The organism is Morganella sp. Je.2.23 (assembly GCF_051129855.1).
GTDB classification, from domain to species: Bacteria; Pseudomonadota; Gammaproteobacteria; order Enterobacterales; family Enterobacteriaceae; genus Morganella; species Morganella sibonii.
Map to the genome: position 1 here is coordinate 57,672 of NZ_JBCPSQ010000004.1, position 57,356 is coordinate 115,027.

Consider the following 57,356-nt stretch of genomic DNA (forward strand, 5'->3'; position numbering starts at 1 on the left):
AATGGAAAAAGGGTTTTCCCGTTTTTATCAGTGGTATCTGCTTAAAGGACTGAAACGCAATGCCACCCGCAAGCTGGTACGCTACCCGAATTCGCTGCCGACAAATCTGCTGCATATCCGTGCAATTAAACGTATCCGGGAATTTGATGACATTATCACCTCGCGCATCCACGGATTCCGGGATGCCTCTGATTACTACCGCCGGTGCAGCGCCCTGCCGAAACTCCCGGCCGTACGTAAGCCGATGCTGATCATCCACGCCAAAGATGATCCCTTTATGGCTCAGGAAGTGGTGCCGGATCTGTCACAGCTGCCGCCATGTGTGGAATATCAGATGACCGAACACGGCGGTCATGTCGGCTTTGTGACCGGCAGCTGGCGCCGCCCGCGCTTATGGCTGGAAGAACGCATTCCTGAATGGCTGGCACCGCATCTGACCGCGAAGGAGACAGAATGATTATTCCCTGGCAGGATATCGCGCCGGAAACACTGGAAAGTATCCTGGAAAGTGTGGTGCTGCGCGAAGGCACCGATTACGGCGAACATGAAAAATCACTCAGTGATAAAGTGGCGGATCTTTACACGCAACTCAAAAACGGCGACATTGTGATCGTCTGGTCGGAATTACACGAAACACTCAACATCATGCCGTCGGCAGAATTCCGCGGCTGATTCAGCCGGAGGAAATGCCGCATGTCACGGACCCACCCGATTATCGCCGTTACCGGCTCCAGCGGAGCCGGTACCACTACCACCAGTCAGGCTTTCCGTAAGATTTTCCAGCAGCTGGATGCGGTTCCGGCCATTATTGAGGGTGACAGTTTCCACCGTTACACACGGCCGGAAATGGATGCCGCCATCCGTAAAGCCCGCGAACAGGGGCGTCATATCAGCTATTTCGGGCCGGAAGCCAATGACTTTGCCCTTCTCGAAAGTACATTCCGTCAGTACAGTGAAAACGGCAGCGGTGAGCGCCGTAAGTACCTGCATACTTATGATGAAGCAGTGCCCTATAACCAGCTGCCCGGCACCTTTACCCCCCGCGAGGCACTGCCTGCCGGTACAGACGTGCTTTTCTATGAGGGTCTTCACGGCGGCGTGGTCACACCGGAACATAATATTGCCGGACATGTGGATTTGCTGGTCGGCGTAGTGCCGATAGTCAACCTGGAGTGGATACAGAAGTTAGTCCGCGACACCAGCGATCGCGGGCATTCGCGGGAGGCGGTGATGGATTCTGTCGTGCGTTCGATGGATGATTACATCCGCTATATCACCCCGCAGTTTTCCCGCACCCACATTAACTTCCAGCGGGTGCCGACGGTGGATACCTCGAATCCGTTTTCGGCCAAATCCATTCCGTCACAGGACGAAAGCTTTACCGTGATCCGCTTCCGCGGCCTGAAAAAAATCGATTTTCCCTATTTGTTATCCATGCTTCAGGGGTCGTTTATTTCCGCCTCAAATACGATTGTTGTACCCGGCGGCAAATTAGGACTGGCAATGGAATTAATAATGGCGCCCCTGGCAGAGCAATTATTACAGGGAAAACAAATAAACAAGCGATAAAAAAACCGGGTAATAATGTATTACCCGGTTTATGTTCAAAAATAAAAATAATCTTTCAAAAAATTATTCAATATTTTTCACTTCAAAACTATGTGTAATGTTAACACTTTCACCTAACATTAATGAAACAGAACAATATTTTTCAGCGGATAATTGCACGGCACGTCCGACAACGTTTTCTGTCAGGTCACGGCCGGTTACAATAAAATGCAGATTGATGTGAGTGAATAAACGCGGCGCGGTTTCACGACGTTCAGCAGTAAGTTTTACATCACAATCAATGACTTGATTACGGCCTTTTTGCAAAATAGAGACGACATCAATGGCGCTGCAGCCGCCGGTTGCCATCAGTACCATCTCCATCGGGTTCGGGGCTTTTTCACCGGCATTACCGTCCATCGTAATCTGGTGTCCTGACGCGGATTCCCCTAAGAAAGTCATGTTCTCAACCCACTTTACACGCGCTTCCATTTTTATACCCTCATCATCAATATAATTCACGACAGACTACCCTTTCATTCACGGGCTGGCAATCTATCTCATAGTTTATTATGCTGAAGCGAGACAGTGGAAGACAGGACTGTTTTCCTGTGCTAAAAACACGGCAAGGATTTATCTATGGCTAAGATCAATATCTTTCCGTGTGGATTATTATACTATTTTAATAAACTAACTTGCCGGAAATTCAGCAAGTTAATATGATAAGCTAAGACTTTATATAATTGCAGAGCGTAAACAACGGTTTGCAATAACTAACAACAGAGGATAACGCGAATGGTTCTCGGCAAGCCACAAACAGACCCCACGCTTGAATGGTTTTTGTCTCACTGCCATATCCACAAATATCCATCCAAAAGCACGCTTATTCATCAGGGCGAAAAGGCAGAAACACTCTACTACATTGTAAAAGGTTCTGTTGCGGTACTGATCAAAGATGAAGAAGGCAAAGAGATGATTTTATCCTATCTCAATCAGGGTGATTTCATCGGTGAACTCGGATTATTTGAGGAAGGTCAGGAACGTACGGCGTGGGTACGGGCAAAAAGCGCCTGCGAAGTTGCAGAAATCTCGTACAAAAAGTTCCGCCAGCTTATCCAGGTTAACCCGGATATCCTTATGCGCCTTTCCGCGCAGATGGCAAGCCGCCTGCAAACCACATCAGAAAAGGTCGGAAACCTTGCATTCCTTGATGTGACAGGCCGCATCGCCCAGACATTACTGAACCTGGCAAAACAGCCGGATGCGATGACGCACCCGGACGGTATGCAAATCAAAATTACCCGTCAGGAAATCGGCCAGATTGTGGGATGTTCCCGCGAAACAGTCGGCCGTATTCTGAAGATGCTGGAAGATCAGAACCTGATCTCCGCACACGGTAAAACCATCGTGGTATACGGCACCCGTTAATCCGGACAGCCTTTATCACCAAAACAGGCGCAATTGCGCCTGTTTTTCTTTTCTTAATCATCGTGATTACTGAAGAATATCCGCCCTGCGGTATCGCAGCTTTCTTTCACGGCAGGCTTGATCAAAGGATGCTTTCAACTGACGCATTGCTGCTGTTTTACGCTCTGCAATGTTCATTTTTTTTATCTCAGAAATGTCGTGTTTTAAGTACATACCCTTTACCTCCTTCACCAAGACCAGCCTTTATTTCAGATAGTACGTTATCATGCCTGAGCTGTAAAATTCTATCATAGTAACGTTTTAGCTTATCATTCTCAGCAATCATGAAATACACCTTTGCAGAATATTGATAATAATGGCGTATCACAATATGTTGCAGGGCAACCGCTAAGTCCTGAACAAATCCATAACGCCGCGAGCCCATTCCTCTTTCAGGTACCTGATAGAACGTTGAATTCAAAAAGTTATCTTCACGATCAAATTTCAGGTCATAGCATCGTTCAGGAAGCCTGAAACCCGCCTCTGAACTTCTGAACGCCAAATATTCAGCATCAGTAATATCGATCGGGCTAAAAAGAACAACAAAATCAAACGAGTCAACAGAAAAACGATAAAGATGAACATAAAAGCTGCCATGAAGAAATTCTTCAAATTTGCCTGAAAGCCGGATTGTCATTATTTTACTGAGAGCAGATAAACATCCGGCAAACTTATCATGACAAAAACAATAATAAAATATACAAATCAGTTAGTTAAATACGTTAATGCGGTGAAATCACTGCATTTCCCGGAAGTCATTCAGGGTTTTTGCCAGTCGTTTCATCCCCTCATCCACATCGGCTTTTTCAATAATCAGCGACGGCGTAAAACGCAGAACATTGGTGCCGGCATTCAGCAGCATCAGGCCATTTTTGGCCGCGAGTCCCAGCAGTGTTTTTGACTGATCGCGGAAGATACCTGTCAGTTCGGCACCTATCAGCAACCCTTTACCGCGGATTTCCGCAAACGCGCCAAATGTGCTGTTCAGGGATTGCAGAGCATCAGCAAACCACCGGTGACGTTCATCCACTCCCGCCAGCAGCGCCGGGTCATTAATCAGATCAAAGGCGGCATTGCCGACAGCGCAGGCCAGCGGATTGCCGCCATAGGTGGTACCGTGGGTACCGGGCACCATGACCTGAGCTATCTCCTGTTTTGTCAGCATCGCACTGATCGGAAAACCACCGCCCAGCGCTTTCGCAGTGGTCAGAATATCCGGCTCAATGCCGTAATCCATATAGGCAAACAGTTTTCCGCTGCGCCCCATCCCGCTCTGCACTTCATCAAAGATCAGCAATGCCTGATGTTTATCACACAGATCACGCACTTCCTGCATAAAAGCAGGAGTGGCAGGCGTGATCCCCCCCTCACCCTGGATAGGTTCCAGAACCACGGCACAGGTGTGATCGTCCATCACCGCTTTGACAGCATCGGGATCGTTGAAAGGTACATGAATAATATCTGCCGGTTTCGGCCCGAAGCCATCGGCATATTTTGGCTGACCGCCGACAGAAACAGTGAAAAATGTCCGGCCGTGGAAGCCATGGTGAAAAGCAATAATCTTGGTTTTATAAGGATGATGACGGGTCAGTGCATAATGACGTGCCAGTTTGAATGCGGCTTCATTCGCCTCCGCGCCGGAGTTGGCAAAGAAAACCCGTTCCGCGAACGTGTGTTTTATCAGCTTTTGCGCCAGTGTCAGTGCCGGTTCATTGGTAAAAATATTGCTGACATGCCAGAGTGACTCACTCTGGGTTTTCAGCGCAGCGACCAGCGCCGGATGACAATGCCCCAGTGCCAGTACGGCAATACCACCGGCAAAATCGACATATTCGGTGCCGTTCTGATCCCATACACGGCTTCCCTGTCCTCTGACAGGAATAAAATCAGCCGGTGCATAAATTGGCAGCATTACTTCATCATAAGTGCCGCGCGTTACCGCATTCTGTTTTGTCATCGTTCCTTACCTGATCTACCCACAAGTGAAAATATAATCACCAAATATGAATAAAAAATCAAATTAAAACGAATGAAAAAACAGAACCGGGGATAAAATAATCGATAACTAATTAGTATTTCAGGAAATTATTCAGGAGTTCATGCCCCTGTTCACTGAGAATACTTTCCGGATGGAATTGTACACCTTCAATCGGCAGGGTTTTATGGCGGATACCCATGATTTCATCCACATTACCGTCGTGCAGGCTCCATGCCGTGACTTCAAAAGAGGCCGGCAGTGTTTCCGGGGCAATTACCAGTGAATGATAGCGGGTGACGGTCAGCGGACGGTTCAGCCCTTTGAACACCCCCTGCTGATTATGATGGATTGCGGTGGTTTTGCCGTGCATGACTTTACGTGCCTTCACCACCTGTGCGCCAAACGCCTGACCGATAGCCTGATGCCCGAGGCAAACCCCGAGGATCGGAATCTCACCGGCGAAATGACTGACGGCATCCAGTGAAATACCGGCTTCAGACGGCGTACAGGGACCCGGTGAGATCACCAGGTGAGACGGCGATAATTGCTCAATATCACTGAGGCTGACAGCATCATTTCGTTTAACCTGTACATCTGCACCTAACTCACAGAAGTATTGATACAGGTTATAAGTAAATGAGTCATAATTATCGATAATTAATAGCATGATTAATCTATATCCAACTGATATATTTATCTTTTTTATTTTCAAACTGCTGTGTCAGGCACACGTTGACAGCGCCCGGCAACCACAGGGGATTGCACAGTCAGCTTCATGAAGCGGGCTATAATACCACAGCCGGACAGAGAAAATAGCCCGAATGCGGCATGGTACCGCAGAGGCAGATATCGTCGGATTCAGACTATCAGGGAGTTTGACATGCTTACGGGGAATATCCGGAAATATTCCCCTTAGTCTGCACGAAAATACGGTTTATTTTACGATAGTTGCAGAAATAATTTTGACCGGTGTTGACGGCACATTCTGGTAAGGACCGATATTTTCAGTCTTCACTTTTGAGATTTTATCGACAACATCCATGCCGTTCACGACTTTACCAAACACGGCATAGCCGAAATCACGCTGGCCGTGGTCGAGGAATGCATTATCCGCCACGTTGATAAAGAACTGGCTGGTTGCGCTGTCTTTATCTGCGGTACGCGCCATCGCAATGGTTCCGCGCAGATTACGCAGGCCGTTATCCGCTTCGTTTTTGACAGGCGGACGGGTCTGTTTCTGATTCATATCCGCCGTAAAGCCGCCGCCCTGCACCATAAAGCCCGGGATGACGCGGTGGAATGTTGTATCGTCATAGAACTTATCTGAGACATACTGTTTAAAATTTTCCACAGTTTTCGGCGCTTTTTCATTATCCAGCGCAATTTCGAAATCACCTGCGGTGGTGGTAAATTTAACATGCGTCTGCTCCGCCGCGAACGCCAGCGAAGTTGCACTGAGGGTACAGGCTGCCACAAATGACACTAAAACTCGTTTTAACATTCCCAATTCCTTTCAACGAAATAAACTTACACTAATCTTAACGATTTTAATGGGCAATGGCGTGAAGTGCCACCGATTTACTTTAATTTACTTTCACGGCAGGGATGAAGAATTAATATAAGAATTTTTCACGTATTTGTACTGATGATATTTCGCTCACGGCCCGTAATTAAGCAAAATACGGCGAAATTTTTCATCCTGCTGATACATTTATTGCATTTAACGTGTAAATATAAATATCACACTGATCTTTATGGATAATTTTCATTTACTGATAAAAGACTCAACTTATGCCAAATAAAAAATAACATCCGATCTTATAACCAATAATAAACCGCCCTGATTTTTTATCTTTTTACGCGTAAATATCAGTGTCTTTTCTACCGGAAACACTTTGTTTTCTCCGGATTATATCTGCTGCCGCTCCCCATCCTATTATTGTTGTCACTTTTTTCATTTCTGAAAATAAACAGGCGCAGTAATCTGTCTGCCGCAGTTCTTAAACAACATGCATTAGGCTATAATCATCCCGGTTTCGACCTGAGGAGAACAGATTTTGACCATTAAAACGCACAACTACCAAGTGACCCATTTTGTCATCAGCGCACCGGATATCCGCCATTTACCGGAAGATACGGGGATCGAAGTGGCGTTTGCCGGTCGCTCCAATGCCGGAAAATCCAGTGCACTGAATGCACTGACACAGCAAAAAAGCCTGGCACGGACCAGTAAAACACCGGGACGTACCCAGCTTATCAACCTGTTTGAAGTCACTGACGGCTGCCGTGTGGTTGACCTGCCGGGCTATGGATACGCTGAAGTTCCGGAAGCGATGAAACGGAAATGGCAGGCCGCACTGGGCGAATATCTGCAAAAGCGCAACTGTCTGCGCGGTCTGGTGGTACTGATGGATATCCGTCATCCGCTTAAAGACCTGGATATGCAGATGATTGAGTGGGCAGTGGCAATGCAGGTGCCGGTACTGGCATTACTGACCAAAGCCGACAAACTGGCCAGCGGCGCACGCAAAAAGCAGCTGATGGCGGTTCGCGATGCTCTGGCAGAACTGAGTGACACCGGCGATATTCAGGTGGAATACTTCTCTGCCCTGAAAAAAATCGGCATTGATAAGTTACGTCTGAAACTGGACACCTGGTTCAGCGAAAGCGACGCAGAGTGATCCCCTCCCGAAACAGATGGTTATTACTGACCATCTGTTCTTTTCTGTAATCATCATCCCTTAGCCAAAAGACCGAAAAAAGCCGCTCTGCCGGCGATAATCTGTCCGGCCTCTCTCTTCCCTGCTATACACAATCTGATGATATGTTCACAAACATAAGGATGTGTTTTATGCGGGAAAAAACATTATATATTTTGGCCGACGATTTATACCGTATGGGCAACAGTAGTTCGTCCCGGCTGGCAAATGTCAGAAGGAGCGATATTAATACCAGAGAAATTGGTGAAACGGATTTCATTGTTGCTGATAATAACGGTGTGAGTGTATTTACCAAAGAAGGTCTGGATGAGTGTCCGCTGACCGGGTGGGTGTGGGAGTTAAAAGCAGGTACTATCCTGCCTGCCGGCCTGACTATTGTTAAACGGGGTTCAAAGGGCCATCATATGATTGTGCCGGCGGAAAATATGCCGCTGACAAAATATATCAGCCTGCTGGAAAGTGTGGCCATGTTCTGTGAAAAACAATATATGAAGAGAGCATAACAGATGCGGGTACTCGAACTCAAAATCGACAGAAGCACATTTAACTTACTGTGGAAATCACTCCATGCCAGGGAAGAAGCACTCCTTCGCAGAGTTGAGGAATACGGGGAAGATTCAGATGAAGGCGCTGATGCCCTGAATGATATCATGGCACTCCGCCTTTACCGGAACGAACTCCGGGAAGATGCCGAACCGGTTTTTGATGCGAATGCCTTTCTCACTGACGATTAACCTTTCCCCGCCTTTATTCAGGACAAAAAAATGCTCCGGTCAGAAGTTGTCTGACCGGAGCAGCTAATATTCAGCTAAATCCGATTACGTGAAGTAAAAGGTCTGAAAGATAGAACATCTTACCTCTGTACCCTACACAAATAACTTTACAGCAAATTTACGGACAAAAAAACCTTTTTTGTAATTTTTTTTCAGATTACGCACGATTCAGCTTGTCATAAAACCGTAAAATTCATCTCAAATGTTCTTTAATTACATATTTATGCGATCTGGATCTATAGGCAGTCCGGACCTGTCCGCACAAAATAGCAACAAAACAGCACAAATGATGCCGTTTTAATACCATACTGTTATGATAGTCTGAGCGCATCCGGGAGTACGCCTCCCCATTATTCCGAATTATATTAGTGAGTTAGCTATGGCATTACTGACATTACGGCATTTTCCTGATCCCTGCCTGCGGGAAACGGCCCAACCGGTCACGGTTTTTGATGACGACCTGAAAACATTTGTTACTGATATGACAGAAACCATGTATGCCGAACGGGGCATCGGCCTTGCCGCGCCACAGGTGGGTGTCTGTAAACGTGTGATTATCGTTGATGTCTCTGAAAACCGGGATCAGCCGATGGCGCTGATTAATCCTGAGTTTATTCAGTGTGACGGAGAAATGATGATGATGGACGGTTGCCTGTCCCTGCCGGAGAGTTATACGGAGACACAGCGCTATTCTTCAGTCACGGTCCGCTATCAGGATGTGAACGGTACAGAACACACTCTTGAGGCAGAGGGATTACAGGCAGGTTGCCTCCAGCATGAAATCGACCATCTCAACGGTAAGTTGTTTATCGACCATCTCTCGCCGCTGAAGCGCCAGCGCATTGAGAAAAAAGTGAAAAAAACCCTGAAAATGCGGGAAGAAAACGCATAACAGGCTCCCTGCAATATCTTTACGCTATAGATTTCGCTCTGTAGCAAGACGGCAAAGAAATATATTTACGCTATAGATTTCAGTCTGTGGCAAGGCGGCAAAGGAAGAAATCCGGGGAGCATACATCAGTATGTGACCCGGATTTCTGAGTGCGGCCAACGCAGCCACAGATTGAAAGATGACGCGTAAATTAGTGGGCTTCGTCCCAATTGGCGCCGACTCCCGCTTCCACTTTCAACGGCACATCCAGTTTCATCGCTGCTTCCATCAGCCCGCGGATCTTCTCTGCCATCTCTGCCTGTTGTTCTTTTCTGACTTCAAACACCAGTTCATCGTGCACCTGCATAATCATCAGTGCATCGATATTCTCTTTTTGCAGCCAGTCATCCACGGCGATCATCGCTTTTTTGATGATATCCGCTGCGGTACCCTGCATCGGCGCATTGATGGCCTCACGTTCGGCGGCTTTACGGCGCATACCGTTGCGGGAATTAATTTCCGGCAGCCAGAGACGGCGGCCTTCCAGCGTTTCCACGTATCCTTTTTCTGCCGCATGTTCACGGGTGCGGGCCATATACTCCAGCACGCCCGGATAGCGTTCAAAATAGAGATCCATATAACGCTGTGCTTCACCACGCGGGATGCCCAGCTGACGCGCAAGACCGAATGCGCTCATACCGTAAATCAGGCCGAAGTTAATCGCTTTCGCGCTGCGGCGCTGATCAGACGTCACTTCTTCCAGCGGCACACCAAACACTTCTGCGGCAGTTGCGCGGTGGATATCCTTGCCTTCGGCAAAGGCTTTCAGCAGCCCTTTATCCTGTGACAGATGCGCCATGATACGCAGCTCAATCTGCGAATAGTCCGCCGCCATAATGCAGTAGCCGTCACGGGCGATAAACGCCTGACGGATACGGCGTCCCTCATCCGTCCTGACAGGAATATTCTGCAGATTCGGGTCACGGGAAGACAGGCGGCCGGTTGCCGTCACTGCCTGGTGATAAGAGGTATGCACACGGCGGGTTTTCGGATCCACCATCAGCGGCAGTTTATCAGTATAAGTAGTTTTCAGTTTGGACAGACTGCGGTGCTCCAGGATCACACGCGGTAACTCGTGGTTATCCGCCAGCTCTTCCAGCACTTCCTCATTGGTTGACGGTGCGCCGCCCGGGGTTTTCTTCACCACCGGCAGATTCAGTTTTTCAAACAGAATGGCCTGTAACTGCTTCGGTGAAGAAAGATTGAATTCTTCACCGGCGATGGCAAATGCCTGTTTTTCCAGCTCATCCAGGCGGGCGGTCAGTTGTACTGACTGTGCCGCCAGCACATTGGCGTCGATCAGAACCCCTGTCCGTTCCATACGGGAAAGCACCGGCACCAGCGGCATTTCGATATCCTGATAGACATGCAGCAGGGATTTTTCCGCCTCCAGCTGCGGATAGAGCGCCTGATGCAGCAGCAACGTGATATCCGCATCTTCCGCCGCATAATTGGCGGCTTCTTCCAGCGGGATCTGATTAAACGTCAGCTGCTTTTTGCCTTTCCCGGCGATCTCTTCAAATGTCGTGGTTTTATAATTCAGATGGCGATCGGCCAGGCTGTCCATATCATGACGCCCGGCAACACTGTTGAGCACATAGGATTCCAGCATGGTGTCGAAAGCGATACCGCGCAGCTCCACATCGTAATTTTCCATAATCCCGCGATCAAACTTCAGGTTCTGACCGATTTTACGGATTTTTTCATCTTCCAGAATCGGTTTCATCACCCGCAGCACCTGCTCAGTCAGCAGCTGATCCGGCGCATCCAGGTAATCATGGCCGATCGGCACATAAGCGGCATGACCTGCTTTTGCAGCAAATGACATCCCGACCAGACGCGCAGAAAGGTTATCCAGACTGTCGGTTTCGGTATCAAAGGCAAATTCACCGGCTTCACGCAGGATATCCGCCCAGCGGTTCAGTGCCGCTTCATCGAGGATAGTTTCATAGTTTTCATTGCTGATTTCCGGCACAGCCACCGGTGCTGCCGGAGGTTGTGCTGCGGCGGCGGCACTCACCGCTGCTTTTGATGGCGCACTGCGGGTGCTTTTCTTCGCCAGCCAGCCTCCGTTTTCCAGATCACTTATCCAGCGTTTGAATTCATACTGCGTGAATAATGCATGCAGCTTATCCAAATCCGGTTCTGACAATACAAGAGTATCCCAGGTACGATCGAGCTCCACATCGGTTTTGATGGTCGCCAACGTGTAAGAGAGATACGCCATCTCTTTGTTGGTTTCCATCTTCGGCGCGAGGGTTTTGGCACCACGGAAGCTCAGCCCGGCAATTTTACTCAGATCTGTATAGATATCATCCAGACTGCCCAGCCCCTGTAACAATGCCTGCGCCGTTTTCTCACCGACGCCCGGCACGCCCGGGATGTTATCGGAGGAATCGCCCATCAGCGCCAGATAATCGATAATCAGTGACGGCGGAACACCATACTTGGTTTCCACTTCCTCCGGCCCGAGAATGGTGTTATTCATGGTATTGATCAGCGTGATATCCGGCGTCACCAGCTGTGCCATATCTTTATCACCGGTGCTGATCAGTACCGCACGGCCTTCGGCTGCCGCCTGTTTCGCCAGTGTCCCGATAACATCATCGGCTTCCACACCGGAGACAGATAACAGAGGCATGCCCATCGCGATAACCATGTCATGCAGCGGCGCTATCTGCTCACGCAGGTCATCCGGCATCGGCGGACGATGTGATTTATAGGCTTCGAACAGTTCATCGCGGAACGTTTTACCTTTGGCATCAAATACCACGGCAACATGGCTGGGTTCATACTGCATCACCAGGCTGCGCAGCATATTCAGCACGCCGTACATGGCACCGGTCGGTTGCCCGGCACTGTTGGTCAGCGGGGGGAATGCGTGGTAAGCACGATAGAGGTACGATGAACCATCGACTAAAATCAAGGGGTTGTCTGCAATCTGAGCCATAATTGCCTTCACAGTATTAAATGGAGTCTTGCGGGTAGCATGCCACAGACTGCGGCATCCGACGACTATTATCGGCCGCAGCCGTTAATCTTCCCGCACATCAGAACAGGACGGGTACGCCGGTAAAATAAAAAATAACAAACTGTGGATAACTTTGTGGGTAAATTTATGAACCCTATGTAAATCACTGTCTGCAGCGTGATATGCCTGAATCTCGTTCAAAAAAATCAATAGGTTATAAACGAATAGCGCAAGATAATCTGCCGCTGTAATCACTTGATTAATGTGGATAGTAAAAAAGCAATGGCGTTACCGCCATTGCTTCCGGGAGATACAGATTCTGAGATTAGTTCTGCTTCAGCAGATAATTGACCGTATCAGAGAACGCTTTACCGTATTCATTCACATCTTTGACTTCCAGACCGGCGTTGTTGATCTGGTATTTGCCTTTCACAAAGACGGCCGGAACACCGCGTAATTTGTAATCTGCCGCCGCTTTCTGCTGCTTGGCGATCAGCGATTTCACAAAAATGCTGTTAGCGGCGGAGTCATAATCCTCACCGGTCACACCCGCCTTGATAAAGGCTTCACGGACATCAGCAGGGGTTTTGATTGTGCCGGTTTTCTGAATGCCTTCAAACAGGATCGGCGTGACTTTATCCTCAACGCCCATCGCCATTGCCACAGCCCAGGCTTTGGTCATTTCAGGACCCATCGGGCCACCGAGGAAATCAACATGATAGCGCTCATGTTTCGCGCCTTCCGGCAGGTTTTTGCTGATGGATTCCGGCACTTTGAAGTTTTCTTCAAACTGGTAGCAGTGCGGGCAGTAGAAGGAGAAAAACTCCACCACATCCGGCTGATTTGTTACCGGTGTGCTCAGCTCGTTATACTGCTTTCCGGCCACCGGGTTTGCAAAGACACTGAATGACATCGCAAATCCGATCAGCGCTAACCAAAGTTTCTTCATCTTTATCTCTCCTGAAAATCAATAAGGCAGATAACGTGTCAGCGGAGGCTCCGCCAGCACAGCTATCTGTTCAGTCATCAGTGATTGCTGCTGTGACCAGAAATCACTTTCCGCCATCCATGGAAAAGCTTTAGGAAAAGCGGGATCCTGCCAGCGGCGTGCCACCCAGGATAAAAAATGAACCATGCGCATGGCGCGCAGCGGTTCAATCAGTGCCAGCTCGCGCGTATCAAAGTCACAAAACTCCTGATAGGCATCGAGCAGAATGTCCAGCTGATAACGGCGGGAGTCGGTATCCCCGCTGAGCAGCATCCACAGATCCTGCACTGCCGGGCCGTTGCGGGCGTCATCGAAATCCACCAGCCACGGCTCATCACGCCATAAAATATTACCGGGATGACAATCCCCGTGCAGACGGATGGAATGCCAGTCATCGTGCCAGCGGGCAGATGTCTCGCGGATCAGGGTATCCAGCGTCTGTATAAAATCGCTCCGCCGCGCCTGCGGGATCAGCGGACACTCCGCAAGAATCTCACGCGGTGTCAGCAGATATTCCTGCAATCCGATCGTCGGCCGGTGCTCAAAACAGCGTTCCCGGCTTATCTGGTGCAGCCGTCCGAGCAGACGTCCGGTGCTTTCCAGCTGATCAAGGTTATCCGTTTCATACGCGCGCCCGCCGACCGACGGGAACAGTGCAAACAGATAACCGTCCTGTGACAGCAGCGTATCACCGTCAAACGCCAGCGGAGCCGCAACCGGCAGTCCGGCCTGAGCCAGTGTCAGCGTCAGCTCGTGCTCCTCACGGATTTGAGCCTCATCCCAGCGCGCCGGACGATAAAATTTCACCACATAGCGGGTGCGGTTTTCATCGGTAAACTGATAGACACGGTTTTCATAGCTGTTCAGCTCGGTCAGACCGGAATCTAACCAGATACCGTAACGGCTCAGACTGTCGATCAGGCGATCAGGCCGGAAATCCTGAAAAGTGAAAACCGGCGGAGTCGTCGTCTGCATTACTCTTTGATGATGCCGCGGGCACGTAACAGCGCCGTTTTAAAATCGTCTTCGTAATCTTTTTTCAGACCCGGAATCGCGTCTGTTGCATCAGAGCCGCGCATTTTCAGGTGATAAATAAGAATATCATCGGTCAGATCTGACAGTTCGCCCTCAAACCCGGCTTCATCCGCCAGTTTCTGCAGCATCTGCATCAGGTTCAAATCAGAATGTTGCTGCCAGACCGGCTGCAGGAGTTCGATAACCTCATTAAGGCGATGACATTTCATAATAAATTCCTTATAAGCAAGATCGTAACACATTACCAATTATCCGCCGCTCCGGAAAGAACAGGACTGTCAGGATGCGTAAATATTGGCTGTCTGTAATAACTGCGGCATATTATCCGTGATTATCACAACCATTGCATTGTTATTTGCGGACACAGATATTTGCGGACATAGGTATTCGCGGACATAGATATTTGCGTACATCGATATTCGCGCTCACTATACCGGAATCCTTGTTAAGATAAGTTCAGAATATTTATCAGAGATTGTCAGAGAAACTGAAAATGATGATGCAACTCAGCGGCTGTATTCTTGCCGGCGGCCGGGCCACCCGGATGCAGGGGCAGGACAAAGGCTTGGTATTACTGGGCGGGCAGCCGCTTTATCAGCACAGTGCAAAACGGCTCGCTCCGCAGACAGATGACATTTTTATTAATGCCAACCGCAATGCACGGGATTATCACGCCACCGGCCTGCGGGTAGTGGCGGATACACTGCCGGACTTCCCCGGTCCGCTTGCCGGGATGCTGGCCGGGCTTGAAAATGCCCTGCACGACTGGGTGCTGTTTGTGCCCTGTGATGTGCCGCAGTTCCCGGCGGATCTGGCAGAAAAACTCTGGCAACAGAAAGGCGATGCCCTGTGTGCCTATGCCTGTGATCACCAGCGGGCGCATCCGGCCTTTGCGTTGTGTCACCGTTCGCTGATCACCCCGCTGAAAGAATACCTTACCGGCGGCGATCGCAAACTTCTCTTGTTTATGGATAACATCGGCGCAAAAGCCGTCACATTTGATGCAAATCCCGGCGATTTTATTAATCTCAATACCCTCGCGGAGTGCCGCGAATGGGAAAAACAGCACCGGCTGCCGCATCCGGTTCCGCTGCTGGCTGTCACCGCCTACAGCGGCACCGGTAAAACCACCCTGCTGAAAAAACTGATCCCTCAGCTGCGGGAAAGCGGACTGCGTATTGGCCTGGTTAAACACACTCATCACGATATGGATGTCGATACCCCGGGAAAAGACAGTTATGAGCTGCGAAAGGCGGGAGCTTACCAGACCCTGGTGGTCAGTCAGGAGCGGTTTGCGCTGATGACAGAAACGCCCGGCGGTGCGGAGCCTGACCTGATGCAACTGGCCGCCCGCTTTGATACGCGGGAGCTGGATCTTATCCTGGTGGAAGGGTTTAAAGGTGAATCCGTGCCGAAAATCGCCCTGTTCCGCGATGTGACTGACCGCCCGTATCAGACATTACTGGATGAGTTTGTCATTGCCTTTGCCTCTGATAAGCCACGGCAGGATGTCACGGTGCCGCAATTGGATATCAACAATGTCACTGCCATCCGCGACTTTATTGTCAGCTGGCTGGAAAACAATCCGTAACCGCCACTCATATCGGGACTGACATAAAATCGTGTTACCCGGCCCGATATGAGTTTCATCTGCATGCTCATACTTTTTATCCTGAAAAAACCATTTAATCTTATTATTTGCGTTTTAAAAACGGAGAAATATTGAATATGACGTTATTTGATCTATTCTGAAAACGTATTTGTTGTATTTCCCGAAACAAAAAAATGAGGTTTCTTTATCATGAAAAAGTATTTCGTCACCGCGTGTCTGGTTGCTGCAAGTGCATTTTCCTCAGTAGCTCTCGCTGAACCTGCTGATATTCAGGTTCCGGATAAAATGACCTGTAAAGAATTCGTGAATCTGAACCCGCAAAGCTGGGCGCCGGTTGCCCTGTGGGTGATCAGCAAAGATACACAATACCCGGGCGGTGACTTCGTGGCACTGTCAGAAAAAGGGATTGCGGAAGCACCAAAAATTGTTGAATTCTGTAAGAAATTCCCGGAAGGCACACTCCAGGATTACCTGGCTGCCCGCAATAAATAATCCCCCCGAATAAATAATGAAGCGCCGGAGATATATTCCGGCGTTTTTATGCCACTATTCCGGCAAACTTTCCGCTGCATATTTGCTACAGTATATCTTTCAGCCGCTTTACCGGATAAAAGATATAATGAGTGATGAACTGATTCTGGTCGATGAACATGATAATACCGTCGGGTACGACGAAAAACTCCGTGTTCATCAGCTCGGGTTACTGCACCGTGCATTTTCTGTATTTCTGTTTAACGATGCAGGTGAACTGCTGATCCAGCAGCGTGCGCTCAGCAAATACCATTCCGGCGGATTGTGGGCTAACAGCTGCTGCAGCCATCCCCGGCGCGGGGAATCGCTGGCGCAGGCCACACAGCGTCGTTTGCAGGAAGAGTTAGGTATCGCCTGTCCGTTACAGCCGGCCGGTCATATCATTTACCGCGCGGAAGTCCCGCCGTCACTTATTGAGCACGAGTATGATCACCTGTTCACCGGTCACTATAACGGAACATTTTCCCTGAATCCGCAGGAAGTGGCCGCCGTGCGCTGGATATCCCTCACCGAACTGAAAAAAGAGTTACAGAGCCATCCGCAGCAGTTTGCCGAATGGTTTAAAGTCATCGCCGGAAAATTTCCGCCATTACAGATAGCAATCTCATGACACTGATTACTGAAGAACGCGTACCTTCCGCACAGGAGTACTGTGCGCTGCGTATTAAAGCCGGATTATCGGCAAAATCACTGAAAGCCGCAGAGATCGGGCTGCCTAACAGTTTATATATGGTGACGATCCGTGATGCCGGAACGCTTATCGCCATGGGACGCGTAGCCGGTGACGGTGCCTGCAATTTTGAGGTTGTTGATGTTGCCGTTGACCCGGCGTATCAGGGAGCAGGACTCGGCCGTCAGATAATGGCATGTATCGACAGATACCTGGCATCTGCCACACTGGAAGGCTCCTATGTCTCGATGATCGCCGATAAACCCGGTTTCTATGAAAAACTCGGCTGGAAATCTGTCGGCCCGGCATCAGAGGGGATGTCGAAGAAGTTCAGGTGATATAGCCGGAGATCAAAATATCCGTTATTCTCAGGTGATTATCTCCGCTCTCAGGTGTTGTAATAACAAATAATAAAATTCCGGAATGCGAATAAACGTTTTACAGCACCTGAAATAGCAGCACGTTTCTGAATCTGTTAATCATAAATTGATGTGACTACCTGCGAAAAACATAACCTGATACGCATCATTACAGAAAAATTAATATATTAATTTAATGCCAATTACTTAACCGGTTGTTTTATATAAAGCGTTCTGTATACTACCGGCGGATGACAGAAGATGAAACATATCAGCTCCCGTTATCTTCTGAATATTTCCGCGGTGTTAACACACCATCAAAGATGTATAAACCTTTCATTTACACTCACATATATCAGTAATATCAAAAACCAAAACAATCATACCATGTTCATCTGACCGATACTTAATCGCGTATTCGCTATAGTGGTTTTATTTCTGTTTACTTATAATAAATATACGTAGATACTTTTAACTAGAATATATTCAGATGTTATTCCATCTGCGTCTGGTTATTTTTTAAAAATCATATTTTACAGGTTAATTAACCAAACCCATCTGAATCTATATCAGTACATTAGTCATTATTTGTTTTATATCCGTTAATAATGGCTAATCAGTTTTATACATTACTTTCGGAATATATTATGAAAAAGCATTTAATCGTTGCTGCTTTAATCGCGTCCTTTTCAGGAATCAGTGCAGTGCAGGCAGCGGATGTTACAGCTCAGGCAGTAGCAACCTGGTCTGCAACCGCCAAAAAAGATACCACCAGTAAACTGGTTGTCACACCGTTAGGCAGCCTGTCATTTCAGTATGCTGAAGGTGTGAAAGGTTTTAACACCCAGAAAGGTTTATTTGATGTTGCTATTGAAGGTGATACTACCGCAACCGCATTTAAACTGACTTCCCGTCTGGTCAGCAATACATTAACTCAGTTAGATAACTCAGGCTCCACGCTGACTGTCGGCGTCGATTACAACGGCGAAGCGATTGAGAAAGCGCAGGATACAACCCTGATTGATACCAAGACAAGTAAACTGGGCGGCAATCTGAGCGCACTGTCCCAGGGCTATAAAACGACCGGCCGTACTACCGCACAGGATGCATTCACATTCTCCATCATCGGCGGCACAACTGACGGAACAACTCCGGCAACTGACTATTCCACATTACCGGAAGGTATCTGGAGTGGTGATGTCAGTGTTCAGTTTGATGCAACCTGGACCAGCTGATATCCCGCTGACAGCCTCGTTATCTTTTTAAGGGCAGATAACTGCCCTTCTATATATTCATATTATGCCACGGAGTTATTATGAAAAAGTATCTGGCTGCCTTCAGTTTGCTGGCAGGCATAATATCACCATCCTACGCTATTGATGTCGGCGATATTTCAACCTTTATTTACAGTGATAAAGACAGTGTCAGTAAAGAAATTAAAAATACAACTGACAGTGGCCGACTGATTAATATTTCTGTTGAAAGAATCTCATCACCACTGGAAGACGGGCGGATTATCCCGAAAGAAAGTAATGATGAATTATTATTATCTCCGGCAAGTTTATTATTACCGGCTGACTCAAAAGAAAATATTCGTTTTTTCTACCATGGTCCGAAAGATAACACTGAGCGTTATTATCGTATTGTCTGGTTTGATCAGGCGCTGAGTGATGCACAGAGCAATAATAATAACCGCAGTGCAATTGCCACCGCTTCTGCACGCGTCAGTACAATTCTGGTGGTTTCTCCGCGGAATATAAATTACGGCTACCGTTATGATAACGGCAAACTGACCAATACCGGGAATGGTACGCTGCGCGTGATTGCCTATGGCCCGTGCCTGAAACCATCAAAAGACAATCCGGGAAACGAGTGTAAAGAAAATTATTATTTAATGCCGGGTCGTGACCGGACATTTTCTGCTGTTGATGTGACCGATAAAAAAGGCCGCGTTGCATTATGGCAGGCTGAGCAATTTATTTCCGTTAAATAAACTTCCGTTTTTATTAATTACAGGCATCCTCTATGAACAGGTATATTAATCAGACTATTGCGGCATTTCTTACCGCAGGAATAGTTACTGTTATACCTGTATCCGGATATGCCGGTAAACCATCATCCTCTGCTATCCGGGTCGGTGATGTTGTTATTCCTCAGGCATTTGGTAATGCACTGCGCGACGGAATGAGTATTCCGCTGTTTATCCATCTGGACGATAATAAAGACAAAAATTCTGATATTCGTATTGGTACTGCCTTTCTCTGGCTGGACGGCGATAAACTGACAATACGTAATATCGAACCGGATAATGGTAACTCACTGCTTAATACCGATACCCATAAGCAATTAACCGCTTTAAGCGAACAGCCGTTTAATGATGAGCTTCGTATTCCTGTTTCGTCAGACAGCGAATTATATCTGGATCTCAAACAACTCAATTTACAACTGGTGATCAGCAAATCTGCATTAGGTACAGTTATGCAGTCCAGAAGCTCAGATATCGGTGAATCCGGTGTCAGTCAGCTCAGCAGCACCCTGAATTATAACCTCGGCGTTTATAATAACCGTGCCCGCAACAGCTCAAGTAATACATCCGGTTATCTGTCCCTGGAAAATATCACAGCATTACTCGAGCATCATATTATCCTGAATGGTGCACTTTACGGTCTCGGCAGCGGGCATAATACCAGTACGCTCTACAAAGCCTTATATGAACGTGACTATAATGGTCACCGCTTCGCGGCCGGTTTACTCGACAGCTGGAGTCTCCAGTCTCTCGGGCCGGTCACCGCGATCCCGTCAGGAAAAGTGATGGGATTTTCATGGGGAAACCGGGCCGATTCAACCATTTTTGATAATAACCAATCTGTCACCCCGGTGGTGGTTTTTCTGCCTGCGGCCGGTGAAGTTTATCTCTACCGTGAAGGCCGGTTACTGAGTATCCAGAATTTTGATATGGGTAACCATGAGGTAGATACCCGATCACTGCCTTACGGCAGCTATGATATTGATGCGGAAGTGATGGTTAACAGTAAAATAATCGAAAAAAGAAGCTACCGAATCAATAAATTATTCACCCGTAATGGCAATAATGCACCGTTCAGCTGGCAGTTCTGGGGCGGCAGTCTGAAGATGGATCGCTGGTATCCCGGCGGCAAACAGACCTCAGATAAAATCACCGCTGAACATACTGTTGTTGAACGCGAAAAAATCACGTCTCTTGCCGGGATTTCCGGCTCCGGCTCTTTCGGGGTTTTCAGCTGGTCAGCAACCGCCTACGGCTATGATAAAAACGCCATTCTGGAAACACAGGCATCCGTTCCGGTCTCCGATAAAATTAATATCAATATCCAGAATATGGTTGCCAATGACGGCTCACACAGCAATATTGCCAATATCAGCGCAACATTGCCGGGCGATTTCAGCTCTGTCTGGATAACCAGAGAGAAAACCAATATCGGTGATCGGATACGGCGCAGTGATGTTGACAGCCTCTCTGTCGGGGGAACAATAAACCTGGGCGCAGCCTGGTCACCGCTGGGTACACTGACAGCAAGTTATACTGATGATAAAACACATGAAAACCGTTATTACACCGTAGATTATAATCAGAACCTGTATTCGGGTTCATGGGGTAATCTGAGTATGCGGGTCGGCATGCAGGCCTATAACAATACGAATAATAACAATACCGGAAAATATGTTTCACTGGATTTTTCATTGCCGCTCGGGAATTGGTTCAGTGCAGGTATGACTCATCAGCGTGGTTATACTATGGCTAACGTCTCTGCCCGGAAGCATTTCGATGACGGCGCGGTACGTACCCTCGGTGTAAACGCATCACGGGCTGTTTCCGGTAATACCGGCGATGATAAAACACTCAGTGGTGGTGCATATGCGCAATTTGATACCCGTTACAGCAAAGGCACCGTCAATATCAGCAGCGGAGCCGACGGATACGTCAATACCAGCCTGACAGCCAGCGGATCTGCCGGCTGGAATGGTAAATATATTGGCGCCAGCGGTATGACAGACGGTAATGCCGGTCTTATTTTTAATACCGCTATCGATAATGACGGTTTATTAAGTGCCGATGTTAACGGCCGCAGAGTGGAACTGAAAAACGGATATAACTACCTGCCGGTATCGTCCTATGCTCAATATGATATTGAAATCATGAACAGCAAGAAGTCCACCGCCAGCTATAATATTGCCGGTGGCCGGAAAACAAAAGTAACCCTCTATCCGGGGAATGTCGCTGTTATCGAACCGGAAATAAAACAGATGGTTACGGTATTTGGCAGATTCAGAGCGGAAGATGGCACATTACTCACCAATGCACATATTAATAATCATATCGGCCGGACACGTACTAACGAAGCAGGTGAATTTGTGATGGATATTGATAAAAAATTCCCGGTTATTGATTTCAGTTACGGCAATAATCAGAACTGTGAAGTTGAACTGAACTTAACCGGCAGCAACGGCGCAATCTGGGTGGGTGATGTGGTCTGTACCGGTCTGAAAACGTATGCGCAAACACAATCATCAGGGAAAAATTATGAAGGTTAATCATTTTGTTACTTCACTGATGCTGGTCATTGCCATACTGGGCAGCACCCCGTTTTTCGCTTCTGCGGCAATCACCAAAAATCAGCTCGCTGATGGTGCGGAAAGGCAGTTTGCTTTTATCGAAAATAATACAGATAACAACTATTTTGTTACCCCTCTCGGTCCCCGTGATCCGCGAATGGGTGGTGCAAACCGATGGACCGGGCTGAAATATCAGGGCTCCGGCACCGTTTACCAGCAAAGCCTGGGATATATCGATAACGGACATAATACCCCTCTGGCTGCCGGCCGCCGGTTCGATATGTGGCTGGAAAATACCCCGATCCGGAATCCTCTGCTCGGACTTCGTTGTATTAACTGGTATGCCGGCTGCAATATAGAAACCAGTCTGATACCCCCGCAGGCAACTGACAGTAAAGGTTTTTATGGCGCAGTTGTCACCAGCGGCGGCGCAAAATGGATGCACGGTATGATGGCCGACCCGGTTTATGAATACCTCAAAGGTATGGCGGTCGGTGATATGCTGAATATGGAGATCAATACCTGCCAGACTGCTGATCAGTATGATGCCGCCCGGGGTGAGCGCTGTATTGATCAGAAAACCGGTACATGGAACGCTGCCGTCATGCACCACCGGAAAGGGGCTCATATGTCACTGCATAATACTAATTCGCTCTCCGAAGTATTTATTAACAGTGATGGTATTCCGCTGATTGGTGAAGGAAACAGTGACTGTAAGGTCATGACCATTGGCCGGAAAAACGGGCTGGCCTGTAAAATGGTGAACTATACCCTGCAAACCAGTATGAGTAACGTGACAATCCGTATCTTCCCGGCGATTAACAATACCGCGCTGGCCTCCGCGATTGGCGCTGATGACATGCAGTTCAGCCTGAATGGTTCAAACTGGAAATACGTGCGCAATAATAGCTATTACTACACGTTCAATGATCTGAAATCCGCAGATTCTGTCTATATTTTCATGTCGAGTGATTTTTTTAAACAGATGGTAAAACTGGGGATCGCGGATTCAAATACCCGTGACTTATTTAATATTCGTTTTCAGAATACAGAATCGCCGGAATCCGGCTGGTATGAATTTTCCACATCAACGGCGCTGATTATAAAGCCACGCGACTTTGGCGTCAGTATTATATCAAAAGAGTATGAACTTCATCCGCACCGAGAGGGGAAAGTTGAACATATGGCTCCTCCGCTCGATTTCGAATATATTGTGACAACCAGCGGACGGACGAAAGCAGACCAGGTTTTAATTAATGTCACCGGCCCGTCACAATCACTGGGCGGAAAAAGTTACTGTATCTTTTCCTCTCCGGACAAAAGCGTCAATGTCCCGTTTCCGGGCTACCTGAGCTTTATAACGCAAAACGGAAAACAGGTGAAAGATGCCGGATGCAACGGCACCTGGTATGACATGACAGATGCATTATGGACAGCCACTCCGTGGACAGACATCTCCGGTGATCCGGGATTTCTGAATAAAACCACCGTTATGTTTAGTATTCCGATGGATAATAAAATATCGGAACGAACCGTGGAAAATAACGGCTGGTTTGGTGAGGTCAGCGCATCCGGTGAAATACACGTACAGGCAACCTGGCGTAACATTCAGTAACTGAAGGAGAATTCTGTGCTACGGTATTTAACTTTCATTATCGCGCTCGGCACCGTATCACTACCTGCGGCGGCAATTTACATCGGAAATATCACGTTCACACTTCCGTCAGATCAGAATTTCACATCAAAAAATGTTCTGAATAATAACCAGAGCGCACGGATCTATCAGGTCAGTATTACCGGGATAGACAGCCCCGGTGAATCAGAAACCCGGACCAGACCCGCTGATGGTGAATTACTGTATGCACCGAAAGCAATGGCTCTGAGCGCCGGACAATCTGACTATTTTAAATTTTTCTACCATGGCCCGCAGGATGATAAAGAACGTTATTACCGTGTTTCATTCCGGGAGATCCCCCCGGAAAACCGGGCCGGACAAAATACCACCGGCGGAAAAATCAATATCGCGCCGGTTATCATTATGGATTCAATCCTGGTAGTACGTCCGAGAAAAATTCATTTCAGTTATGACTGGGATAAAAAAAATCATACGCTGACCAACAACGGAAATACCTATTTTAAAATACTACTGAAAAATGGCTGTCACTCATCAGAAGAAGACAGCGACAGCTACTATTTACGTCCCGGTGAGGTATTACGCAGCCCGGCACTGCAACGTTCCGGTGAGAAATATATTCTTTATAATGAGAAATTTATTTCACTCTCTGAGGAATGCAATAAATAGCAGCAGTTAAAAAACTGACGATAAGCTACGGCTAAAAAAGCGTTTACCGGTAAATAATGGCATGCGATGAACGTTCCCTTCCCTCACAGATATATTTAAAAGGAACGTTCATCCGGCTCTGTTATACAAAACCCGGCAGAAGAATTACAAACTGATTTTATTTAAAGACTATTCAGCAACTCCCGCCGGTAAGGTAATGCAGTCATAGCCCCTTTCGCTGTTGTCGCCAGTGCACCGCAGACCTGAGCCTGCCTGATTATCGTACTGAGTACCTGCTCATCCTCCGCCAGTCCGTATATTGCAAGACCTGCCAATAAACCGGCCACAAATGCATCACCGGCTCCGGTGGTATCAACAGTAACAACAGGTGTTGCCGGGAAATGCTGTGTTTTTCCGTCCCAATATACCATTACTCCCTGTTTTCCCAGAGTTACCAGTAATAGCTCAGGAGAATACTTCGCCGCCAGCAGATCAATTCCCCGCTGAATATTCGTTTCACCACTGATAAAAAATAGTTCTTCCTCTGATAATTTTACAACAGATGCAAACGTCAGTGCTTTATGCAGACAATCCCGCAGTAATGTTTCATCCTGCCATAAATCGGTACGGATATTGGGGTCAAAGCTGACACGCCCCCCTGCATCACATATCTGAGCCATCGCCTGAAATGCTGTACTCCGGCATGGTTCAGCGCTTAGTGCAATAGAGCAGACATGAAGCCATTCATTTTCATGAAATACCGGTAAGTCTTCCTGCTCCAGAAAAAGATCAGCCGAAGGACGAACCATAAACGTGAATGTCCGCTCACCATACTCATCAAGTTCCACCACAACAACTGATGTCCGGTGGCGGGGGTCACGGATCATATACGCTGTATCCACTTTTTCATTTGTCAGCGTCCGGTACATAAAACGACCAAACGGATCATCCCCCACCCGGCCGATAAAACCACTTTTCCCGTCAAGACGAGCAATACCGGCTGCCACATTGGCCGGAGCGCCTCCCGGAAGCTGCAACAGATAACCTGGTTTATCCGTTAATAAATCAACAACGGCATCACCTAAAACCCATACTTTTGATGTCATAATTAACTCCGCTGACAATTTCAAATCAAGCTAAAACGATTAAGCTACCACACCAAAAGATACAGCCCCGATAAATACGGAATAATAGTAACGCAATTCAGGGAGAATCTTACGGCATAAACTATGCGGAATACCGGCGCATTTTCCGGTTACAGCTATTCACACTGAAGCCCGGTTCAGCCACGGCGAAGAAATACAAACTGTATCATGGTGCGTTTCACCGTTAATAATATGCAGGGCACTCTGCCTTCCTATTTCATAATGCGGCAATTGCACTGTTGAAAGTGGCGGAATAAACAGCCCTCCGATCCCGACCATATTGTCATAACCGGTCACAGCAACATCAGCAGGAATATTCAGTCCGCAGGCCAGTAAAATCTGATATACAATAAACGCGATTCTGTCATTTCCGCAGATAACAGAATCAAACTCCGGTTTACCATGACGGATATACCTGCGCACCACATCCGGAATATCGGAATAATGTTCATCAGATAAATAATGATGCAGTAAGTTTCCGGTATCCACACCATAATCCCGGAAGGCACGCGTCAGACCCCTTATACGGCGGGCTGTCGCCGGATGTTCAGCCGGCAGGTACAGGCACAGGGGCCGCCGGCGGCCTGCATTCAGCAATGCACTTACCGCATCATATTGTCCGCTTTCATCATCTGGTACATAAGACGCTGTCGATGTATTAACACTTTCACAATTCGCCAGCACCAAAGGAACTTTCAGCATCCGCCCTGAAATTTCGACCTGCCGCAGACCCATTGTGGTAAAAATTATTCCGTCCGGGCGATGCGAGAGCAAAAGATCCGCAATGGATTCCGGATTATCCTCTGCCAGCATATTGACGATATAGCTGTTCCAGCCGTACGAGCGTGCCGTTTCCTCAACAGATAAAATAATATCAACACAGAATGGTGATGTTGCGGTATCCAGTGCTAACACACCTATCGTCCGCGGCCCCTGCCCTGAACGGGTGCTGCGTATCATCCGCGCCGATAAATCCGGCGTGTAGCCGGTTTTACGAATGGCATCCTGAACACGAGCTAACGTTTCTTTTTTTAGTTTATCCGGCTTGTTGATAGCTCTTGATACGGTCATCATAGAAACTTCAGCCAGCTTCGCCACATCCTTCAGAAATACCATCCTTCCTCCCCGATTACTCTGGCTGCTTTCCTAATCCCGGAAATAACGGTCACACCCGACGACCGGAGAGAGTATAGCAACCAATAATATAATTATTTATTCCACCTATCAGAATAACGTGACATTAATCACAAAAACCCAGTGTTAACATTAACATTAGTGATTAACATCCGGTTATCACCTTATTCGGGTTTTCGTAAAACAGTATTGACATTAAGAATATGACCAATCCAACGAAAGAGAATCTGCCCATGAGTAATAAAATACGTATTAATCGCTATGCTTACATGACTCTGAGCGGCCTGTTATTCACATTCTTCTGGACATGGTCATCAGTGTTTTCTTTGGTATCACTCTGGCTCAGCCAGAAAGTCGGTCTGAAGGGAACAGATACCGGTATTATTTTTTCCGTTATCAGTCTGACAGCATTTTGCGCTCAGCCACTGTACGGATTCATTCAGGATAAGCTCGGTTTACGTAAAAACTTACTGTTGTTTATCGGCTTACTGCTGCTTATCAGCGGTCCGTGGTTTATTTTTGTCTGTACCCCGCTGTTACGGTGGAATATTGTTTCCGGTGCTATCAGTCTGGGTGTTTACGTCGGGGCAACTTTTTTCGCAGGCATAGGAGCACTGGAGTCTTATACTGAACGGGTCAGCCGCATTGCCGGATTTGAATATGGCCGTGCCCGCATGTGGGGCTCTCTTGGCTGGGCTGGTGCCACATTTTTAGCAGGGATATTATTTAATATCGATCCTAATCTGAACTTTGCAATGGGATCTGTTTCTGCGGTCCTGTTTCTGATTTTATTATGGACGCTGCGGGACGTACGGCCCCACGCAATGAATGAACTTGAATTCGGAAAAAGCAATGCACTGACATACTCAGATGCCTTTGCTCTGCTTCGTATGCGTTCATTCTGGTCACTGGTTATATTTGTCTGCGGGGTCAGTGTCTATAATGTGTATGATCAACAGTTTCCGGTATATTTCGCTTCCATGTTCACCGATGTGAATGAAGGAAATGAAATGTTCGGATACCTGAATTCCCTTCAGGTTTTTCTGGAAGCAGGCGGAATGTTCCTCGCACCTTTTCTGGTAAACCGCGTCGGAGCCAAAAATGGCCTGCTTATCAGCGGATTTGTGATGGCGTTACGCATTTTCGGATCAGGGCTTGCAGCGGATGCTGTCACTATTTCACTGATGAAATTACTGCATGCCGTAGAACTTCCTATCCTTTTGATTTCACTATTTAAATATATCACAACTGTATTTGATAAACGCTTATCAGCAACGATTTATCTGGTCGGATTCCAGTTTATTTCCTCACTATGTGCGGCGATTCTGTCCCCGCTGGCAGGGTACGGTTACGATACCCTGGGCTTCGCCGATACCTATATGATCCTCGCCTCCATCGTTCTGATCATGACGATAGTATCAGGACTGCTGCTTAAGCAAACCGGCACACCCGGAACCCGCCACATCACCATTGAAAAACGGACGGTAATATGATGAAACAACAACTTCTGGACGCGCAATCAGCACTTGAACAACTCCGCTCCCGGCGTGGTGACGAATTCTATCCTGACTTTCATCTTGCCCCGCCGGCCGGATGGATGAATGATCCGAACGGGCTTATCTATTTTAACGGATATTATCACGCCTTTTATCAGCATCACCCGGTTAATGCAGACTGGGGGCCAATGCACTGGGGGCATGCAACCAGCAAAGATATGATCCGATGGCAGCACGAACCGATAGCGCTGGCTCCCGGAGCAGAATATGACCGTGATGGCTGTTTTTCCGGTTGTGCTGTTGATGATAACGGTGTGTTATCACTCATTTATACCGGACATGTCTGGCTTAGTGATGAAGGAGATGACAGTGCTATCCGCGAGGTTCAGTGTCTGGCGACAACAACTGACGGGATACATTTCCGGAAACAAGGCGTTGTTCTGACACCGCCTGATGGCATCATGCATTTTCGCGATCCGAAAATCTGGCGTGAAGATAATGTATGGTGGATGGTTCTGGGGGCCCGTGATGCCTCAGATACAGGACAGGTATTACTGTATCGCGGAACGTCACTGAGAGAGTGGCAATTCGATCGTGTTCTGGCTCATGCCGGTTATGGCAACAGTTATATGTGGGAATGTCCTGATTTTTTCCGCTGCGGTGAACATCACTATCTGATGTTTTCACCACAAGGCATGCAACCTGACGGTTATCAGTACCGTAATCGTTTCCAGAGCGGTACTATCCGGGGACACTGGCAGCCCGGTACTGTATTTGCGCAAACACAGAAATTTCAGGAGCTGGATCACGGACATGACTTCTATGCTCCGCAGTCTTTTACCGCGCAGGACGGACGCCGTATCGTCATGGCATGGATGGATATGTGGGAATCACCAATGCCGTCAAAACAGGAAGGCTGGGCCGGATGTATGACACTGCCGCGGGAATTATTCGAACGGGATGGCCGGTTATGTCAGCGCCCTGTCCGTGAAACCGCGTTATTACACCGGGAAAGTACCCCGGTAACCAGCGGTATACTACATGGCAAAAAGGTATTAGCTGAAAATATCGGTGCGACAGAACTGGAAATAACCTGGAATACCGCAGAGAGTCATGCTGAACGTTATGGTATACGACTGGGCAATGCCATGGAATTATATGCCGATAATCAGCAAAAACGCCTGATACTGTGGAGATATAACCCCGGCGACAATTCAAACAGTTACCGCAGTATTGCATTACCGGAAGGAGAGCAACTGACACTCCGTGTATTTATTGATCGTTCCTCTGCGGAAGTCTTTGTTAATGACGGGGATGCAACGCTGTCCAGCCGGATTTATCCGCAACCGGGTACCCGCGAACTTGCCTTATTTGCCGACGTGGGAAGTGCTGTAATATCCGCAGGCACTCTGCGGAAACTGGGATAATCTGAAAAACCGCAGCCGGTAATCCTGCTTCCCGGATAATCCGGCTGCGGTTTTCTGTCAGCGCATGGTCACAAACTCTTCCGCTGCTGTCGGGTGAATGGCCACGGTGTTATCGAAATCTTTTTTGGTTGCACCCATTTTCAGTGCAACCGCAAAGCCCTGCAGGATTTCGTCCATACCGTAGCCGATGCCGTGGATGCCGACGATTTTCTCGTCTTTACCCGCACACACCAGTTTCATTTTGCATGGCTGGCGGTGGCTGGTGACCGCGGTATACATGGCGGTGAAAGAGGATGTGTAGCATTTCACATTGTCTGCGCCGTACTGCTCAATCGCCTGCGGTTCAGTCAGACCCACGGTACCGATAGCCGGGTGGCTGAAAACAACGGTCGGGATATTGGTGTAATCCAGGTGTTCATCCGGTTTGTTGTTGAACAGACGCTCAGAGAGACGGCGGCCTGCGGCAACCGCAACCGGTGTCAGTTCAACCGCACCGGTGTTATCACCCACCGCGTACAGGCCCGGAACCGAGGTGTTCTGGTATTTATCCACCTGAATATAACCACGGTCATTCAGTTGCACGCCGGTCACATCCAGATTGATATTATCTGTTGCCGGTTCACGGCCGATAGCCCAGATCAGGCAATCCACAGTCTGTTCGTGGCCGTTTTCCAGTTGCAGGGTCAGGCTGCCGTCCGTATTTTTCACAACGGCTTTCGGTACAGAGTTGGTGTGCAGTGACGGCCCTTCGGTGTTCATGACTTCAACCAGCGTTTCGGTGATCAGCGGGTCAAAGTTACGCAGCGGCGCATGTTTGCGGACAAACAGGTGTGTTTCGCTGCCCAGTGCATTCAGCACCCCGGCCAGCTCCACAGCGATATAACCCGCACCGACAACCGCCACACGCTGCGGCAGAGCTTTCAGTGCAAAGAAACCGTCAGAATCAATCCCGTATTCCGCGCCCGGAATGGACGGCGGAACCGGACGGCCGCCGGTGGCGATCAGGATATGATCCGCCGTGTACGTTTCGCCGTTCACTTCCACAGTATGCGCGTCTTTAAAGCGGGCAAACCCGGTGATCACGTCCACTTTGTTATTGCCGAGAACGCGCTCATAAGACTGGTGAATACGATCAATATATGCAGAACGGCTTTCCAGCAGTTTGTCCCAGCTGAAGTGGTTGATGGTGGTATCAAACCCGTAATCCGGGCCGTACTGGCGGATGGCTTCTGCAATCTGCGCACCGTACCACATCACTTTTTTCGGGACACAACCGACGTTAACACACGTGCCGCCGAGCGCCTTTGCTTCAATCAGGGCACATTTCTGCCCGTACATCGCAGCCCGGTTTACAGACGCAATACCGGCGCTGCCGCCGCCGATTGCAATATAATCGTAATGTTTACTCATAGTTGGCTCGTTCCATTTATCAGTCAATACATAAACACCCGCTGCTGTCATGCCCGCAGCGGAAACGAATTATTCCGGTGTGATCCATTCAACCAGTGTATGCCCTGTGCCTTCCGGCACCAGGACTTTATGCAGCCACGGCAGGAGAGATTTCATCTGCGATTCCAGCTTCCACGGCGGGTTAATCACGATCATACCGGATGCGGTCATACCGCGCTGATCACTGTCAGGACGCACCGCCAGTTCGATTTGCAGAATTTTGCGGATACCGGTTGCCTGGAAGTCTTTTACCATCCGCTTGATCTGCTGGCGCAGCACCACCGGATACCAGACCGCATAAGTGCCGGTGGCAAAACGGCGGTGGCCTTCCTGAATCCCTTTAACAACGGCCTGATAATCACTTTTCAGTTCATACGGCGGGTCAATCAGCACAAATCCGCGCCGGGATAACGGCGGTAACTGTGATTTCAGTTGCTGATAGCCATCTTCCCGCACCACACGGGCACGATTATCACGGCTGAATTCATTACGCAGCAGCGGGAAATCAGACGGATGCAGTTCGCTGATATTTAACTTATCGTAGTCACGCAGCAAATGTGCGGCGATCAGCGGAGAGCCCGGATAAAAACGCAGATCACCGCGCGGATTCAGTGCACTCACTGCTTCAAGATACGTTTTCAGTTCTTCCGGTACCGATTCCTGCGCCCAGATGCGGGCGATCCCTTCCAGGTACTCCCCGGTACGCTCCGCGTGCTCGCCACTGAGCTGATAACGCCCGGCACCGGCGTGCGTATCCAGATACAAAAAAGGTTTGTCTTTCTCTTTTAATGATTCAATGATCAGACTCTGGACGGTGTGTTTTAACACATCCGCATGGTTGCCGGCGTGAAAGCTGTGGCGGTAACTAAGCATACAAGGGCCTCAGATGGTCGGGTGTGAACCACCCGGAACAAGAATATCAGTACAGATTGAAGTACTCAGTATAACCTGATTTCAGCAGGAAAGAACCAATGCCCTTTCCTCATCTGTGCGGCGTGATAATGAACCATTATCATTACAGGTAGTCATAAAATGACGACTAATATAAAAAACGAGGTAAACATGACACGTTTTACAACTGCCGTTCTGGCACTGGGAACATTACTGGTAAGCACCTCCGCACTGAGTGCGCAGAATGGCTGTGATATCAAAAAGAGCAAAATTCAGGAGCAGATCAGCTATGCCAAAGCACACGGCAACACACACCGGGTGCAGGGGCTGGAGCGGGCTTTGCAGAATGTAAATACTTACTGCACACCAAACAGTCTGCGTAATGATGCCCGTGATGAAGTCAGCGACCGGACAAAAGAAGTCGCTGAACGCAAAGCGGATTTACAGAAAGCCGTTGATAAAGGTGATATCAGTAAGATTGCCAAACGCGAACGAAAACTGGCCGAAGCCGAAGCGGAATTAAAAGAAGCGCAGGCAGAACTGGACACATTATTAAAGTGATAACACCGCTGCCGGTTTTTTTGAAAATAAAAACCGGCAGGCGCGGTTAAATTTCGGTTGCTTTTAACCCGCCAAAATAATTTGTCAGATGAAAACGGATTTCAAAATTTCGTGTTCCGGGGTGAATATTCAGACGGCGCTGAATCTCTGACCCGACAGTTATCAGCGCCGTATAAGCATAACCGCTCCGGAAAGGATAATTTTGCGTTGAAATACAGTGTCCCCGGCTGACAGCAGACTGTTCCGGAGTAAAAGTCTGTGTTAAAAGACGTTTATTCACACTGCCGATCTCATTAATATCCAGCCGGATAATTTTTTCATCTCCCTGCGGACGGATCAGCAGACAGACCTGATCTGAAACAACCATGACTTGTGCAGGTAAATACGGCCCTTCGGGTTTATAAACACATCCGGTGATAAACAACGGAATAATAAGCATCAGAAAAGAGAGATTCTTTTTCCTGTTATTACGGAAAAAAACACATTTATTATTCATATTATGAACACATTATAAGGTGATATTTAATTAATCGTTTTAAGCGCTAATACGCTGATTAATTACATATTATTATCCCTGTTAATCAATCGGTAAATTCTGAAGCCGGTTATATCCGGTTCCGGTCAGAGCCTGAATTGTTCATCCGGTTAGTCCTGTAGTAAACTTAAACGGAATCAATTTCCGAACAAGCGAGGATACATGACCCGGGAACACGACACACCGGAAGATGACAACAGCACATCATCATTAAAACCCCTGCGGAAGAATTTTGATGAAGGGATAAAACAGGGAAAAAAAGCCCTGAAATGGAGTGTGAAAGCCGGAAATTATATCCGCAATATTCCGTTTATTGCTCATCTGATCCGCACAGCAACCCGCTTTAATGACAGAATGGGCAGCCCGTTCGGTGCAGCGATTACCTATTTCTCGTTTTTATCCATGATCCCTATTCTGATGGTCTCTTTTGCCGCCGCCGGTTATGTGCTGGCCTTCAATCCGGAGCTGCTGACCCGGCTTATCCGCGGTGTTGCCAACAGTATCAGCGATCCGACACTCGCCGGCACCATTGAGCGCAGCATTGATACCGCTATCCGCCAGCGTGCGACGGTCGGGTTAACCGGTCTGGCGCTGGCTCTCTATTCGGGGGTGAACTGGGTGGGTAATCTGCGGATGGCTATCCGTGCGCAATACCACGACCAGTGGGAGCCGGATATTGAAGTGAAAGAAAATATGTTCCTGCGCTATCTGCGCGATTTCCTGGCGCTGATCGGCCTGCTGGTGGCGCTGGTGGTCACCCTGTCCCTGACATCTATTGCCGGTGCCGCTCAGGCCCGGATTGTCGCGTTTCTCGGCCTGGATGCAATTGAGTGGCTGCGTCCCGCCTGGACGGCAATCGGCCTGACAATCTCTATCCTCGCCAACTATCTGCTGTTTACCTGGATTCTCTGGATACTGCCGCGGATGAAGCTGAACCGCAAATCACTGCTGAAAGGCACGCTGCTGGCCGCGATCGGGTTTGAGATCCTGAAAACCATTATGACCTGGCTGCTGCCGAATATGGCGGCTTCCCCGTCCGGTGCCGCATTTGGTTCTGTTATCGGGCTGATGGCCTTTTTCTATTTCTTCGCGCGGCTGATCCTCTTTTCTGCTGCCTGGATTGCGACTGACATCCAAAAAAATAAAACCGCCTGAGATTTTGGCTGCAATATGGTATGAATATCAGTCAGTGTAACGGATACTGAACCGTTACCGGCTGATATTCAGACAGTTGCAGACCAACACATCTATCAGGAGTCACTATGCCATTCATCAATATCCGCATCACCAAAGAGGGTGCGACCGCAGAACAAAAACAAAAACTGATTGAAGGTGCCACACAATTACTCGTTGATGTGCTGGGGAAAAATCCGGCCTCAACTTTTGTGATTATTGATGAGGTGGAAACCGACAACTGGGGTGTCGGCGGGCAGACCGTGACAAAACTGCGCGCCGGTGCGAAGAAATAATCATGCCGGTACGAAATTTGTCAGCCCTGTTACAGGATGTTCAGCCGGAAGGTTTTGCCACGGCATTTTACTTCACCGGTGCAGGTTGTGACCTTCCGGACGGAGCAGCACACGGCGGGCTGAGCAAACACGACAGCACACCGGTCACACCGGATACCCCGGTGCGGATCGCCAGCAATACCAAAACCTTTACGGCAGCGGCAGTATTGCGCCTGTATGAACAGCAGAAACTCAGTCTCAGTTCACCTGTCGCACCACTGCTTTCCCCGCAGTATGTCCGCAGGCTGACAGAGGCGGGTTATGATCTGAACGCCATCACCGTACTGCATCTGCTCAGTCACAGCAGCGGGCTGTATGACCATGCTGATGAAAAATATATCCGCGACGTACTGGCTGACCCGGGGCACCTCTGGACACGGGATGAACAGATCCGCCTGTATGTCAGCCGGGGTTATCCGCTGATGAAACCGGGTCTTTGTTATCTGTATTCTGATACCGGATATCTGCTTTTGGGGGATATTATTGAGCGGGTCACACAGCTGCCGCTGGCACAGGCTGTCCGGCAGTTGCTGCGCTTTGATATGCCGGGCATGGGCTCCGCTTACTGGGAACTGGAAGAACCGGTCCCGGCCGGTCTTCCGCCGCGGGCACATCAGTATCTCGGCAATACCGACGGGGATACCATCAGCCCGACAATGGATCTTTGGGGCGGCGGCGGGCTGATTATGTCCGTAAGCGCCCTCGCCGTTTTTATGGCGAATTTGTTTGAGGGACGTATTTTTGATAAACCGGAAACCCTTGAAATCATGATGAAACAAGGCAGCCATGACGGTGCGGAAGAGTACCGTTGCGGTGTGATGGTCACAGAGCGGGACGGGCAGACGCTCTGGTATCATTTGGGATTCTGGGGAACCGCTGCTTATTATCACCCGCAGAAAAAAATTGCGGCGGCGGGATTTGTGAATAACCGGGATACCCGGCCGTGGCTGATGAATCTGCTGGAAAGCAGCTTGTGTCAGGACGATGAATAGTCATAAAAAAGGGTATCTTGCAGATACCCTTGAGATTGCTGACAAAGCAGGATAAAACGTGGTTTTTCCTGCTTTGTGTTATCAGTCAAAAATCAATAAATTGATTTTCCTGGTTTATTTTTTACAACCTCTGTCGGTCGTCGCCAACCCCTGCGGGTTTGGCAACGGCCTGAAGGGTATCTTGCAGATACCCTTTTATTTCATATCGTTACCAAATTCAGGCACTGACACCGTCGGTGTTATTATCTGCCGCCGGTGGCTCGGTATTACCGTTTTGCCCGCCTTTTTTAGCCGGAGCCTGAACCGGTGCTGCCGGTTTCACCGCCGGTGACGGCTCTGCTGCCTCCGGGGTTACTGCCTGTGCTTTAGCCTGCTCTGCTGCGGCTTTCTCTGCCGCTGCTTTTTCCGCAGCAGCTTTTTCAGCCAGTTCCGCATCAGCCGCAGCCTGTTTCTCCGCCGCTGCAACGGCTTTCTCCGGATGCATTATCTTATCAAACTGCGCGCGCAGCTGATCCACATTCATTTCTGTCTCGCCTTTAGGCTGAGTAAAGAAGAATGCGGTATCCTGCTCTAAAATCGCGTGAATTTCGGTATTCAGTACTTCCGGTGTCAGGTTATTCAGAAATGCCTGACGCAGACGCTGATACTGTTCCGGCGGAATATCAATGATATTACTCTGCTGGGACATCAGACGCTGGTTGATCAGAATATCGCTGGTGGTACGGGCATAGATAGCAAACAGCTGCTGAAGCTGGGCCTGTTTCATGGCAATCAGAGCATTGAAATTCTCCGCAGAAATACCTTTCTCTTTCAGAACAGCGAGTTCACCCGCCAGCTCCGGAACAATCCCCGGCATTTTTTCATTCGGTGCACGCAGGCTGAGCATGCAACTGGCACGCTGGTACTGCATCCGGCAATCCATGTTCATCGCCATGAATTTTTCATTTTTCCTGCCGATGCCCTGCTGTAATGAACCGAAAATTGCTTCGCGGGCAAGGTCATTTAACCAGTAACGGTTCAGTGCCTCCGAATCTTTGACAGAAGACCAGTTCAGATCCCAGACCAGTGCCAGCATGTCGTCTTTCTGGTTTTCATTTACGGCATGGACTGAGCGCGGTTTCATCCGCGGCAGTGTGGCCACACTGACCGGTGCCTGACGTTTGCCTTCCAGGGAACCGAATGCTTTGCTGATACCCTCTTCCAGCGCACGTTTATCAACCGGACCGGCAACATACAGTGTCGCCATATCCGGCGTGTACCAGCGCTGATAGAAGTTGCTCAGCGCTTCGATATCAATTTTTCCCGCAGGCGGCGGCACCGGGTCAAACCCCTGCAGGGTGGTGCCTTTTATCCGGGCACGCCAGATAGGATCATTGATATTCGGCGGATAGGTGGCGACAGGTGAATCCGGTGCGGCCAGAGCGGCGGCAACGGTTTCCTGATTAAAAATTCCGTGACCGGAGACATCCGCCATCCAGCTCAGTGCCGCTTTCAGCACCTCCGGATTATTATTCGGCAGGCTCAGGTTATAAAGTGTGAAATCATAAGAAACAATTGCCGGCGGCAGTGGCATATCCGGGCTGATCCCGTTACGCAGCAGGTTAGATAACTGCTGTGTGTTCAGGCTCTGACTGTTGAACATAACCACTTTCGGAATGAGATAAGCAAACCCTTTTTCAGCCGGTTTTTCCATCATGGAGCCGGTCTGAACAGAAAGACGCATCTGAATACGATCATTCGGGCGTTGTGGCGTCTGAAGCAACTGCCAGCTGAATCCGTTTGCCAGTTTCCCCTGCTGCCATGCAGGGTCCGGCTGCAGAGCTTCTGCGTGTAACTGAGATGTGACGGCAATCAGGACGCCACCGAGTAAAACACGTAAATAAGAGCGTTGCATGCTAACCTCTTTTAATATGAATCCCTGGTATGCCTTCTTCTGAGGTTTACCACTGATGCCGGAAATACTGCTATGTCAGACGATACGCACAGGCAAAACTGACCGGCTTCCGGGACGTCCCTTTGATTCGTCTGGGTTTAGACAGCAAACCGTCCGGGAAGTTTTATGATGACCCTGATTTATGTTTGTTCACCTGGTTCCGGTACCCCTTCGCCAGCAAACCGAGTTCATCATCCTCATGATATGCCGAACAACTGAGCTGCTCCGCAGGCTCATCACTGTTCAGTTCACAGGCCATATTACGCAGCGGCCGCACGATCAGGCGGTTAATACACCAGCTTATTGCGATCACCAGCACCAGTGCCAGTAACAGATAACTGGTCACCATCAGTGCCACGATATTCATCGCGAAGTGGTATATGCGGTTATCATCCACCTGAAGAATGAGATAACCCTGCGGGGGTTTGCCGGTATGTGCCACGCCGTAAGCGTAAAGCGGCACCTGAATTTCAACCGGTATCCCGAAAATCATTTTTGCTGCGCCGGGAATAGGACGGTGTGTGGCAAAATCCAGGCTTATCACCTGAACATTTTCCGGCGTCATCACAATCGCGCGTCCTAAAATCCCGCTGGCACGTAATGTTATCAGCGTCGATTTTACAGCGTTTAAATCTGACCCTAACAAAGCATCTGCCAGCGGTTTCCTGACCTGTACTGACGAATTATAAAGCTGATTGATGTAATCCGCTTTTCGCTGTTGTATCAGATGTGATAACAGAAGCGTCATAAAAAGTGCGATAGTCACCAAAGTCACCGCAGCGACAACTGACATCTGTTTGATAGTCAGTGACTTTCTGACTTTTACACGCATATTCCACGCCTTTCGTTACAATTCAGTTATCACATCTTTCGTCGTACGCAGTGATTATACGTCATCATTATGCTTTGTGCTGATCTAATCTCACCCCTCAGACAGCAAAAAGCGATAACGGAGCCCTCCATTATCGCTGTTTGTGTTCAGTTAAAACATATTTTTCTGTAATTTCCGGTAAAACAAAATGTTATGCAGACGTTTTTGCCTGTTCTTCCCTGTCCGCCGCAAAACAGGCAATCAGCTGTCCGCCGTAGGATTTCAGCTCCGGGCGGAACTGGGTGCAGGTGCCGAACGCATGACGGCAGCGGGCGGCAAAAGCGCATCCCGGCGGCGGATTCAGCGGGCTCGGCAGTTCACCGGTCAGTTTTATCCGCTCGCGGCGCTGCGCCGGATTCAGCCGTGGTGTTGCGGATAACAATGCCTGTGTGTAAGGATGGCGCGGATTCTCAAAAATCTGCGCTTTAGTGCCTTTTTCCACACAACGCCCCAGATACATGACCATCACATCATCCGCGATATGCTCCACCACGGATAAATCATGCGAAATAAACACATACGACAAGCCCAGCTCATCCTGGAGATCCATCATCAGATTCAGTACCTGAGCACGGACTGACACATCCAGCGCCGATACCGGCTCATCGGCAATCACCACATCCGGGTCCAGCATCAGACCCCGGGCAATCGCAATACGCTGGCGCTGACCGCCGGAGAACATATGCGGATAACGGCTGTAATGTTCGGTTTTCAGACCGACTTTCGCCATCATCGCCAGCACCTTCTCTTTTCGCTCCGCCGCACTGAGTGATGTGTTGATAATCAGCGGCTCTTCCAGAATCTGCCCGACTTTTTTACGCGGATTGAGCGAACCGTACGGGTTCTGGAACACAATCTGAATTTTCTGCCGCCGCAGTTTCTCCGCATGTTTATCCGCCACCAGCAGATCCTGCCCCTGATAAAACAGTTCCCCGCCGGTCGGTTTTTCAATCATGGTCAGCAGACGACCGAGTGTCGATTTACCGCAGCCGGACTCCCCGACCACTGCCAGGGTCTTTCCCCGGTTCAGATCAAAAGATACGCCGTCGAGGGCTTTCACCATCCGTTCCGGTGAGAAAAAGCCTTTTTTCACCGGATAATATTTTTTCAGATCACTGACATGTAACAGCGGCTGTGTGGTTTCACTCATGGCCCGGTCTCCCTTCATCATCCAGCGGGGTATGACATTTCACCTGACGCGCCCCGACAGTACGCAGTTCCGGTTCCGTGCTGCGGCATAAATCCGTGGCATACGGACAGCGCGGGTTCAGCAGACAGCCTTCCGGCCGGTCATATTTTCCGGGCACAACGCCCGGCAGTGATGCCAGCCGGCTCTTGTTACCGGCAAATTCCGGCAGCGCCCGTAACAACGCCTGAGTATACGGGTGACGCGGCGCGCGGAAGATATCCGACGCCTTACCGGACTCCGCCACCTGCCCCGCATACATCACAATAATGTGATGAGCGGCTTCCGCCACCAGCGCAAGGTCATGGGTGATCAGTACCAGCGCCATGTTTTCCTGATGCTGCAATTCCAAAAGCAATTCAATAATTTGTGCCTGAATAGTCACATCCAGCGCCGTTGTCGGCTCATCCGCAATCAGTAGCTTCGGACGGCAGGCTATCGCCATGGCAATCATCACCCGCTGGCTCATCCCGCCGGACAACTGATGCGGATACACATCCAGCCGCGATTTCGGATCAGGGATACCGACCAGTGTCAGCAGATCGATAGTCCGCTGTAACCGGGTTTTCCGGTTGCCGCCCTGGTGAACTTTCAGGGCTTCCATAATCTGATACCCCACGGTATAGCAGGGATTGAGGCTGGTCATCGGATCCTGGAAAATCATCGCCACATCCGCACCCACCAGCTCGCGCCGTTCTTTTTCTGAGATGGTCAGCAGATGGCGGCCGTCAAATTCCAGGTTCTCCGCCATCACACGGCCCGGAAAATCAATCAGCCCCATAATCGCCAGTGAACTGACGGATTTACCGGAACCGGATTCACCGACAATCCCGAGCACCTCGCCTTCCTCAACCTGATAACTGATCCGGTCAACGGCGCGGAATGGCATCTCTTTTTCACCGAAGTGAACAGATAATTTATCAACTGTTAATAACGCCATGTCTGCACCTCTACTGCTTAAGCTTAGGATCAAGGGCATCACGCAATCCGTCGCCCATCAGGTTAAACGCCAGTACCGTCAGTAAAATCGCCAGGCCCGGGAAGGTCACCACCCACCACGCGCTTTGCGTAAACTGTAAAACATCGGACAGCATGGTTCCCCACTCCGGTGTCGGCGGCTGTGCGCCCATCCCGAGGAAACCTAATGCGGCCATGTCCAGAATAGCGTTGGAGAAACCCAGCGAGGCCTGCACAATCAGCGGTGCCAGGCAGTTCGGCAAAATATTGACAAACATCTGGCGCACCGGGCCCGCACCCGCCACCGCAGAGGCGGTCACATAGTCACGGCTTACTTCAGTCAGCACCGCTGCGCGGGTCAGACGGATATAGTGCGGCAGTGCCACGAAAGTCAGCGCCAGCGAGGCGTTAACAATCGACGGGCCGAAAATCGCCACCAGCACCAGCGCCAGCAGCAGGCTCGGCAGTGCCAGCATAATATCGACGATACGCATGATCAGAGCATCAACCCAGCCGCCGAAATACCCGGCCGCCAGACCAATCACCACACCCAGCAGCAGCGATAACGCCACCACCAGACAGCCGACCAGCAGCGAAAGCCGGGCGCCGTACATCAGGCGTGACAAAATATCGCGGCCGATATCATCAGTACCGAGAATAAACTGCCATGAGCCGCCCTCCTGCCAGACCGGCGGCTGTAATAAATGGTCACGGAACTGCTCATCCGGCAGATGCGGGGCGAGCAGCGGGGCAAAAACAGCGATCAGCAGCATCGCCAGGATATAAATCAGACCGATCAGTGCGCCTTTATTGCGCCGGAAGTAGTGCCAGAATTCGCGCAGCGGGGAAAGCGGCTCAGGCGCGCGGGTCACGGTAGTATTTGTCGTCTCAGACATTGTGCGCTCCTGTTATTTTTTATGACGAATACGCGGGTTAACGACGCCGTAGAGTAAATCCACACACAGGTTAACCAGAATAATCAGAATGGCGATCAGCAGAACGCCGCCCTGCACAACCGGATAGTCGCGGCGCTGAAGAGCATCAATCAGCCAGCGGCCGATACCGGGCCAGGAAAAGATAGTTTCGGTCAGAATCGCCCCGGCCAGCATCACGCCGACCTGTAAGCCGATCACCGTCACCACCGGCAGCAGCGCGTTGCGCAGTGCATGCACCACAATCACACGGAGGCGGCTCAGCCCTTTGGCACGGGCGGTACGGATATAGTCCTCACCCAGCACTTCCAGCATCGCCGAGCGGGTCATACGGACAATCACCGCCAGCGGAATAGTACCGAGCACAATGGACGGCAGAATAAGATGCATCACGGCATCATGGAAATCGCCGTCCTCACCCCAGATCAGAGTATCAATCAGCATAAATCCGGTCAGCGGCTGGCTGTCATCGAGGAACACGCTATCCGATAAGCGCCCTGACACCGGTGTCAGATCGAGATTCACCGACACCAGCATGATCAGCATGATGCCCCACCAGAAAATCGGCATCGAATAACCGGTCAGGGAGATCCCGATAGCGGTGTGATCAAAGACCGAGCCCCGTTTGACTGCCGCCAGCACCCCGACAGGGATCCCGACCGAGATAGCGAAAATCATGGCGCAGGCCGCGAGTTCCAGCGTGGCTTTAAAGCGGGGGACAAATTCATCCCATACCGGCTGGCGGCTCTTCAGAGAGAGGCCGAGGTCACCGTGCAGGACACCATTGATATAATGAAGGTACTGTTTCCAGTATGGCTGATCCAGCCCCAGAGCCGCCATCAGCTGTGCGTGGCGTTCAGGGGAGATCCCCCGCTCACCCGCCATGATAGTGACCGGGTCTCCCGGGATCAGATGAACAAATATAAACGTCAGTAACGTAATACCGATAAATGTCGGTATTACCATCCCGACACGCCGGAGGATAAATTGCAGCATATCCCTGTTTCTCTTGTAATGGCCGCTGACAGCGCTCAGGTCATAAGACCGGACGAAAGGGAGGACTTTCCCTTTATACTCACACGATGAATAATATTGTTTTAATTATGTGTTCTGCGTCGTCCGTGCAATGCGGTTCGATACAGGGTTGCCGCCTCCGGGAGGAGGCGGCAGACCGGTAACACTGATTTCCGGTTTACTTATTTTTCGATAGAGACATTGTCAAAGTGGTGTTTACCCAGCGGGTCCACCACATAGCCTTTCACTTCTTTGCGAACCGGCTCAAACACGGTGGAGTGGGCAACGATCAGCGCAGGTGCCTGATCTTTCATCACCACCTGAGCCTGTTCATACAGCTTGGCGCGCTCTTTCGGGTCAGCCGTGGTGCGTGCCGGCTGAATGATGTTTTCAAAGGACTGATCACACCATTTCGAGTAGTTCGACCCCTGCTCTTTGGCCGCACAGCTGAAGAGTGTGGCGAAGAAGTTATCCGGATCCCCGTTATCACCGGTCCAGCCCATCATGACGGTCTGAGGCTCACCCGCTTTCGCGCGCTTGAGGTACTCACCCCACTCATAGGTCACAATCTTGGCTTTCACGCCGACTTTCGCCCAGTCTGCCTGGATCATCTCAGCCATACGGCGGGCATTCGGGTTATACGGACGCTGAACCGGCATCGCCCACAGGTCGATCTCAAAGCCGTTTTCCATGCCCGCTTCTTTCAGCAGCGCTTTGGCTTTTTCCGGATCATACGGATAGTCTTCGATACCGTTGTTATAACCCCACATGGTCGGCGGGATCAGGTTTTTTGCTTTCTGGCCAGCACCCTGATAAACCGCGTCAATGATGGCATCTTTATTAACGGCCATATTCAGTGCCTGACGGACTTTGACGTTATCCAGCGGTTTTTTCGTGACGTTATAGGAGAGATAGCCGACGTTCAGGCCCGGCTGCTCTTTGAGAACAATGTTTTTATCCGCACGCATACGCTCCAGATCAGCCGGATTCGGATACGGCATCACCTGGCACTCATTTTTCTGTAATTTAGCGTAGCGGACAGAAGCGTCCGGCGTAATGGAGAAGACCAGACGGTCAATTTTCGGTTTACCGTTCCAGTAATCATCATTAGCTTTATACAGGATACGGGAGTCTTTCTGGTACTGCTGTAACACAAACGGCCCTGTACCGATCGGGTTCAGATCCACTTTCTCCGGCGTACCGGCTTTCAGCATCTGATCAGCATATTCTGCGGAGAGAATTGAGGCGAAGTCCATCCCGAGGTTGGCCAGGAATGGCGCTTCAGAGCGGCTCAGCTGAAAACGGACGGTGTTGTCATCGACTTTCTCAACTTTGTCGATAATTTTATCCATATCCATACCGCTGAAATATTCATAACTGCCGCCGGATACTTTGTGATACGGGTTATCCGGGTTTTTCTGACGATCGAAAGTAAAGATCACATCATCCGCATTTAAATCGCGGGTTGGTTTAAATTCCTTGCTGCTGTGGAATTTCACCCCTTTCCGCAGGTGGAAAGTATAGGTTTTTCCGTCTTCACTCACTTCCCAGGATTCAGCCAGGCCCGGCTCCAGCTCAGTCGTACCGGCCTTAAACTCGACCAGCCGGTTATACAGCGGCACGGAGCTGGCATCATAGGTGGTTCCCGAGGTGAACAGCTGCGGGTTAAATCCTTCCGGTGATCCCTCAGAACAAAAAACCAGTGTTCCCGCCGCATTGACGCTTGCAGACACCGCCAGGGCAACCAGTGTAATGCCCAGCTTCGCTAATCCTGTCTTACGTTTGGCGCTTCTCATCATCATTATCTCCGCCTGTCGTTGAATGTCGTGTTTGCTCTGTCGTCCGGCAGCACCGGACCACAGATTTCAGTTTGTTTATTATTTTCTGACACTTCACTAAATCAACTGTCACAGAGGCAGTCAATACTATTGACTATGGATGATGACTACACATAAAACACACAAATCAAACGTTTTAATAACAAAAACAGCTAAAATGTTTGAGCAGGCGCACACCTGAGCATTTATTCACCTGCCTGGTAAAACGTTCACAGAATAAACAGCTGACAAAAATTATCCGGATTTTGTGACTGAATGCTTAATTACTGCGCGATTATTTTGTCTGATATCATTGTCACAGTGTTTTCCGTTGCACCTTTTGCCACGTTTGCCGCTGTAATCCGCTTCCGGCCTGATATACAGCGGAACTATCACGCAATGAAAGCAATTATCGTCAGTAGCTGACACTAACCGAGATCCCGCCCACCGGGGAAAATGCCCGCACACCCTCAGCCTCTTTCAGCGGCATACCGGCAAAAACCTGATAGCTCAGCGACTTGTAAAATCCCTTAATCCCGGTTTCAACACCCGCCAGGCCGTGTGACCGGGTTCCTCCGGACATCTTAACGCCGGGAAGTGCGGCATCCGCTGCCAGATACAGATTATGCCCCGGCAATACCTGCTGCCAGACCACTTCATTGCGGCTGATAAATGCCCGCGCAGAACTCATACTGTGGGAAAACGGATAACCGCGGACCGAATAGCGGCCGCTCAGCGATTCATAATCCATCTCATCCGCTTTATCCGCATTAACAGAGCCGCGTATCACATTTTCATAATAAAACGACTGACCGGCCAGACGAAACGGCACTGTCAGTGTTGTTTCCGCGATCAGCTGCCGGGTGTGTTTCAGTTTTTTTTCTGTCACCGGCATTGCACCAAAACGGTTCAGTGAATGTTTATACTGAACCTGATACTGAAGGGTGAAGGCCGGATGATGCCAGCGATGATTCAGCCCGGCGTTCCAGTAAACAGAACGGCGCTCAGGTAATATCAGCGGCGAATGCCCGAGCGTAACCTGCCGGGTTACCGCAGAAATGCCGCTGCTGAGGGTGATATCATGCGCCGGGGTCAGCAACAGTTTGCGGCCGAGATTCAGATCCAGTGTTTTACTGCGGGTAAAATAGTCCAGTGATCCCCGGTACACCGGGTATTGCTGCTTTTGTTCACTGTAACTGCCGCCTGCCGTAAATTCCCAGTGCCGGAAAGGGATTCGGTACTGACCATAAATAAATTTCACACCGGCAGAATGATCGCGGTCCATATCCCGCAACGCATAAATAAACAGACGATCATACAACTGCAACGGGTTCTCAATACTGAGCCGGTTACTTATCTGACTGCTGCCGGTTGACGGGCTGCCGTAATTGTTAACTTCAAACGAACCGTTTATGCTGCGTTTTTTCTGCTGTGTAATCGTGATCACACTATTACCGGGATTCAGCGGATCGGGTTCCACTGCCGCCTGAGCCCCCAGTCCGGGCAATTGATTCAGATGTGTCATCCCCAGTTCGGTATCGCGGATATTCAGTTGTCCGTCAGACCGCTGCGAAAAAATCAGATTCAGGCCAAAGCGTGCTTCTCCGCTCTCTTTATCACGGTAGCCGCTCAGATAACCGGGCTGATACCGGAGTGTCAGCGTACCGTCACTGACATTCTGCGGCGGCACACTGATTTGTGCCGTGATGAACCCGGCCTCGTGCACCGCTGACTCCAGCGCAATAACCGCTTCCGCCATCTGTTCTGATGTCAGACAGTGTCCGGTAATATTTTTTTCAAATTGATCCGCCAGATAAGATGAACCGATTAATTCGCGCTGCTCAATCACCACCTTTGACAGTATGGCGCAGGAGGCCGGAGAAACCGGCGAAGAAGTGTATGTGCTGCCCCATGCACAGCCACAGGCTGCCATCGCAACAGCTGCGATTGTTTTTTTTATCATGTATCCGTCCGTCTGATGAAATCCTTTTCAGCGGGCAGTAAAACGGATAACGGAAAACAGCGATATCAAAAAAGCGGCGTAATTTTTTGAAAGGAGCAGAAGAAAAAAGTGCAGGATGCTGAAAAGCAAAAAACCCTGCTGTAAAAGCAGGGTTTTTCTTAATATGGTCGGCGAGATAGGATTCGAACCTACGACCCACTGGTCCCAAACCAGTTGCGCTACCAAGCTGCGCTACTCGCCGAAAGCGGGATGGATATTACTGCCGGAAAGGATAAACGTCAAGAGCTGAAACCGGAATTTTTTGTTTTTCGCCACATTATTTTTGTTTCGCCGGTTTATCCGCCAAATTTCTGTTTTTTATCCTCTTATCGGTAAACGATATGTTTTTTATTTGCTATCGGAATGCTGAAAACTGACAAAAAATAACCACTCTGTTCATATCTCCTGTCAGCGACTTTATTTATCCTGCCCGTGGATTTTATATCTCAACAACAACCAGGGAGTGGTTATGCAAAAAATAGTGAAGTTATCTGTTATCAGTAGTGCCCTTTTACTCAGCCAGTTCGCCTCCGCGGCAAATATTGACGTTAATCCTGCGTCTGCAGAAACAACTAAAGTCGTCCGCCAGGGAAATACTACGACCATTAATGTCGCGCCGGCAAATACACACGGCATTTCTTATAACGCCTATGATAAATTTAATGTCGGGAAAAACGGTGTGGTTTTTAATAACCGTGAAGCCGGTGCCGGGACAATTATTAACGAAGTGCTTTCAGGTGAAAAATCACGTCTGCGCGGCAATATGCATGTGGATGGCCAAAAAGCCCATCTCATTATCGCTAACCCGAACGGTATTACCTGTAACGGGTGCAGTGTGACCGGTGCGAACAGTTTAAGTCTGGCTGCCGGTAATGTCAGTATGACGCCGGAGGGGCAATTTTCCGGTTACCGGAATATCAGCGGAAAAGTCCGTATGCTGAATACCGCAAAACAGCATTTTGCTGATACCGATAAACTCACATTCATTGCCGCGGCTATTGACATGAAAAACAGCCAGCTGAAAACCAAAAATCTGGCAACCTATATCGGTCATTATGATCTGGCAAAAACAAACAGCGGTCTTCGTGATTTAGAACTGATCAATCCGGATTACTCTTTGGAAAACAGAAAAAATACCAGTAACTTTCTGAATATCAAAGCAAACAGTCATATCAAAGCGGATAATATGTATATCCATTCTGCTGCCGCACAAATACGGAACGCAGGACAGATAACCATCGGGCCGGAATTACAGCTGACAGACCCGAAAAAAACGCCGATGCACGGCAATAACCAGCTGACAATGGATCTGCATCATTCCATATTTGAAAATAAATCATCCGGTAAAATAAATACATTACTGATGAATACCATTATGAGTAACAGCAGCATTGAAAATAACGGTCAGATGAAAACAAATTACCTTAATCCAAAAAGCCCGATCAGCGATTTCACCCTGGTTTTTGACGGTACCAATTATCTCGGCGGAAAGCAGGATATTGAGCTGAATAAAATGGATATCCGGAAAACTGAAGGCGCATTATTACTGCCGTTTGAGTAAAAAAACAAAGCCCGGTCAGACCGGGCTTTATATCGTAACATCACTGTTTAATAAAAATTACTGCAACAGCGAAATATCCGCAACACCCAGGAACAGGTTGCGCAGTTCATTTAATAATGTCAGACGGTTGCGGCGGATATTGTCATCCTTATCCATCACCATCACACTATCAAAGAACGCATCCACTGATTCGCGCAGAGAAGCCAGTTCAGTCAGCGCTTCCTGATATTTGCCTTCCGCATAAAGCGGAGCCAGTTGGGTTTTCAGGTCAGTCACATACGCAGCCAGACGGATCTCTTCCGGTGCATTCATTAATGACGCCAGAACCGTATCATTCAGTACATCATCACTCTTCGACAGGATGTTGGAAACACGCTTGTTGGCGGCAGCCAGGGCAGCGGCTTCGTCCAGCGTGCGGAAGTGCGTGACCGCTTTCATGCGGGCATCAAAGTCCGCAGGGCGGGTCGGACGGCGCGCCAGAACCGCCTGAATAGTATCAATCGCAAAACCCTGCTCCTGATACCAGGCACGGAAACGGCCTAACATGAAGTCAACCACGTCAGTGACCACATTTGCGTTCGTCAGCTTATCGCCATACAGACGAACCGCTTCCTGTGTCAGCGTTTCCAGGTCGAGGTTGTAACCTTTCTCAACGATGATACGCAGCACGCCGAGTGCGGCACGACGCAGTGCAAACGGGTCTTTGTCCCCTTTCGGATGCTGGCCGATACCGAAGATCCCCGCCAGGGTATCCATTTTATCGGCAATCGCCAGTGCATCAGACACCGGCGTTGACGGCAGGTTATCACCGGCATAACGCGGCTGATACTGCTCTTTCAGTGCCAGTGCCACATCTTCAGATTCACCGTCATGGCGTGCATAGTGCATCCCCATCACACCCTGGGTGTCAGTGAATTCAAAGACCATGTTGGTCATCAGGTCACATTTGGCCAGCAGACCTGCACGGGTGGCGTGATTCACATCCGCACCAATCTGCCCGGCAATCCAGCCTGCCAGCGCTTCAAGGCGATCTGTTTTATCACGCAGTGTGCCCAGCTGCTGCTGGAACAGGACGGTGCTCAGACGCGGCAGGTTATCTTCCAGACGTTTTTTGCAGTCGGTTTTAAAGAAAAATTCAGCATCTGCCAGACGCGGGCGAACCACTTTTTCGTTCCCGCTGATGATCTGTACCGGGTCAGAAGACTCGATGTTAGCGACAAAGATAAAATTCGGCATCAGGTTGCCGTTTTTGTCGTAAACCGGGAAGTACTTCTGGTCACCTTTCATAGTGTAAACCAGCGCTTCTGACGGAACTTCGAGGAATTTTTCCTCGAATTTTGCTGTCAGCACAACCGGCCATTCCACCAGCGAGGTGACTTCCTCCAGCAGGCTGTCAGTCAGATCAGCCACGCCGCCCAGTGCCTGCGCGGCTTTTTCCGCGTCACGTTTAATCATGGCTTTACGGGCATCGTAATCCGCCATCACTTTACCGCGGGTTTCCAGAATAGCCGGATATTCATCCGCATGCGCGATAGTGAATTCCGCTTCACCCATAAAACGGTGACCACGGATAACGCGGTCAGAAGTGATCCCCAGGACTTCACCCGGAATAACATCCGCACCCATCAGCATTGTGACGGTATGAACCGGACGTACAAAGTGAGTCTCTTTATCACCCCAGCGCATCAGTTTCGGGATTGGCAGTTTTGCCAGCGCACGGCTGACCATACCGGCCAGTAATTCTTTGGCGTTGCTCCCTTTTTCCACCGCGCGGTACAGCAGCCATTCACCTTTATCAGTGACCATGCGATCAGCCTGATCAACGGTGATTCCGCAACCGCGGGCCCAGCCTTCCGCCGCTTTGGTCGGTTTGCCTTCGGCATCAAATGCCTGAGCAATTGCGGGGCCGCGTTTTTCCACTTCGCGATCAGCGGCAGATTCCGCCAGACCGGCAATTTTTACTGCCAGGCGGCGCGGCGCCGCGTACCAGGTCACATCACCGTGAGTCAGGTTAGCCGCGGTCAGTTCTGCGGTCAGGTTAGCCGCAAAAGATTCAGCAAGAGAACGAAGCGCCTTCGGCGGTAACTCTTCTGTGCCGATTTCCGTCAGGAAAGTCTGTTGTGTCATGACAGCCTCTTAGTTCTTTTTACACATCGGGAAGCCCAGTGCCTCACGGGAGGCATAGTAAGCTTCGGCAACGGCTTTGGTCAGGGTACGGATACGCAGGATATAACGCTGACGTTCTGTCACCGAAATCGCTTTACGCGCATCAAGCAGGTTGAAAGAGTGAGCCGCTTTCAGAATACGTTCGTAGGCCGGTAACGGCAGCGGGGTTTCCAGTGCCAGCAGTGCCTGCGCTTCTTTTTCATACTGTTCAAAACAGGTGAATAAGAAATCCACATCCGCGTATTCAAAGTTATACGTGGATTGCTCTACCTCATTCTGATGATAGATATCACCATAGGTGGTTTTGCCCAGCGGGCCGTCACACCAGACCAGATCGTAAACGCTGTCCACGCCCTGGATGTACATCGCCAGGCGCTCCAGACCATAAGTGACTTCCCCGGTAACCGGTTTGCACTCCAGGCCGCCGACCTGCTGGAAGTAAGTGAACTGAGTGACTTCCATCCCGTTCAGCCAGACTTCCCAGCCTAATCCCCAGGCACCCAGCGTCGGGTTTTCCCAGTTATCCTCAACAAAACGGATGTCATGAACCGTCGGATCAATACCCAGCTCTTTCAGCGAGCCGAGATACAGTTCCTGGATGTTATCCGGAGACGGTTTGATGATGACCTGAAACTGATAATAGTGCTGCAGGCGGTTCGGGTTTTCCCCGTAACGGCCGTCCGTCGGACGACGGGATGGCTGCACATAGGCCGCCGCAATCGGCTCCGGCCCTAACGCTCTCAGACACGTCATCGGGTGTGAAGTGCCGGCGCCGACTTCCATGTCCAGTGGTTGAACAATGGTACAGCCCTGGCGCGCCCAGTAATCCTGTAATGTCAGGATAAGACCCTGGAAGGTTTTGGTATCAAACTTTTGCATGTTGGATCCGCACGCGAGAAAATGAATAATAAAATAAAAGTCATTCAGTATACCCTCTGACCGCCGGACTATACAGCGCTTCTCTGATCTTTTTCCGCCCGGATCGAAAAACCGGGAACATCCCCGTTTACATGGGTATTTATCCAGTATAAATTAATGAAAACGCCGTTTTCCGGGAGAACTTAAATGCCAATATCCGCTGCTGCTCAGACCCGCTGTGCCTGGGTTACTGATGATCCGCTCTATATTCAGTACCATGACACGGAATGGGGTGTCCCCGAGCGGGATAATCACAAACTGTTTGAAATGATCTGTCTTGAGGGCCAGCAGGCGGGGCTTTCCTGGCTGGTGATCCTCAAAAAGCGTGAAAATTACCGGCAGGCATTTTTTCAGTTTGATCCGGAAAAAGTCGCCGCCATGACAGATGTGGATACCGACAGGCTGATGCAGAACCCCGGCATTGTCCGCCAGCGGGCAAAAATCAATGCCATTATCAGTAATGCCAAAGCGTATCTGGCGATGAGAGAGGCCGGTGAAGATTTCAGTGAATTTTTGTGGGCGTTCACCGGCAACACACCGCAGATTAATCACCATACAGACAGCAGCACAATCCCCGCGGATACCCCGCTGTCTCATACACTGGCGAAAGCGCTGAAAAAACGCGGATTTAAATTCTGCGGGCCGGTTATCTGTTATTCCTTTATGCAGGCCGTCGGTATGATTGATGATCACCTGGCACATTGCCGCTGCCGGTAAAAAAATCCCCGTTATGTGGTAAGAGCATAACGGGGTAAAGGTATAACGAGGACTTTGGATCTGTTAACTGACATCACTGACCGGTATAAAGCACAAGGCATATTTCCCTCACACCGTTCAGTAATGCGTCCCAGTTTACCCGGAAGATCTTCCCGCAATGGCTAAAATAATCCTGTAATTATCATTATGTTAGCGTCAATAACTCGTACTGTTTAATAAATTTCGTCACATTTTCTGACAGATTATTTTGCCGGTTCTGTTAAAACAGTTCCCGTGAATGATACCCTTTGTCTGTAACCTGTGTGTTTCAGCCGGTAACAGAACGCCGGCGGTAAGCAGAAATCCGGATCACACAAAAAAACAAAAACTTCTCAGTACACTCTATTTATGGAATAGTACGCCGGTCGGGTGAAATAATTACCGGTACCCGCCCGCTGTATATGCAGGGATATGTTATGACGCGCAAATATATGATGATAAGCGGATTGCTGGGACTGAGTACGATACTCGGCGGCTGCTCAAGTATTATGACCCGGACAGGCCCGACAGAGGGCTACTATTCCGGCACCAAAAACAGCATCGCGATGTTGCAGGATGACGAAACCGGCTGGGTAATGAAACCGATTGTCGCCATTGACCTGCCTTTCTCTGCTGTGCTCGATACTCTTCTGGCACCGGTCGATTATGCATTCGACGGTAAAGACAACACTGAGTCATCTCCTGCGGAACGGGTAAAACGCCTGGAAGCAGCGGAAACGGCTCATAATTCCCCGGTACCTGCACCGCAGGAGTAATCTGCCCGCCGTTACAGCCCGGTATCTGCCACCCAGATCTGCTGCCAGCCATTTGTACGGCGCAGAAATGCCACCCGGCGGTTATCCGGTGAGAACACTACCGCATCTCCTGAAACCGGTTCTGCCGATGGTGCTGTCACCGCCCGGCACACACCGGTTTCTGCACAACAGACCACCACCTGCCCCTTACGGACAAAAGTCAGATACTGCCCGCGGCTGTCCCAGCTGAATGCAGATGCAATACCGTCACTGCCGGAAGTAACCTGACGCGGCTCTCCGCCTTGCGGGGAAATCGTCCACAGCTGAACAATTCCCTGATCGTCCTGCATCAGAAACGCAATTCTGTCACCCTGCGGTGAACTGCGCAGCCAGAAACGCGGCTGTTTTGCCAGCCCCGGGTATTTGCGCTGATGGGTAAACGTCAGACGTGTCTGAATAACACCGGCCGGTGGTGCGGGCATCGTACTGTCTGTTCCCTCAAGCGGCTGATCACCGGCAATGGCATAATCTTCAGGCATTTCCGGTAAATCGAGACGGAAAACCTCCGGGATCACTTCCCCGTTTTCTGCCCGGGTGTCACCGATAAACGCAATCGCCCGCCGCTGACGGGTACCGTCGGCACGCAGATACCCCTGCTGACCAATCCAGCCCTCTTCATATGCACGACTGATATCATCACTGCCCGGCCGTGGCGCCGGCGTTGTCCGCGATACCACACAACAGAAAAACTCACCGTCATATTCACGCGGGTGATGTTTCCCTGTACATACCGGATGCAGCGGAACCGCCACCGCCACATTGCGCAAATCCTCCGCAGGATTCCGTTCATGCAGGACATGGTCGTTATACGTAAAACTCAGCCATTCCCCGTCCGGACTGAACACATGCACATGTGTTCCGCCGCGCAGAGCGCCGGGCTGATAAGGTGGTGTAATGCAGAAAGCATCAATATTATGTGCGATATCCGGCGCGTCATCGCTGACCATCACCCCCTGACGGTGGTGAAAATCATACTGCCACTGCTGATCCGGATTCAGCGGCCCGCGGATAAAGGCATAACGCACGGGGAGCTGCGGACTGACAGTCACCACACCGGCACAGGCACCGGCGGTTCCCCGGTAGATTTTACGGATTTCCTGTGTATTCACATGAATTTTTTCTATCGTTTCACCGGTAAATGACGATCCCTGAGGCCGGACATCATAAACAAGCCATTGGCTATCCGGCGTCCATATATTAATATTAGTAAGCTGATGATGACGGGGTGTTGTTGTTATCTGATATTCATTCATTAGAGTGATACTCTCTTTTTATACCATCAGTTCGGATAACCTCAGGTAATCCGATTGGGTCAGACTAAAAAAACTCAGTCGAGACTTACGGCTGCGCTGACTATGCTAACCTTCCGATAAACCGGCAATGATAAAACTATGTTACTCAGTATCCTGTACATTATTGGTATTACCGCTGAAGCCATGACCGGTGCTCTTGCTGCCGGCCGCCGTAAAATGGATGTCTTCGGGGTGATTATTATCGCCTCCGCAACCGCTATCGGCGGCGGATCTGTCCGCGATATGCTGCTGGGCCATTACCCGCTGGGCTGGGTCAAACACCCTGAATATATTATTACGGTTGCCTGTGCTGCCGTTATCACTATCTGGGTTGCGCCGATGATGAAACATCTGCGCCGCCTTTTCCTGATCCTGGATGCCATCGGCCTGATGGTATTTTCCATTATCGGTGCCCAGATAGCACTCGATATGAATTACGGCCCGATCATTGCCGCCATTGCCGCCGTTATCACCGGTGTTTTCGGTGGTGTGCTGCGCGATATGCTGTGTAACACCATCCCGCTGGTCTTCCAGAAAGAATTATATGCCGGCATCTCCTTTGCCGCCGCCTGGCTCTATATGGGATTACTGTTCTACACACCGCTGCCCCGCGATGCCGTCATTATTATTACCCTGGTGGCCGGTTTGTCATCCCGGTTAATTGCCATCCGCTACCGCCTCGGGTTGCCGGTCTTCAATTACGAAAACCAGGATTAGCCGTATCCGCCCCGCCCGGAACCGGACAATACATGCTCCGGTTCCGGTTATCAGCCCTGTTTATCTGTTTTTTCCGGCTATCCCGCACTGTCATGTAATCCGGGAGTTGTACGTACATTTTTATTCCGCCGGAGCGGAAAAATGAAATATCCGTCCTCATCTGACCGGAAAAATAAGAAATTTTCAGCAGATAATCACCTGAACGCTGCATGTCGCTGCGCGTGTGTGTATACTATATACGGGGATTTATTCCCCGAGGCTTTTTCAACCCCCAATCAGACAAGACATCAACAATGACCCAAGGTACGTTATATATTGTCTCTGCGCCGAGTGGCGCGGGAAAATCGAGTCTTATTCAGGCATTACTGAAAACGCAGCCTTTATATGACACCCAGGTTTCTGTTTCGCACACCACCCGCGGTGTCCGCCCGGGCGAAGTGCACGGAGAGCACTATTTCTTCACCACTGAAGATGAATTCAAAAGCATGATCGGCCGTAATGAGTTTCTCGAGCATGCCTGTGTTTTCGGTAATTATTACGGCACCGCCCGTAAAACAGTGGAAGATATTCTGAACTCCGGTGTTGATGTTTTTCTTGATATTGACTGGCAGGGAGCCCGCCAGATCCGGGAACAGATGCCGGCAGCACGCAGTATCTTTATTCTGCCGCCATCCCGCGAAGAATTGCTGCGCCGCCTGCGCGGCCGTGGTCAGGACAGTGACGAAGTCATTGCCGGACGTATGGCACAGGCGGTCAGTGAAATGCAGCACTATGGCGAGTACGATTATCTGATTGTGAACGATGATTTTAATGTCGCGCTGACCGATTTGCAGACCATTATCCGTGCGGAACGTCTGCGTTCAGGTCGCCAGGTTCAGCGACATGATGCTTTAATCGCCAAATTATTGGCACAGTGATACAACTTTCAGTATCATGCCGAGTCATTTATTTATCTGTGGAGTAGCACACCTATGGCACGCGTAACAGTCCAGGATGCAGTAGAAAAAATTGGTAACCGTTTTGACCTCGTATTAGTGGCAGCACGCCGTGCGCGTCAGTTACAGGCCGGCGGCAAAGAGCCTCTGGTTCCGGAAGAAAACGATAAAGTCACCGTAATCGCCCTGCGCGAAATCGAAGAAAATCTGATCAACGGCCAGATCCTTGACGCCCGTGAGCGCCAGGAACAACAGGAGCAGGAAGCTGCTGAAATGCAAGCGGTTTCTGCAATCGCCGAAGGACGTCGTTAAGTTAAGGTAGGTCTGCCTTGTACCTGTTTGAAAGCCTGAACCATATTGTTAAGGACTATCTGCCGAAAGAGCAGATTGATCTGTTAAAACAAGCCTATGTCGTTGCGCGGGATGCTCACGAAGGGCAGACCCGTTCCAGTGGCGAACCGTATATTACCCATCCGGTCGCTGTTGCCTGTATCCTGGCCGAGATGCGTCTCGACCTCGAAACACTGATGGCTGCACTGCTGCACGACGTCATAGAAGATACACCTGCCACCTTTCAGGACATCGAACAACTGTTCGGCACGACCGTTGCCGGGCTGGTGGAAGGGGTATCAAAATTAGACAAACTGAACTTCCGCGATAAAAAAGAAGCTCAGGCTGAAAACTTCCGCAAGATGGTAATGGCGATGGTAAAAGACATCCGCGTCATTCTTATCAAGCTGGCAGACCGCACGCACAATATGCGCACGCTCGGGTCTTTGCGTCCCGATAAGCGCCGCCGTATTGCGCGCGAAACCCTTGAAATCTACAGTCCTCTGGCTCACCGTCTTGGTATCCACCATATCAAAACGGAGCTTGAGGAGCTGGGATTCGAAGCCCTTTACCCGAACCGCTACCGCGTCATTAAAGAAGTGGTGAAAGCCGCACGCGGCAACCGTAAAGAGATGATCCAGAAGATTTTATCTGAAATCGAAGGACGTCTGACGGAAGCCGGCATCAGTTGCAAAGTCAGCGGGCGGGAAAAACACCTTTACTCCATCTACCGGAAAATGCACCTGAAAGAGCAGCGATTTCACTCGATCATGGACATTTATGCTTTCCGCGTGATTGTGAGTACCGTCGATACCTGCTACCGCGTACTGGGTCAGGTTCACGGCCTGTACAAACCACGTCCCGGCCGCGTCAAAGATTATATCGCTATCCCGAAAGCCAACGGCTATCAGTCATTACACACCTCCCTTATCGGTCCTCACGGGGTGCCGGTGGAAGTGCAGATCCGTACCGAAGATATGGATCAGATGGCAGAAATGGGGGTGGCGGCACACTGGGCTTATAAAGAGCACGGTGAATCCGGCACCACCGCACAGGTGCGTGCTCACCGCTGGATGCAGAGCCTGATAGAACTTCAGCAAAGCACCGGCAACACCTTTGAATTTATTGAGAGCGTAAAATCCGATCTCTTCCCGGATGAGATTTATGTCTTCACCCCGGAAGGCCGGATTGTTGAGCTGCCGACCGGCGCCACGCCGGTGGATTTCGCCTATGCCGTCCATACGGATATCGGCCACTCCTGTGTCGGCGCGCGAGTTGACCGCCAGCCGTATCCGCTCTCCCAGCAACTGACCAGCGGACAAACCGTTGAGATTATTACCGCACCGGGCGCAAGACCGAATGCTGCGTGGCTGAACTTTGTTGTCAGCTCAAAAGCCCGGGCAAAAATCCGTCAGCTGCTGAAAAACCTCAAGCGCGATGATTCCGTCAACCTCGGCCGCCGTCTGCTTAATCATGCCCTCGGTAACGGTCGCAAGATCACCGACATTCCGCAGGAAAATATCAGCCGTGAGCTGGTGCGGATGAAACTGGCCACTCTGGATGATCTGCTGGCGGAAATC

The 57,356-nt window shown here is 49.7% G+C and carries 56 protein-coding genes, 1 tRNA gene and 1 pseudogene (2 of these 58 cut by a window edge); 31 read left to right on the forward strand and 27 right to left on the reverse strand.

The window, feature by feature from the left end:
* The 3 genes in view from AAZR23_RS14220 to AAZR23_RS14230 are tightly spaced (at most 21 nt apart) and all read left to right on the forward strand, a layout consistent with a single transcriptional unit that may run on beyond the window.
* Positions 1-457, forward strand: the final stretch of a protein-coding gene (locus AAZR23_RS14220; protein ID WP_107679937.1) for a hydrolase. 530 nt of this gene lie to the left of the window's left edge; the window shows 457 of its 987 coding nt (coding positions 531-987); its start codon lies off the left edge, out of view; the stop codon is at positions 455-457.
* Positions 454-672, forward strand: a complete 219-nt coding sequence (locus AAZR23_RS14225; protein ID WP_046891934.1) for a YheU family protein — start codon at positions 454-456, stop codon at positions 670-672. Before AAZR23_RS14220 ends, AAZR23_RS14225 begins: the two co-directional genes overlap by 4 nt.
* A 21-nt stretch (positions 673-693) precedes the next feature.
* On the forward strand, positions 694-1,569 hold the full coding sequence (locus tag AAZR23_RS14230) for a phosphoribulokinase (protein ID WP_046891933.1): 876 nt from the start codon (positions 694-696) through the stop codon (positions 1,567-1,569).
* Positions 1,570-1,632: 63 nt separating this feature from the next.
* Here AAZR23_RS14230 and AAZR23_RS14235 read toward each other — a convergent pair whose 3' ends face one another.
* Positions 1,633-2,040: an OsmC family protein gene (locus AAZR23_RS14235; protein WP_015422409.1), complete on the reverse strand. Its 408-nt coding sequence runs from the start codon at positions 2,038-2,040 to the stop codon at positions 1,633-1,635.
* Positions 2,041-2,343: 303 nt separating this feature from the next.
* Between AAZR23_RS14235 and crp the strand changes: the two genes are divergently transcribed.
* On the forward strand, positions 2,344-2,976 hold the full coding sequence (gene crp, locus AAZR23_RS14240; protein ID WP_004240730.1) for a cAMP-activated global transcriptional regulator CRP: 633 nt from the start codon (positions 2,344-2,346) through the stop codon (positions 2,974-2,976).
* Between the two features lie 66 nt (positions 2,977-3,042).
* On the opposite strand, the gene AAZR23_RS14245 is transcribed toward crp, so the two are convergent.
* From AAZR23_RS14245 to ppiA, 5 genes are all read right to left on the reverse strand, one after another.
* The gene (locus AAZR23_RS14245) at positions 3,043-3,189 is read right to left on the reverse strand and encodes a hypothetical protein (RefSeq protein ID WP_171819790.1); all 147 of its coding nucleotides are present in this window, start codon (positions 3,187-3,189) and stop codon (positions 3,043-3,045) included.
* The gene (locus AAZR23_RS14250) at positions 3,164-3,652 is read right to left on the reverse strand and encodes a hypothetical protein (RefSeq protein WP_434693329.1); all 489 of its coding nucleotides are present in this window, start codon (positions 3,650-3,652) and stop codon (positions 3,164-3,166) included. Before AAZR23_RS14250 ends, AAZR23_RS14245 begins: the two co-directional genes overlap by 26 nt.
* A 99-nt stretch (positions 3,653-3,751) precedes the next feature.
* A complete protein-coding gene (gene argD, locus AAZR23_RS14255; RefSeq protein ID WP_434693330.1) occupies positions 3,752-4,972 on the reverse strand; it encodes a bifunctional acetylornithine/succinyldiaminopimelate transaminase in 1,221 nt (406 codons plus the stop codon).
* Positions 4,973-5,084: 112 nt separating this feature from the next.
* The gene (locus AAZR23_RS14260) at positions 5,085-5,660 is read right to left on the reverse strand and encodes an aminodeoxychorismate synthase component II (protein WP_004236520.1); all 576 of its coding nucleotides are present in this window, start codon (positions 5,658-5,660) and stop codon (positions 5,085-5,087) included.
* Positions 5,661-5,927: 267 nt separating this feature from the next.
* The gene (gene ppiA / locus AAZR23_RS14265) at positions 5,928-6,494 is read right to left on the reverse strand and encodes a peptidylprolyl isomerase A (RefSeq protein WP_046891930.1); all 567 of its coding nucleotides are present in this window, start codon (positions 6,492-6,494) and stop codon (positions 5,928-5,930) included.
* 556 nt (positions 6,495-7,050) lie between these two features.
* Between ppiA and yihA the strand changes: the two genes are divergently transcribed.
* The 4 genes from yihA (at position 7,051) to def (ending at position 9,378) form a co-directional block, all read left to right on the forward strand.
* Complete coding sequence (gene yihA, locus AAZR23_RS14270; protein WP_046891929.1) at positions 7,051-7,674, forward strand: ribosome biogenesis GTP-binding protein YihA/YsxC; 624 nt, start codon at positions 7,051-7,053, stop codon at positions 7,672-7,674.
* A gap of 170 nt (positions 7,675-7,844) precedes the next feature.
* Positions 7,845-8,216 (forward strand): hypothetical protein, encoded by a 372-nt coding sequence (locus tag AAZR23_RS14275; RefSeq protein ID WP_046891928.1) that lies wholly within the window; start codon positions 7,845-7,847, stop codon positions 8,214-8,216.
* Positions 8,217-8,219: 3 nt separating this feature from the next.
* Positions 8,220-8,447 (forward strand): hypothetical protein, encoded by a 228-nt coding sequence (locus tag AAZR23_RS14280; RefSeq protein WP_046891927.1) that lies wholly within the window; start codon positions 8,220-8,222, stop codon positions 8,445-8,447.
* Positions 8,448-8,865: 418 nt separating this feature from the next.
* Positions 8,866-9,378, forward strand: coding sequence for a peptide deformylase (gene def / locus AAZR23_RS14285; RefSeq protein WP_046891926.1), 513 nt, complete (start codon positions 8,866-8,868; stop codon positions 9,376-9,378).
* A 190-nt stretch (positions 9,379-9,568) separates the two neighbouring features.
* Here def and polA read toward each other — a convergent pair whose 3' ends face one another.
* The 4 genes from polA to AAZR23_RS14305 form a co-directional block, all read right to left on the reverse strand.
* Entirely contained in the window at positions 9,569-12,367 is a 2,799-nt protein-coding gene (gene polA / locus AAZR23_RS14290; RefSeq protein ID WP_166706855.1) for a DNA polymerase I, read from the reverse strand.
* 346 nt (positions 12,368-12,713) lie between these two features.
* Entirely contained in the window at positions 12,714-13,337 is a 624-nt protein-coding gene (gene dsbA / locus AAZR23_RS14295; RefSeq protein WP_046891924.1) for a thiol:disulfide interchange protein DsbA, read from the reverse strand.
* A gap of 18 nt (positions 13,338-13,355) precedes the next feature.
* On the reverse strand, positions 13,356-14,351 hold the full coding sequence (locus AAZR23_RS14300) for a serine/threonine protein kinase (RefSeq protein WP_434693337.1): 996 nt from the start codon (positions 14,349-14,351) through the stop codon (positions 13,356-13,358).
* Complete coding sequence (locus AAZR23_RS14305; RefSeq protein ID WP_046891954.1) at positions 14,351-14,620, reverse strand: YihD family protein; 270 nt, start codon at positions 14,618-14,620, stop codon at positions 14,351-14,353. Before AAZR23_RS14305 ends, AAZR23_RS14300 begins: the two co-directional genes overlap by 1 nt.
* A gap of 290 nt (positions 14,621-14,910) precedes the next feature.
* Here AAZR23_RS14305 and mobA point away from each other — a divergent pair.
* From mobA to AAZR23_RS14355, 10 genes and pseudogenes are all read left to right on the forward strand, one after another.
* Positions 14,911-15,447 (forward strand): annotated as a pseudogene (gene mobA, locus AAZR23_RS14310) (molybdenum cofactor guanylyltransferase MobA); the annotation flags it as partial.
* A 36-nt stretch (positions 15,448-15,483) separates the two neighbouring features.
* The gene (gene mobB, locus AAZR23_RS14315) at positions 15,484-16,002 is read left to right on the forward strand and encodes a molybdopterin-guanine dinucleotide biosynthesis protein MobB (RefSeq protein WP_243846948.1); all 519 of its coding nucleotides are present in this window, start codon (positions 15,484-15,486) and stop codon (positions 16,000-16,002) included.
* Between the two features lie 210 nt (positions 16,003-16,212).
* A complete protein-coding gene (locus AAZR23_RS14320) occupies positions 16,213-16,515 on the forward strand; it encodes an HdeA/HdeB family chaperone (protein ID WP_004240743.1) in 303 nt (100 codons plus the stop codon).
* 127 nt (positions 16,516-16,642) lie between these two features.
* The gene (gene idi / locus AAZR23_RS14325) at positions 16,643-17,164 is read left to right on the forward strand and encodes an isopentenyl-diphosphate Delta-isomerase (protein WP_046891921.1); all 522 of its coding nucleotides are present in this window, start codon (positions 16,643-16,645) and stop codon (positions 17,162-17,164) included.
* A complete protein-coding gene (locus tag AAZR23_RS14330) occupies positions 17,161-17,562 on the forward strand; it encodes a GNAT family N-acetyltransferase (RefSeq protein WP_434693341.1) in 402 nt (133 codons plus the stop codon). The genes idi and AAZR23_RS14330 overlap by 4 nt, the downstream gene beginning before the upstream one ends.
* Before the next feature lie 668 nt (positions 17,563-18,230).
* Positions 18,231-18,818: a common pilus major fimbrillin subunit EcpA gene (gene ecpA, locus AAZR23_RS14335; protein ID WP_052927236.1), complete on the forward strand. Its 588-nt coding sequence runs from the start codon at positions 18,231-18,233 to the stop codon at positions 18,816-18,818.
* An 80-nt stretch (positions 18,819-18,898) separates the two neighbouring features.
* A complete protein-coding gene (locus AAZR23_RS14340) occupies positions 18,899-19,576 on the forward strand; it encodes a hypothetical protein (RefSeq protein WP_218427212.1) in 678 nt (225 codons plus the stop codon).
* 32 nt (positions 19,577-19,608) lie between these two features.
* The gene (locus tag AAZR23_RS14345; RefSeq protein ID WP_434693344.1) at positions 19,609-22,155 is read left to right on the forward strand and encodes a CS1-pili formation C-terminal domain-containing protein; all 2,547 of its coding nucleotides are present in this window, start codon (positions 19,609-19,611) and stop codon (positions 22,153-22,155) included.
* Positions 22,145-23,791, forward strand: a complete 1,647-nt coding sequence (locus tag AAZR23_RS14350; RefSeq protein WP_166706849.1) for a hypothetical protein — start codon at positions 22,145-22,147, stop codon at positions 23,789-23,791. Before AAZR23_RS14345 ends, AAZR23_RS14350 begins: the two co-directional genes overlap by 11 nt.
* A gap of 15 nt (positions 23,792-23,806) precedes the next feature.
* Positions 23,807-24,478, forward strand: a complete 672-nt coding sequence (locus AAZR23_RS14355) for a fimbrial biogenesis chaperone (protein WP_348770393.1) — start codon at positions 23,807-23,809, stop codon at positions 24,476-24,478.
* Between the two features lie 161 nt (positions 24,479-24,639).
* Here AAZR23_RS14355 and AAZR23_RS14360 read toward each other — a convergent pair whose 3' ends face one another.
* Both AAZR23_RS14360 and AAZR23_RS14365 read right to left on the reverse strand, forming a co-directional pair.
* On the reverse strand, positions 24,640-25,563 hold the full coding sequence (locus tag AAZR23_RS14360; RefSeq protein WP_166706848.1) for an aminoimidazole riboside kinase: 924 nt from the start codon (positions 25,561-25,563) through the stop codon (positions 24,640-24,642).
* A gap of 159 nt (positions 25,564-25,722) precedes the next feature.
* On the reverse strand, positions 25,723-26,718 hold the full coding sequence (locus AAZR23_RS14365; protein WP_218427206.1) for a LacI family DNA-binding transcriptional regulator: 996 nt from the start codon (positions 26,716-26,718) through the stop codon (positions 25,723-25,725).
* Between the two features lie 251 nt (positions 26,719-26,969).
* Between AAZR23_RS14365 and AAZR23_RS14370 the strand changes: the two genes are divergently transcribed.
* Together AAZR23_RS14370 and AAZR23_RS14375 are read left to right on the forward strand one after the other, a co-directional pair.
* Positions 26,970-28,229, forward strand: a complete 1,260-nt coding sequence (locus AAZR23_RS14370) for an MFS transporter (RefSeq protein ID WP_166706846.1) — start codon at positions 26,970-26,972, stop codon at positions 28,227-28,229.
* On the forward strand, positions 28,226-29,659 hold the full coding sequence (locus AAZR23_RS14375) for a glycoside hydrolase family 32 protein (protein ID WP_218427204.1): 1,434 nt from the start codon (positions 28,226-28,228) through the stop codon (positions 29,657-29,659). The genes AAZR23_RS14370 and AAZR23_RS14375 overlap by 4 nt, the downstream gene beginning before the upstream one ends.
* Positions 29,660-29,716: 57 nt before the next feature.
* Here AAZR23_RS14375 and gorA read toward each other — a convergent pair whose 3' ends face one another.
* Together gorA and AAZR23_RS14385 are read right to left on the reverse strand one after the other, a co-directional pair.
* Entirely contained in the window at positions 29,717-31,069 is a 1,353-nt protein-coding gene (gorA, locus tag AAZR23_RS14380) for a glutathione-disulfide reductase (protein WP_166706845.1), read from the reverse strand.
* A gap of 69 nt (positions 31,070-31,138) precedes the next feature.
* The gene (locus AAZR23_RS14385; protein ID WP_218427202.1) at positions 31,139-31,981 is read right to left on the reverse strand and encodes a 23S rRNA (adenine(2030)-N(6))-methyltransferase RlmJ; all 843 of its coding nucleotides are present in this window, start codon (positions 31,979-31,981) and stop codon (positions 31,139-31,141) included.
* Positions 31,982-32,170: 189 nt separating this feature from the next.
* Between AAZR23_RS14385 and AAZR23_RS14390 the strand changes: the two genes are divergently transcribed.
* Complete coding sequence (locus AAZR23_RS14390) at positions 32,171-32,560, forward strand: DUF1090 domain-containing protein (protein WP_046891949.1); 390 nt, start codon at positions 32,171-32,173, stop codon at positions 32,558-32,560.
* Positions 32,561-32,606: 46 nt separating this feature from the next.
* Here the strand turns inward: AAZR23_RS14390 and AAZR23_RS14395 are convergent, their stop codons facing one another.
* Positions 32,607-33,056 (reverse strand): putative T6SS immunity periplasmic lipoprotein, encoded by a 450-nt coding sequence (locus AAZR23_RS14395; RefSeq protein ID WP_434693351.1) that lies wholly within the window; start codon positions 33,054-33,056, stop codon positions 32,607-32,609.
* Between the two features lie 201 nt (positions 33,057-33,257).
* Between AAZR23_RS14395 and yhjD the strand changes: the two genes are divergently transcribed.
* From yhjD to AAZR23_RS14410, 3 genes are all read left to right on the forward strand, one after another.
* On the forward strand, positions 33,258-34,250 hold the full coding sequence (gene yhjD / locus AAZR23_RS14400; RefSeq protein WP_052927207.1) for an inner membrane protein YhjD: 993 nt from the start codon (positions 33,258-33,260) through the stop codon (positions 34,248-34,250).
* Between the two features lie 107 nt (positions 34,251-34,357).
* A complete protein-coding gene (locus AAZR23_RS14405) occupies positions 34,358-34,564 on the forward strand; it encodes a 2-hydroxymuconate tautomerase family protein (RefSeq protein ID WP_046891912.1) in 207 nt (68 codons plus the stop codon).
* Positions 34,565-34,566: 2 nt separating this feature from the next.
* Positions 34,567-35,595 carry a serine hydrolase domain-containing protein gene (locus AAZR23_RS14410; protein WP_218427200.1) on the forward strand — a complete coding sequence of 343 codons (1,029 nt, stop codon included), beginning with the start codon at positions 34,567-34,569 and terminating at the stop codon, positions 35,593-35,595.
* A 217-nt stretch (positions 35,596-35,812) separates the two neighbouring features.
* Here AAZR23_RS14410 and AAZR23_RS14415 read toward each other — a convergent pair whose 3' ends face one another.
* The 9 genes from AAZR23_RS14415 to AAZR23_RS14455 all read right to left on the reverse strand — a co-directional run bounded on the left by AAZR23_RS14415 (position 35,813) and on the right by AAZR23_RS14455 (position 46,509).
* Positions 35,813-37,489 (reverse strand): M16 family metallopeptidase, encoded by a 1,677-nt coding sequence (locus AAZR23_RS14415; RefSeq protein WP_052927205.1) that lies wholly within the window; start codon positions 37,487-37,489, stop codon positions 35,813-35,815.
* 163 nt (positions 37,490-37,652) lie between these two features.
* The gene (locus AAZR23_RS14420; RefSeq protein WP_107679917.1) at positions 37,653-38,360 is read right to left on the reverse strand and encodes a HAMP domain-containing protein; all 708 of its coding nucleotides are present in this window, start codon (positions 38,358-38,360) and stop codon (positions 37,653-37,655) included.
* Positions 38,361-38,550: 190 nt separating this feature from the next.
* Positions 38,551-39,549 carry a dipeptide ABC transporter ATP-binding subunit DppF gene (gene dppF / locus AAZR23_RS14425; protein WP_147642632.1) on the reverse strand — a complete coding sequence of 333 codons (999 nt, stop codon included), beginning with the start codon at positions 39,547-39,549 and terminating at the stop codon, positions 38,551-38,553.
* Positions 39,542-40,525, reverse strand: a complete 984-nt coding sequence (gene dppD, locus AAZR23_RS14430) for a dipeptide ABC transporter ATP-binding protein (protein WP_434693356.1) — start codon at positions 40,523-40,525, stop codon at positions 39,542-39,544. Before dppD ends, dppF begins: the two co-directional genes overlap by 8 nt.
* Before the next feature lie 10 nt (positions 40,526-40,535).
* Positions 40,536-41,438, reverse strand: a complete 903-nt coding sequence (gene dppC / locus AAZR23_RS14435; protein WP_046891907.1) for a dipeptide ABC transporter permease DppC — start codon at positions 41,436-41,438, stop codon at positions 40,536-40,538.
* Between the two features lie 12 nt (positions 41,439-41,450).
* On the reverse strand, positions 41,451-42,470 hold the full coding sequence (dppB, locus tag AAZR23_RS14440) for a dipeptide ABC transporter permease DppB (protein ID WP_046891906.1): 1,020 nt from the start codon (positions 42,468-42,470) through the stop codon (positions 41,451-41,453).
* 200 nt (positions 42,471-42,670) lie between these two features.
* Entirely contained in the window at positions 42,671-44,284 is a 1,614-nt protein-coding gene (gene dppA, locus AAZR23_RS14445) for a dipeptide ABC transporter periplasmic-binding protein DppA (RefSeq protein WP_107679951.1), read from the reverse strand.
* Positions 44,285-44,720: 436 nt separating this feature from the next.
* Positions 44,721-46,268, reverse strand: coding sequence for a ShlB/FhaC/HecB family hemolysin secretion/activation protein (locus tag AAZR23_RS14450; protein WP_434693361.1), 1,548 nt, complete (start codon positions 46,266-46,268; stop codon positions 44,721-44,723).
* Positions 46,269-46,432: 164 nt separating this feature from the next.
* Positions 46,433-46,509: transfer RNA gene (locus AAZR23_RS14455), tRNA-Pro, on the reverse strand.
* 267 nt (positions 46,510-46,776) lie between these two features.
* Here AAZR23_RS14455 and AAZR23_RS14460 point away from each other — a divergent pair.
* Positions 46,777-47,868, forward strand: coding sequence for a filamentous hemagglutinin N-terminal domain-containing protein (locus tag AAZR23_RS14460; protein ID WP_434693363.1), 1,092 nt, complete (start codon positions 46,777-46,779; stop codon positions 47,866-47,868).
* Between the two features lie 57 nt (positions 47,869-47,925).
* Here the strand turns inward: AAZR23_RS14460 and glyS are convergent, their stop codons facing one another.
* The gene (gene glyS, locus AAZR23_RS14465) at positions 47,926-49,995 is read right to left on the reverse strand and encodes a glycine--tRNA ligase subunit beta (RefSeq protein ID WP_434693365.1); all 2,070 of its coding nucleotides are present in this window, start codon (positions 49,993-49,995) and stop codon (positions 47,926-47,928) included.
* A 9-nt stretch (positions 49,996-50,004) separates the two neighbouring features.
* A complete protein-coding gene (glyQ, locus tag AAZR23_RS14470; protein WP_046891903.1) occupies positions 50,005-50,913 on the reverse strand; it encodes a glycine--tRNA ligase subunit alpha in 909 nt (302 codons plus the stop codon).
* Positions 50,914-51,099: 186 nt separating this feature from the next.
* On the opposite strand from glyQ, the gene AAZR23_RS14475 reads away from it, so the two are divergent.
* Both AAZR23_RS14475 and AAZR23_RS14480 read left to right on the forward strand, forming a co-directional pair.
* Positions 51,100-51,669 (forward strand): DNA-3-methyladenine glycosylase I, encoded by a 570-nt coding sequence (locus AAZR23_RS14475; protein ID WP_434693368.1) that lies wholly within the window; start codon positions 51,100-51,102, stop codon positions 51,667-51,669.
* Between the two features lie 455 nt (positions 51,670-52,124).
* Positions 52,125-52,463, forward strand: a complete 339-nt coding sequence (locus AAZR23_RS14480; RefSeq protein ID WP_349417378.1) for a YceK/YidQ family lipoprotein — start codon at positions 52,125-52,127, stop codon at positions 52,461-52,463.
* Positions 52,464-52,474: 11 nt separating this feature from the next.
* Here the strand turns inward: AAZR23_RS14480 and AAZR23_RS14485 are convergent, their stop codons facing one another.
* Positions 52,475-53,755 carry a DUF3748 domain-containing protein gene (locus tag AAZR23_RS14485; RefSeq protein WP_434693370.1) on the reverse strand — a complete coding sequence of 427 codons (1,281 nt, stop codon included), beginning with the start codon at positions 53,753-53,755 and terminating at the stop codon, positions 52,475-52,477.
* 138 nt (positions 53,756-53,893) lie between these two features.
* Here AAZR23_RS14485 and AAZR23_RS14490 point away from each other — a divergent pair, with 138 nt between their 5' ends.
* The 4 genes from AAZR23_RS14490 to spoT form a co-directional block, all read left to right on the forward strand.
* Positions 53,894-54,511 carry a trimeric intracellular cation channel family protein gene (locus AAZR23_RS14490; protein WP_046891899.1) on the forward strand — a complete coding sequence of 206 codons (618 nt, stop codon included), beginning with the start codon at positions 53,894-53,896 and terminating at the stop codon, positions 54,509-54,511.
* Between the two features lie 293 nt (positions 54,512-54,804).
* Entirely contained in the window at positions 54,805-55,428 is a 624-nt protein-coding gene (gmk, locus tag AAZR23_RS14495; protein ID WP_046891898.1) for a guanylate kinase, read from the forward strand.
* A gap of 54 nt (positions 55,429-55,482) precedes the next feature.
* A complete protein-coding gene (gene rpoZ, locus AAZR23_RS14500) occupies positions 55,483-55,758 on the forward strand; it encodes a DNA-directed RNA polymerase subunit omega (protein ID WP_004236565.1) in 276 nt (91 codons plus the stop codon).
* Positions 55,759-55,775: 17 nt separating this feature from the next.
* Positions 55,776-57,356 carry the 5' portion of a bifunctional GTP diphosphokinase/guanosine-3',5'-bis pyrophosphate 3'-pyrophosphohydrolase gene (spoT, locus tag AAZR23_RS14505; RefSeq protein WP_046891897.1) on the forward strand. 525 nt of this gene lie beyond the right edge of the window, so the window shows 1,581 of its 2,106 coding nt (coding positions 1-1,581); its start codon is at positions 55,776-55,778; the stop codon falls past the right edge of the window.

What these genes read in the sequence shown, in the direction of transcription:
- AAZR23_RS14225 (WP_046891934.1), top strand. Translation starts at nt 454, where the DNA reads ATGATTATTCCCTGGCAGGATATCGCGCCGGAAACACTGGAAAGTATC.
- AAZR23_RS14230 (WP_046891933.1), top strand. Translation starts at nt 694, where the DNA reads ATGTCACGGACCCACCCGATTATCGCCGTTACCGGCTCCAGCGGAGCC.
- AAZR23_RS14235 (WP_015422409.1), bottom strand. Translation starts at nt 2,040, where the DNA reads ATGGAAGCGCGTGTAAAGTGGGTTGAGAACATGACTTTCTTAGGGGAA.
- crp (WP_004240730.1), top strand. Translation starts at nt 2,344, where the DNA reads ATGGTTCTCGGCAAGCCACAAACAGACCCCACGCTTGAATGGTTTTTG.
- AAZR23_RS14245 (WP_171819790.1), bottom strand. Translation starts at nt 3,189, where the DNA reads ATGTACTTAAAACACGACATTTCTGAGATAAAAAAAATGAACATTGCA.
- AAZR23_RS14250 (WP_434693329.1), bottom strand. Translation starts at nt 3,652, where the DNA reads ATGACAATCCGGCTTTCAGGCAAATTTGAAGAATTTCTTCATGGCAGC.
- argD (WP_434693330.1), bottom strand. Translation starts at nt 4,972, where the DNA reads ATGACAAAACAGAATGCGGTAACGCGCGGCACTTATGATGAAGTAATG.
- AAZR23_RS14260 (WP_004236520.1), bottom strand. Translation starts at nt 5,660, where the DNA reads ATGCTATTAATTATCGATAATTATGACTCATTTACTTATAACCTGTAT.
- ppiA (WP_046891930.1), bottom strand. Translation starts at nt 6,494, where the DNA reads ATGTTAAAACGAGTTTTAGTGTCATTTGTGGCAGCCTGTACCCTCAGT.
- AAZR23_RS14275 (WP_046891928.1), top strand. Translation starts at nt 7,845, where the DNA reads ATGCGGGAAAAAACATTATATATTTTGGCCGACGATTTATACCGTATG.
- AAZR23_RS14280 (WP_046891927.1), top strand. Translation starts at nt 8,220, where the DNA reads ATGCGGGTACTCGAACTCAAAATCGACAGAAGCACATTTAACTTACTG.
- def (WP_046891926.1), top strand. Translation starts at nt 8,866, where the DNA reads ATGGCATTACTGACATTACGGCATTTTCCTGATCCCTGCCTGCGGGAA.
- polA (WP_166706855.1), bottom strand. Translation starts at nt 12,367, where the DNA reads ATGGCTCAGATTGCAGACAACCCCTTGATTTTAGTCGATGGTTCATCG.
- dsbA (WP_046891924.1), bottom strand. Translation starts at nt 13,337, where the DNA reads ATGAAGAAACTTTGGTTAGCGCTGATCGGATTTGCGATGTCATTCAGT.
- AAZR23_RS14300 (WP_434693337.1), bottom strand. Translation starts at nt 14,351, where the DNA reads ATGCAGACGACGACTCCGCCGGTTTTCACTTTTCAGGATTTCCGGCCT.
- AAZR23_RS14305 (WP_046891954.1), bottom strand. Translation starts at nt 14,620, where the DNA reads ATGAAATGTCATCGCCTTAATGAGGTTATCGAACTCCTGCAGCCGGTC.
- AAZR23_RS14320 (WP_004240743.1), top strand. Translation starts at nt 16,213, where the DNA reads ATGAAAAAGTATTTCGTCACCGCGTGTCTGGTTGCTGCAAGTGCATTT.
- idi (WP_046891921.1), top strand. Translation starts at nt 16,643, where the DNA reads ATGAGTGATGAACTGATTCTGGTCGATGAACATGATAATACCGTCGGG.
- AAZR23_RS14330 (WP_434693341.1), top strand. Translation starts at nt 17,161, where the DNA reads ATGACACTGATTACTGAAGAACGCGTACCTTCCGCACAGGAGTACTGT.
- ecpA (WP_052927236.1), top strand. Translation starts at nt 18,231, where the DNA reads ATGAAAAAGCATTTAATCGTTGCTGCTTTAATCGCGTCCTTTTCAGGA.
- AAZR23_RS14340 (WP_218427212.1), top strand. Translation starts at nt 18,899, where the DNA reads ATGAAAAAGTATCTGGCTGCCTTCAGTTTGCTGGCAGGCATAATATCA.
- AAZR23_RS14345 (WP_434693344.1), top strand. Translation starts at nt 19,609, where the DNA reads ATGAACAGGTATATTAATCAGACTATTGCGGCATTTCTTACCGCAGGA.
- AAZR23_RS14350 (WP_166706849.1), top strand. Translation starts at nt 22,145, where the DNA reads ATGAAGGTTAATCATTTTGTTACTTCACTGATGCTGGTCATTGCCATA.
- AAZR23_RS14360 (WP_166706848.1), bottom strand. Translation starts at nt 25,563, where the DNA reads ATGACATCAAAAGTATGGGTTTTAGGTGATGCCGTTGTTGATTTATTA.
- AAZR23_RS14365 (WP_218427206.1), bottom strand. Translation starts at nt 26,718, where the DNA reads ATGGTATTTCTGAAGGATGTGGCGAAGCTGGCTGAAGTTTCTATGATG.
- AAZR23_RS14370 (WP_166706846.1), top strand. Translation starts at nt 26,970, where the DNA reads ATGAGTAATAAAATACGTATTAATCGCTATGCTTACATGACTCTGAGC.
- AAZR23_RS14375 (WP_218427204.1), top strand. Translation starts at nt 28,226, where the DNA reads ATGATGAAACAACAACTTCTGGACGCGCAATCAGCACTTGAACAACTC.
- gorA (WP_166706845.1), bottom strand. Translation starts at nt 31,069, where the DNA reads ATGAGTAAACATTACGATTATATTGCAATCGGCGGCGGCAGCGCCGGT.
- AAZR23_RS14385 (WP_218427202.1), bottom strand. Translation starts at nt 31,981, where the DNA reads ATGCTTAGTTACCGCCACAGCTTTCACGCCGGCAACCATGCGGATGTG.
- AAZR23_RS14390 (WP_046891949.1), top strand. Translation starts at nt 32,171, where the DNA reads ATGACACGTTTTACAACTGCCGTTCTGGCACTGGGAACATTACTGGTA.
- AAZR23_RS14395 (WP_434693351.1), bottom strand. Translation starts at nt 33,056, where the DNA reads ATGAATAATAAATGTGTTTTTTTCCGTAATAACAGGAAAAAGAATCTC.
- yhjD (WP_052927207.1), top strand. Translation starts at nt 33,258, where the DNA reads ATGACCCGGGAACACGACACACCGGAAGATGACAACAGCACATCATCA.
- AAZR23_RS14405 (WP_046891912.1), top strand. Translation starts at nt 34,358, where the DNA reads ATGCCATTCATCAATATCCGCATCACCAAAGAGGGTGCGACCGCAGAA.
- AAZR23_RS14410 (WP_218427200.1), top strand. Translation starts at nt 34,567, where the DNA reads ATGCCGGTACGAAATTTGTCAGCCCTGTTACAGGATGTTCAGCCGGAA.
- AAZR23_RS14415 (WP_052927205.1), bottom strand. Translation starts at nt 37,489, where the DNA reads ATGCAACGCTCTTATTTACGTGTTTTACTCGGTGGCGTCCTGATTGCC.
- AAZR23_RS14420 (WP_107679917.1), bottom strand. Translation starts at nt 38,360, where the DNA reads ATGCGTGTAAAAGTCAGAAAGTCACTGACTATCAAACAGATGTCAGTT.
- dppF (WP_147642632.1), bottom strand. Translation starts at nt 39,549, where the DNA reads ATGAGTGAAACCACACAGCCGCTGTTACATGTCAGTGATCTGAAAAAA.
- dppD (WP_434693356.1), bottom strand. Translation starts at nt 40,525, where the DNA reads ATGGCGTTATTAACAGTTGATAAATTATCTGTTCACTTCGGTGAAAAA.
- dppC (WP_046891907.1), bottom strand. Translation starts at nt 41,438, where the DNA reads ATGTCTGAGACGACAAATACTACCGTGACCCGCGCGCCTGAGCCGCTT.
- dppB (WP_046891906.1), bottom strand. Translation starts at nt 42,470, where the DNA reads ATGCTGCAATTTATCCTCCGGCGTGTCGGGATGGTAATACCGACATTT.
- dppA (WP_107679951.1), bottom strand. Translation starts at nt 44,284, where the DNA reads ATGAGAAGCGCCAAACGTAAGACAGGATTAGCGAAGCTGGGCATTACA.
- AAZR23_RS14450 (WP_434693361.1), bottom strand. Translation starts at nt 46,268, where the DNA reads ATGATAAAAAAAACAATCGCAGCTGTTGCGATGGCAGCCTGTGGCTGT.
- AAZR23_RS14460 (WP_434693363.1), top strand. Translation starts at nt 46,777, where the DNA reads ATGCAAAAAATAGTGAAGTTATCTGTTATCAGTAGTGCCCTTTTACTC.
- glyS (WP_434693365.1), bottom strand. Translation starts at nt 49,995, where the DNA reads ATGACACAACAGACTTTCCTGACGGAAATCGGCACAGAAGAGTTACCG.
- glyQ (WP_046891903.1), bottom strand. Translation starts at nt 50,913, where the DNA reads ATGCAAAAGTTTGATACCAAAACCTTCCAGGGTCTTATCCTGACATTA.
- AAZR23_RS14475 (WP_434693368.1), top strand. Translation starts at nt 51,100, where the DNA reads ATGCCAATATCCGCTGCTGCTCAGACCCGCTGTGCCTGGGTTACTGAT.
- AAZR23_RS14480 (WP_349417378.1), top strand. Translation starts at nt 52,125, where the DNA reads ATGACGCGCAAATATATGATGATAAGCGGATTGCTGGGACTGAGTACG.
- AAZR23_RS14485 (WP_434693370.1), bottom strand. Translation starts at nt 53,755, where the DNA reads ATGAATGAATATCAGATAACAACAACACCCCGTCATCATCAGCTTACT.
- AAZR23_RS14490 (WP_046891899.1), top strand. Translation starts at nt 53,894, where the DNA reads ATGTTACTCAGTATCCTGTACATTATTGGTATTACCGCTGAAGCCATG.
- gmk (WP_046891898.1), top strand. Translation starts at nt 54,805, where the DNA reads ATGACCCAAGGTACGTTATATATTGTCTCTGCGCCGAGTGGCGCGGGA.
- rpoZ (WP_004236565.1), top strand. Translation starts at nt 55,483, where the DNA reads ATGGCACGCGTAACAGTCCAGGATGCAGTAGAAAAAATTGGTAACCGT.